The following is a 57,671-nucleotide window of genomic DNA, read 5'->3' on the forward strand; positions in this document are numbered from 1 at the left end:
TTGTGGCGCCCCAGCTGTATATTGCCTGCGGAATCTCGGGGGCGATCCAGCATTTGGCGGGGATGAAGGACAGCAAGGTGATTGTGGCGATCAACAAAGACCCGGAGGCGCCGATTTTTAGCGTGGCGGACTATGGGTTGGAGGCGGATTTGTTCCAGGCCGTGCCGGAGCTGGCTCAGGCACTCTGAGCCATAACCAAAAATTCACGCCAGTTTTAGACCGCCCAGCGCAAGCCGTGGGCCGGGATGCCCGGCCACAGCGGTTCGTGGTGGGGCTGATCTGGCTTTTGCAGCACCCGATCAAGGATGCGTTTTTCGAGCGCCGCAAAACGGGCATCACCGTGGGAGCGTGGCCGGGGCAGGTCAATGGCCTGATCCAGCGCAATTTGGCCGTCTTCGATCAGGATGACCCGGTCGGCCAAGGCCACGGCCTCTTGCACATCGTGCGTCACCAGCAGTGCCGTAAACCCGCTGCTGCGCCATAAGCCTTCGATCAGGCGGTGCATTTCGATACGGGTCAGGGCGTCGAGTGCTCCTAGCGGCTCGTCCAATAGCAGCAAGCGCGGCTGGTGTACCAGCGCACGGGCCAGTGCAACGCGCTGGCGTTGCCCGCCGGACAGGCGTGCGGGCCATTCGTTGAGGCGTTCTCCCAAACCCACACGTTCCAGCACTTGCGCAGCAGCATCGTGTTGTTCTGGAGGCAGGCCCAAGGCGACATTGGCTTGTACCCGCTTCCAGGGCAACAGGCGCGAATCTTGGAACATGATGCGGGTGTCGTTGGACAAACCGTTCAGGGGCTGGCCGTCCACGGTGATTTGGCCGCCGCTGGCTTGCTCTAGCCCTGCCACTAGGCGCAGCAGCGTACTCTTGCCGCAGCCACTGCGCCCCACAATCGCTACAAACTGGCCTGGCTCTATGTCCAGATGGGCATGGTGGAGCACGGTGCGCTGGCCGTAGCGTTTGCTCAAGCCGCTGATGTGCAGGTGTACGCCGCCTGTGCGGGGGGAGGAAAAAGATGGGGTGCTCACAATAAAATCCAATGCCGATGGGTCATGTCAGTGTTGGTAGCCGGGGTGCCAGCGCAACCAATAGCGTTCTAGGCTTTTGGCAAACACGTCGGCCAGTTTGCCCAGCAAGGCATAAAGCAAGATGCCCACCAAGACGATGTCGGTTTGCAAGAACTCGCGGGCATTCATCGTCAGGTAGCCAATGCCGGCTTGGGCCGAAATGGTCTCCGCCACAATCAAGATCACCCACATCAGCCCCAGTGAAAAGCGCAGCCCCACCAAAATGGACGACATCGCACCGGGCAAGATGATCTGGCGGTACAGCTCCCAACGACCCAGGCCATAGGTACGGCCCATCTCAATCAGGCCCGCATCTACATTGCGAATGCCATGAAAAGTATTGAGGTAAATCGGAAAAAACACCGAGACGCTGATCAAAAACAGCTTGGCGGTCTCATCAATGCCAAACCACAAAATCACCAGTGGAATCAGCGCCAGCGCCGGGATGTTGCGCACCATCTGGATGGTGGAGTCCAGCAAAGTCTCGGCCATGCGCACCGAGCCAGTCAGCAGCCCCAGCAGCAGCCCCAAGCCACCGCCCACGGCCAGCCCGGCCAAAGCGCGGCCTGCACTCACCTTGACGTGTGTCCACAACTCGCCCGAGAGCGTCAAACTCCAAGCGGCGCGCAGCACATCTACGGGGGCAGGCAAGACGCGGGTGGAGAGCCAACCCAAGGCCGAGGCGATTTGCCACAGCACGATCAAGCCCACGGGTACGGCCCAAGGCAGCAGGCGCTGCCACAGAGCGGCCCACGGGGCGCTGGCATTGGCCAGATGGGGCGCGTGGTGCGCCCGTAATTGCTCCACAGCCTGTGTCATGCGGCGTACTCCTGTTCGGTGTCGGGTTCTAAAAACTCCAGCTGGTTGCCTGCTGGGTCTTTCACGTAAAAGCGCAGATAGCCGGGCAAGGCGCGGTTTTCTACCAAGGCCAGCTCGGCTTGCAGCAAGCGGCTGCGCAGTTCGGGCAGGTTGTTGACTTCCAGCGCCAGATGCGCGGCGGTGCTGGTGGCTGGCCCGCGTTCGGTGGGCACCAGCTCGATGCGCTGTGGGCCTGCGGCAAAACGCAATGCCTTGCTTGTGGGGTAGTGCAACTCGGGCAGCCCGAGCAAATCACTGTAAAAGTTGCGAATCTGACCTTCTGCCCCTGCAGGAAAGGTCAGCTGCACATGGTTGATCGAATGGATAGCCATAAAGGGGTGTTCCTTTTAGTAGGAGATGGCAAACCCGCCCCGAGGAGCGCGTGCCAGCGCACGGCAAGGGCGTTGCGTATTCAGCCCCCAGGCAGTGGCTGTGACGCACAGCAAACGCTGCAAGCGTTGGTGCAAAGGAAAAGGCATGGGGGTGGGCATGGCGTGCTCCTAAAAAGAGGCAGGGCAAAGGCTGCGCTTATTAGCGCAGGTCAATGGGCGCAGCGTGGCGTAGATTGAGTTTTCGGGGAATCAACTTCAACTCAAAGAAGGTGTCGGCAATGGCTTGCTGTTCCGCCAGAATGTCTGGTGTGACTGGCAGGCTGCCATAGCGCAGGTTGTTGACATACAGCTCCACAATGGAGCGTTCCAACCCCAGCACTTTGGAGAGTTCTTGTGCGGCTTCGGCCTTGTTTTTGGCCGCCCAAGCGTCAATGGCTTTTACTTCTTCAATGGCAATCTTCAACACATCGATGTTTTTGGTCGCAAAGTCGCGCGATGTGAAGTAGTAGGCTCGGTTGTTGGCTACCCCAGCGGCATCGGCCAACACACGCGCTTCGAGGGTTTTGATGGCCGATGACAGGAACGGGTCCCAAATCACCCAAGCGTCGACCGAGCCACGCTCAAAGGCGGCACGGGCATCGGCGGGGGGCAAAAACACCACCTGCACGTCGGCATATTTCAAGCCATGCTTCTCCAGCAGCTTGACCAAAAAATAATGCACATTGGAGCCCTTGTTCAGGGCAATTTTCTTGCCCTTGAGGTCAGGCACCTTTTGCAGACCAGAGCCTTTGGGCACCAGCACTGCCTCGTTGTGTGGGCGGGGTACGGTGGTGCTGGCATATACCAGTGGGGCACCGGCAGCCTGGGCAAAAATCGGTGGCGCTTCGCCCACGTCTCCAAAGTCAATAGAGCCGACATTGAGTGCCTCCAGTTGCACGGGCCCGGCGGTGAACTCCGTCCAGTTCACCCCCACACCCAGCGGGGCGAGGCGCTTTTCCAAGGTGCCCCGGCCCTTGAGGATGGAGAGCCAACCCTTCTGATAGCCGATGCGCAGCACGCGGCTTGTGCCACTCGATTGGGCCAGGGCGGTGCCAGTGGCGCCCAATGTGGCGGCCAGACCCACAACGCCAGAAGTCAACAAGCGGCGGCGTGACAGAGCAGTGAAATCGGTCATGACGGTTTTTCTTTCTTGAGCAATCAATAGACAAGGGCGCAGACAAAGCGGTGCCCGGCCCCGGCATCGGGGCAAAAATGCAATCACAGGCAAAACAGCAAGGCCGTGCGGGCCTGCCGGTATGGAACAGGGCGTTAAACGCTACAGCGCACCTGAGAGAAACTCACCGCCTCAAACGCTCCAGCGGCCAAACTGGCTGGGCGCAAGGTCTCACTCAGCAGAATGTGGGTGGCATCGTCGAGCCGGGAGCCGATGTCGGGGTGAACGGTGTAGGCACCCTCTGGTGTGAGCGTGACTTGGGCGTCGGTGGCATAAATGCCCGGCAGAATGTGCTTGGCTCCCAAAGACTGCAACACAGGGCGCAGCGCATAGTCCAATGCCAACATGTGGTGTGGACTGCCCCCGGTAGCCAAAGGCAAGACCGTCTTGCCCTTGAGTGCCGTTTGCGGCAGCAAGTCCAAAAAAGCCTTGAGCACGCCACTGTAGGCAGCTTTGTAAACCGGGGTTGCCACCACAATCACGTTGGCCCGCTCTACCTGTGCTGCCGTTGCTACCACCGCTGGGTGACTAAAATCCGCCCGCACCAGTGCCTCGGGGGCCAAATCGCGCACCTGGATACGCTCGCTGCGGATGCCTTGCACCGACAGGCGCAGTGCCACTGCATCCAGCAAGGCCGCCGAGCGCGAGCGTTCTGTGGGGCTGCCAGCAATCAACAAAACAGACATGATCAACTCTTTTCTGTAGGGGCTGGCTTACTTGCGGGCATAAATTTGGTCAAAGCTGCCGCCATCGGCAAAATGCTCTTTGGCCGCTTTTTCCCAGCCACCAAAGGCATCGTCAATAGTGAACAAGTTGAGCTTGGGAAACTGCGCGGCATACTTGGTCTTGGCTTTGTCCGACACCGCTGGGCGGTAAAAATGTTTGCCCGCAATGTCTTGGCCTTCTTCGCTGTACAGGTACTTCAGGTAGGCTTCGGCCACGGCGCGGGTGCCTTTTTTGTCCACGTTTTTGTCCACCACCGTCACGGCAGGCTCGGCCAAAATGCTGATGCTGGGCACCACAATCTCAATCTTGTCGCCAAACTCTTTTTTCAGCAGATAGGCTTCGTTTTCCCAAGAAATAAAAGCGTCGCCTTGGTTGCGCTGCGAGAAAGTGATCGATGAGCCTCGCGCCCCGGTATCGAGCACGGGCACATTGGCGTAGAGCTTTTGCACAAATTCTTTGGCCTTGGCATCGCCACCGTACTTGCGCTTGGCAAATTCCCACGCTGCCAGATAGTTCCAACGCGCCCCGCCCGAGGTTTTGGGGTTGGGGGTAATTACGCTCACGCCGGGTTTGACCAGATCATCCCAATCTTTGATGGCCTTGGGGTTGCCCTTGCGCACCACCAGCACAATGGTCGAGGCATAGGGTGAGGCGTTGTGCGGCAAGCGTTTTTGCCAGTCTTTCGGAATCAACTTGCCGTTGGTATGCAGTGCATCGGTATCACCGGCCAAGGCCAGAGTGGCCATGTCGGCATTGAGGCCATCAATCACCGCACGGGCTTGCTTGCCCGAGCCCCCATGCGATTGTTGGATGCTCACATCCTGCCCGCCTTGGGCCTTCCAGTGCTTGGCAAACGCTTGGTTGAACTCCACATATAACTCACGGGTGGGGTCGTACGACACGTTCAGCAGCGTCACGCCTTGGGCGAGAGCCGCTGTGGCGCTCAGGGTCAACACCGCAGCGACCAAAGGAATCTTGATAAAGTGGCGACGAAGGCTCATGGCGAATCTTTCTGGGGTCTGAAATGCAATGGCTGGATTCTGAAAGCCACGCCTCCAAACTGGAACGACTGAGTTTTCAGTTTTTAATTACTTAAACATCTAAAGAAGCAATTTGATATGGCAAGAATGGTTCAATGCGTTAAGCTCGGCAAGGAAGCAGAAGGTCTGGACTTTCCTCCTTACCCTGGTGAGTTGGGCAAGCGTTTGTGGGAAAACGTCAGCAAAGAGGCCTGGGCCGCTTGGCTCAAGCACCAGACCATGCTGGTCAATGAAAACCGCCTGAACTTGGCCGATGCCCGTGCGCGCCAGTATTTGGCCCGGCAGATGGAGCAGCACTTTTTTGGCGGCGGTGCCGATGCCGTGCAAGGCTACGTGCCCCCCAGCGCCTGAATGGCTGAACGCATCGACTGGCTAGACGACGGCACGCCCTACAGCCCGCGCTTTGGTGACCGCTACCACAGCGAACAGGGGATGGGTTTGGCGCAGGCGCGTGGGGTGTTTTTGCAAGGCTGTGGCCTGCCCGAGGAGTGGGCGGGCCAAGCCCAGTGGCGTATTTTGGAGACCGGCTTTGGTTTTGGTCTCAACTTTCTTGTCACTTGGGCCGCTTGGCGTGCCGACCCGCAGCGCCCCACGTTGCTGCATTTTGTCTCGTTAGAAGCATGGCCGGTAGCCGCAGATGACTTGCTGCGTGTGGCCCGTACCCACCCAGAACTGGCTGAACTGGCGCAAGCCTTGGCAGCCCAATACTGGGGTTTGCTGCCGGGGGTGCATCGCTTGGCCTTTGATGGTGGGCGCGTGTTGCTCACACTGTGCATTGGCGATGCCCCAACATTGCTGCGCGCACCAGAGTGGACAGTGGATGCGGTCTATTTGGATGGCTTTAGCCCTGCCTGCAACCCAGAGTTGTGGAGCCTACAAACCCTCAAGGCCATTGCCCGTTGCTGCCGCCGTGGCACCCGGCTGGCGACTTGGACGGTGGCTCGCTCGGTGCGCGATGCCCTCACGCAATGCGGCTTTACCGTGGCCAAAGTGCCCGGCATACCGCCCAAACGCCATAACGTGCAGGCCACCTTTGATCCGCGCTGGGAGCCACGCAAGGCCCGCCCAGCGCAACCCACCGTCGAAGCCCCTGCGCATTGTTTGGTGATTGGTGGTGGCTTGGCCGGGGCTGCCGTGGCTTCTAGCTTGGCACGGCGTGGTTGGCAGGTGCAGGTGCTCGATGGTGCCGAGGCTCCCGCTGCTGGAGCCTCTGGTTTACCAGCGGGTTTGTTTTGTCCGCATATCTCGCCCGATGACAGTGTGATCTCACGGTTATCGCGCAGTGGCATTCGGGTGCTGCTAGGCCAAGCCCAAAACCTGTTGCAGGCTGGGGTGGACTGGCAGCCCAATGGGGTGCTAGAGCATCGGGTGGAGGGGCGGCTGGGTTTGCCCCCCCAGTGGCATGATGGCCCCGGTATCGATTGGAGCCAGGCTGCTGCCGCCGACTTGCTGCGTGCTGCCGGGTTGCCGCCAGATGCTACAGCCTGCTGGCATGCCAAGGCTGGCTGGATTCGTCCGGCCCGTCTGGTATCGGCGTTGTTGGCACAGCCGGGTATTGCATGGCGTGGTGGTGCCACAGTGGCCCGCCTGCATGGTGTGGAGCTTGAGGGCCGCATTCAGTGGCAGGCCTTGGATGCCCAAGCCCAAGTGTTGGCACAGGCTCCCAGGGTGGTGCTGGCGGCAGGTTTTGCCAGCCGTGCCTTGTCAGGGGAGCATTTACCTTTGCAAGCCTTGCGCGGCCAGATCTCTTGGGGGGTGCAAGATGCAGCATTGGATGCAGCTTTGCCACCGTTTCCGGTGAATGGCGAGGGCAATTTGGTCACCCATATTCCGTTGGACGATGGTGGTCGGGCTTGGTATTTAGGTTCTACCTTTGAGCGTGGCATCCACACCCTGCCTCCCACCCCTGCCGAGCGTGTGCAAGCCCATGCGGCCAATCGCCAACGTTTGTCGGGGTTGCTGCCGGGTGTGTTGCCTGCGTTAGAGCAGGCATTGGCACCAGCATGGGAGGCTGGGGTTGAGCCGCCGCTGGCGTTACCGCCTGTGCCTGCGGTGCAAAGCTGGGCTGCCGTGCGCTGCGCTGCCCCCGATCGGCTGCCCATCGTGGGGCCATTGGACAGTGCTGCTCTGCCCGGTTTGTGGGCCTGCACTGCGATGGGTGCGCGTGGCCTGACGCTGGCGCTGCTGTGTGCCGAAGTATTGGCGGCACGATGGCACGGCGAGCCCTTGCCATTAGAGGCCAAGCTGGCACAAGCCTTGGCGGCAGAGCGGTTTTAAAAATATGCGCAGATAGCCTGTGCCGGTGGCTATAGTGGGCGCTTCCATGTATTTGCCGCATGTGCCTGCCACCATGCGTTGCGCTCCTTTGATGCCATGCCCTTGCCTTTTGCTGCAATGAATCTTCAGCCGCGCTTTTTGCTGCTGACGGTCTTGTTTTTTGTCATGTTGGCAGCGCCATCGTGGTGGGTTGTGCGCTCTATTGCCGAGGGCATTGTGGAGCAATGGGCGGTGCGCTATGCCGAAAAGCAGGTGCTGTACGACACCAGCCGCACCTTGCAACCCATTTTGCGCGAGGTGGCGTTGTCGCGTCAGTTGGCAGCATCGCAGGATGTGCGTGATTGGGCTCGGCAGCCGCAAGACAGCCACGCCCAACAGCGGGCGATGGCAGAGCTTGAGAGTTTTCGGAAAAACTTTCAGGACAAAAGTTATTTTGTGGGCCTGTACAAAACGCGGCAGTATTTTCATAACAATGCGGCCAATGAGTTTGCGGGGCGTGAATTGCGCTATCAGCTCAATCCCAAAGACCCCAAAGATGCTTGGTTTTTTGACCTTATCCGCCAGCAGCGTGATATGCATATCAATGTCAATCCTGATCCGGCCTTGGGTATTACCAAGCTGTGGATTGATGTATTGATTCGCGATGGCAATGATATTTTGGGTATTGCAGGCACTGGACTGGATTTGACCACCTTTATCCATGACGTGGTAGAAGAAAATGTAGCAGGCGTGACCAGCTTGTTTGTTGATCATGGTGGAGCAATACAGATTCACCGCAACCAACAATTGATTGATTTTGGTAGTGTTAGTAAAAGTGGTGCCGAACAAAAGACCTTGCACCTGTTGTTCGAGCAAGAGCAAGACTACACCGCCATGCTGGCCGCCATGAAATCCCTAGAGACTGGCACACAAAAGGTTGCCACCTTGTTTGTGCAGGTGCATGGCAAGCGGCATTTGGCCGGGGTGGCCTACCTGCCCGAAATTGACTGGTATGAAATTACCCTGCTCGATTTGGATGTGTTGCTGCCCCTGAGCCAATTTAAGGGTTTGCTGCTGGTTTATGGGCTGACCATGATCGGTTTGTTGCTGATGTTTAATATGGCCCTGCGCTATTATGTTGTCACGCCTTTGGCACGATTGGGGCAAGGCATGTCGGCAGTGCAGGCAGGGCAGGCCGTGACGGCACCCCTGCTGTCACACGGCGGTGGCGAGATTGGGCAGTTGATCCAGCATTTTGTGCAAATGCAACAGGCGGTGGCGGATGCCCGTCACGATCTAGAAAACAAAGTGCAAGAGCGTACAGCGGCGCTGGAGCAGCTCACCAAAATTGACCCCCTGACCGGCTTGCTCAACCGCCGTGGCATGTTGGAGCAGTTGGAGGCACGGCTACAGTCCAGCACCCTCCATGTGCGCCGCCCTGGCATTTTGTGGCTCGATGTAGACTACTTCAAAGAAATCAATGATGCACGTGGTCATGCTACAGGGGACTTGGCATTGCGAACCGTGGCAGTGTTGATCCAACGCTGCGTTGGCCCCGAAGATGCTGTTTCGCGCTGGGGGGGCGATGAGTTTCTGGTGCTTTTACCCCATGCCGATCAGGCCACACTAAACGCGCTGGGCCAGCGCCTATGCGCCGAAGTGGCTGCGTGTGCCACAGTGGTTGATGGTGCAGGCCAGCCGGTGCCACTGACGGCCAGCATTGGGGGCCATTTGCAGCAGCCCGGTGAAACCGTGGACACCTTATTGCACCAAGGTGATCAGGCGTTGTACGCTGCCAAAGCCAGGGGGCGAAACAATTATTGTCCGTCCGTTGTTTTTTGAATGGTTTGTGTGTCAATTGATCTTCAGTGTAACAGCTTGTGTTGATTTCACCATAGTAGAGTCGGGTGGCTTACTATCAAAAATAAGGCATTTATTGCATAGGCAGCAAGATGATGATTCGCCCCTCTATGGCTATAGTATTATTGGCTCTGCTATGGGCTGGACAAACCCATGCGGGCCGTACCGGCTATAATGTGCAGCAAAATACACTCACCATTCCGAGTATGGAGCTGGGTGGTGTGCGTTACAACTTCCCAAAGGTGCGCATATTGGCTGTAGAAGTGCTGGATGTTGGTATTATTAGTCAGGCACCGTCTGATTTTCCGATATGTGGCAGTGCAAGCAATGCAGCGATTCCTGTGACACCACAAAAGTTAGATCAAATTCAAATGGGCATGGGTCTGGATGAGGTTAATCAGATCATGGGGTGTCAGTATGAAACACCCGTCCATAGTGTTTGGGATAGTAATTTTTGTGGTGGCGGCCCTGATTGCCCCAGTGAATCCTATGAGATTTTTACATGGTACGGAGATCGTTGTGGTGACTATTGCATCAACTCCATATCAGTAAAAATCGATGCTGTTACCCGTCGGGTAATAGAGAAATCTGGTGTTTTTCGCTGATGGGTATGCAGTCTCTTCACCCAGTGCGCGGGAAGTCTCGTGGTTTAGCCTGAGGTCGAGCTTGGGCTAGATTCCTTTCAAAGCACGGGCCTTGCAGTACAAGGCAGGGCAAGTCGCCTTTGCCGGACAGAAATTGAGCCTTTGGGATAGTTACGGCTTGGCAGACTACGAGCTACGTTCTGGCAGTTTTAGCCAAGACCACCGGGGGCGTTGGCATCTCAATATCGTAGTCAAGGCGCAAGCCAAGCCTACAGTGGCAACGGCAACGGCCAGTGTGGGTATTGACTTGGGCCTGAAAGACTGCGCCACGGCGTCGAACGAAAAAAAAGAGCATGGCCGCTGGTATCGCCAGCATGAATTGGAACTGGCTAAAGCACAGCGGGCGCATAAAAAGCACCGGGTCAAAGCCATCCACGCAAAAATTGCCAATCAGCGCAAAGATGCGCTGCACAAATTCAGCACCACGATGGTGCGAGAAAACGCCGCCATCTTCGTGGGCGACGTAGCCAGCGCAAAGCTGGTCAAAACAAAAATGGCCAAGTCCACACTGGATGCGGGCTGGGCCACGCTAAAGAAGATGTTGGAATACAAGAGCCATCAGGCCGGTATCGTCTTTATGGAAGTGAACGAAGCGTATTCAACCCAAACTTGCTCGTGCTGCGGGAGCATACCCGCCAGCAGTCCGAAAGGTAGGGCGGGTTTGCGAATAAGAGAGTGGAAGTGCAGCGATTGCGGGGCGGAACACGACCGCGATGTGAATGCAGCACGCAACATTCTCGCGGCGGGGCATCGCCGTCTAGCAGTAGGAATCTCCAGGGTTTATCCCGGAGAGGATGTCAATGCCCATAGCGGTAGCGAGGCATGTCTATTGCTTCTGGAAGACGTTACATTGCGCTGGAAGTGTCTTGAAAACAGCGTATTCCTGCCCCAACTGCCCGTCATTCGGAGGAACACCCCATGCGCATCGACAAACTCACCACCAAGTTTCAGGAAGCTCTGGCCGACGCCCAATCGCTGGCCTTGGGCCATGACAATGCTTATATCGAACCCACCCACCTACTGGTAGCCTTGCTGCGCCAAGAAGACGGCCCCCGCGCCCTGCTGGAGCGTGCCGGAGCCAATGTGCCCGGCTTGCTCAAAGATGCCGAGGCCGCCGTCAAGCGCCTGCCGCAGGTACAGGGCCAAGAACAGGTGCAACCCAGCCCAGAGTTGGGCCGGGTCTTGCAAGCCACTGAGAAAGAAGCCATCAAGCGCGATGACAACTTCATCGCCAGCGAATTGTTTTTGCTGGCCCTCACCGATAGCAAAGGTGAGGGGGGGCGCATTGCCAAAGACAACGGCCTGACGCGCAAAAGTCTGGAGGCTGCGATCCAGACGGTACGTGGCGGCCAAAAAATGGACAGCGCCGAAGGCGAAGGCCAGCGCGAAGCCCTGAAAAAATACTGCATCGACCTGACCGAACGCGCTCGCGCAGGCAAACTCGACCCCGTGATTGGCCGCGATGACGAAATCCGCCGCGCCATCCAAGTGCTGCAACGGCGTACCAAAAACAACCCGGTGCTTATTGGTGAGCCGGGTGTGGGCAAGACGGCGATTGTTGAAGGGCTGGCGCAGCGCATTGTGGCCGGTGAAGTGCCCGAATCGCTCAAGGGCAAGCGGGTGCTCAGTTTGGACATGGCCGCCTTGCTGGCCGGGGCTAAGTTTCGCGGCGAGTTTGAAGAACGCCTGAAAACCGTACTGAAAGAGCTGGCCCAAGACGAAGGCCAAACCATCGTCTTTATCGACGAACTGCACACTATGGTGGGAGCTGGCAAGGCCGAAGGGGCGATGGATGCGGGCAATATGCTCAAACCCGCCTTGGCACGGGGCGAGTTGCACTGTGTGGGGGCCACTACGCTGGACGAATACCGCAAATACATCGAAAAAGATGCGGCCTTAGAGCGGCGCTTCCAAAAAATCTTGGTGGGCGAGCCAACGGTGGAGGCCACCATTGCCATTTTGCGCGGCCTGAAAGAACGCTATGAAAAGCACCATAACGTCGATATCACCGACCCGGCCATCGTTGCGGCTGCCGAGTTGAGCCACCGCTATATCACCGACCGCTTCTTGCCCGACAAAGCCATTGATTTGATCGACGAGGCCGCCTCCAAAATCAAAATCGAGATGGACTCCAAGCCCGAGGTCATGGACAAACTCGATCGCCGCTTGATCCAGTTGCAAATTGAGCGCGAAGCAGTGAAAAAGGAAAAGGACGAAGCCTCGCTCAAGCGCCTAGAGTTGATCCAAGAGGAAATTGAGAACCTGCAAAAAGAAATTGCCGATCTGGATGACATTTGGAGAACCGAAAAGGCCCAAGCCTTGGGTTCGGGCCAGTTGCGCGAAGAAATTGAGCAGGTGAAATTACAAATCGAAGAGCTCAAACGCAAAGGCGATTTCAACAAGGTGGCTGAGTTGCAATATGGCAAGTTGCCCGAGTTGGAGCGCAAGCTCAACGAGGCCCAAGCCAAAGAATCCAGCAAAGACGGCCACCACGCCGCGCCGCGCCTGTTGCGCACCCAAGTGGGTTCCGAAGAAATTGCCGAAGTCGTCAGCCGTGCTACCGGCATTCCGGTGGCCAAGATGATGCAAGGCGAAAAAGACAAGCTCTTGCAGATGGAGACCAAGCTGCACCAGCGTGTGGTGGGGCAAAACGAGGCTATTGCTGCCGTGGCCAACGCCATCCGCCGCTCGCGTTCGGGCTTGTCCGACCCCAACCGCCCTACCGGCTCCTTTTTGTTCCTTGGCCCCACGGGTGTGGGCAAAACCGAGCTGTGCAAGGCTTTGGCGGGCTTCCTGTTTGACAGTGAAGAACATCTGGTGCGCATTGACATGAGTGAATTCATGGAAAAGCACTCAGTGGCCCGCCTGATTGGCGCCCCCCCCGGCTATGTGGGTTACGAAGAGGGCGGCTACCTGACCGAAGCCGTGCGCCGCAAGCCCTACAGCGTGCTGCTGCTCGATGAGGTAGAAAAAGCGCACCCCGATGTCTTTAACGTGCTGCTGCAAGTGCTGGACGATGGCCGCCTGACCGATGGTCAGGGCCGCACCGTGGACTTTAAGAATACGGTGATCGTCATGACCAGCAATATCGGCTCGCCGCTGATTCAAGCCATGGTGGGTCAGGATACACAGGACATCAAAGACGCCGTCTGGGGCGAGTTGAAAAACCACTTCCGGCCAGAGTTTCTCAACCGCATTGACGAAACCGTGGTCTTTCACGGCTTGGATGCCCAGCATATTGCCGCCATTGCCCGCATCCAGTTGCAACTGCTACAACACCGGCTGGCGCAGATGGAGCTGCATTTGCAGGTGTCGGAGGCTGCGTTGGCCGAATTGGCTAAAGTGGGTTTTGACCCCGTGTTTGGTGCGCGGCCTTTGAAGCGGGCCATTCAGCAGCGCATTGAGAACCCACTGTCCAAATTGTTGCTGGAAGGGCGCTTTTCGCCCAAGAGCACCATTGCGGTGGATGTAGACCCAGTGCGCGAGCCGGGGGTCTTCCACTTCAGTGGGGGGGCGGCGGCATAGGCCGCGGGCTGGGCATGGCTGGCACCTCGGCAGCTGGGGGCGGTGGTTTGGCAATTCAGCTTTGTTGGTAATGTTGTCGCACCAAATACACCGCCAGCAGCACCGATGGCAGCACAAACGGCAACCCCACCGGGAGCATGCCGAGTGAGCAAATGCCCGCCATCGTGCCACTGAGGGGCCAGAACCGATGGGGGGCTTTGCCGCGTATCCAAGAAATACTCAAGACCAGATGTGCTGCCCATGCGTACACAAGAATAAGTGTCAGCACACTGCTGGGCTCGGGATGCCGAATGCCCTCGACCACGAGCAAAAGGGTGGCCAAAATGCCATAGCCTGAGAGGCTATAGCAGGCAAGGACGATCAACAAACGGCGCAGCCGTATGGGGAACATGGGGCGTAGTCAGTGCGGTTCGTGGGGGGTGGGCAGTGCCTGCTCTACCCGGTTGCGGCCTGCCGATTTGGCTTGGTACAGAGCATTGTCTGCTTGCCGAAACAGAGCATCCGCATTTTGTAGTGCCTGTGGCACCACAGAGGTCAGACCAATGCTCACAGTGACCTGTTCCGATGGGCCAAAGACCAACTGGAGATCGTGGATGGCCTTCAAGATCGATGTGGCGATCTGGTGGGCGATGGCTGGATGGGTGTTTCCTAGAATCAGCGCAAATTCATCGCCACCAATGCGTGCGGCAAGATCGCTTGGTCTGCGAGCATGGTTTTGTAGTACCCGACCAATATCGCTCAGGCACTGATCTCCGGCTGCATGTCCTAATGCGTCGTTGTAGTGTTTGAAGTAGTCCACATCGACCAACATCAGGCTAATAGGATGCTGATGGCGGGTGCTGTGGCGTATTTCACGGTGCAGAAATTGCTCAAAGGCCCGGCGGTTGGCCAATTGGGTCAGCGGGTCTTGTAAGGCCAGCAGGCGGACTTGCTCCTCGGCCAGCTTGCGTTGGGTGATGTTGTGGTGCGAGATCAGAAACAGTGTGCGCGAGTCATCGCCATGCAAAGGGGCCACGCGCATGGTGAACCAGCGTTGCACGTCTGGGCTGTGGCAGGGATATTCCAAGTAGACCACTGTGCGTTTGCCAGAAAACACGTCCAAAATGCCTTGCAACGCTTCATGGGCGAGGCGGTCGCCAGCCGAGGCCGAGTGGGACAGAGTATCTAGGTAGTTGCAGCCCGTCCAGACATGTTCGGGTGAGAACCCATTGTGGATGCCAAATTCTTGCCAGGCAAGATTGACGGCCAGAATTTTTCCCGTCAGATCAATCACCGCGATCTGCTCCTCCAGTGAATGGAAAACAGAGGTGTGCAGGGCTGCTAAATGTTGCATGACGGATCACTGGGTGCCAGAAGAACAGACAGCACCCATCCTATCTCACCCAATTGGCTGACCCCCGCAGTGCGTTTTGGCTGGTTATAGCCAGAGAGATATGGGGGCGTGCCGTGCAAAGGCTGCCACCTGACGAGCCTCATGCGCCATTGGATGCAGCACGGTGGCCTGCGTGTCTTTGAGGCGCAACCGAGGGGCTTGGGTGCTGGCGCCCATGCCGACCATCATAGGTTATGCTGCTGCACCCCAACACCACAGGCCGTACCGGCTTGCTCGCTCCAACCTTGGGTTGAACCCCGAGGCTTGCCGCTCGGATGGGGTCAACATGGTGGGTCATACCACCCAGAAGCGGGCTGATCCCGTAGGAAGTTGTTGTGGCTGATTTCATTGCGGGGCTGATCCGCTGGGCTCTCCGGGCCATCTTGTTGCTGGTGGGCGTGGTGGTGTTCTTGGGCGTGATGGCTTTGGGGTTGGTGCTGGCCCTGGTATGGGCATTGCGGGCCTTGTGGGCGCGTCTGACGGGGCGTCCTGTGGCACCTTGGGTTATGCCCTTAGACCCGCGTGCGGGCTGGCGCACGGTGTACCAGCGCGGTCAGGCCCGTGGGGCCGCTGCTCCAGGGCACAAGGGCGGTGATGTCACGGATGTGACCGAGGTGCGCGAGACGCCCGGTGAATGGCCCGAGAGCCAGTTTCCGCGGGCCTTGCCTGGTCAGGCAGATGCTGACGTGACCGACGTTCAGCCCCGTGAGCCGCACCGCCGGTCTTGATCGGGCATCAGCGTTCTGGGGTGGGCAGCAGTTGCACCATAGCGGCAATGAGTTGGTCGCTAGAAACGGGTTTGTGCAGCAACAGTGCCGCAGTGGACTGGGCATCGCGCAGGCGTTGTGGTGAGGTATCGCCCGTCATGATGATGGCCGGCACGGGCTGGCCCCAATGGTTGCGCAATTGTTCCAGCACGTCCTTGCCGGTTTCGCCTTGGCGCAAACGGTAGTCGGTGATGATGAGCTCGGGGGGGCGGCGCAAGGCGGCGGGGCTCTCCAGCACTGCATGGGCAGAAGGGGCTGTGGTGCAGAGGCAGCCCCAGCTTTGGAACAGCGATTGCATGCCTAGGCACACGGCCTCATCATCGTCAATTGCCAATACCCGCAGCCCCACCAGCCGCCGGGTCTGGTCGCCGCTGTCGGCATGTTCATCCATCAGCAAGGGGCCATGCCAAGCATCGAGCCACAGCCTAAACACCGAGCCTCGGCCCACACAGGAGAACACCTCCACCTGTGTGCCCATCTCAGCCACCAATCGTTTGACGATAGCCAGCCCTAGCCCTAGCCCTTTGCGTCGGTCGCGCTCGGGGTTGCCCAACTGGTGGAACTCGCGAAAAATCTCTCCGATTTGCTCTTTGGGAATACCCACTCCGGTATCCCATACCTCCAGAGCCAAGCGCATCCGGCGTTGGCGGCAGGCGATCAGTACGCCCCCTTTGGGGGTGTAGCGCAGGGCATTAGAGATCAGGTTGCGCATCACCAGATCGACCAAGGCCCGGTCTGCCAGCGCAGCCGCAGAGGTTTCGCGGGTGCGGTATACCAGTGATGCCGCATCGGCCTGCCCGCCAAACTCTTGCTCCAGTGCCGACAGCAGCGCCTGCACAGAAAACGGTGCCCGGTGGGCTTTCACCACCCCGGCTTCCAGGCGTGAGTAATCCAGCAGTGTGGTGAGCATTTCGGCGGCAGCCCTGGAGGCCGTGCGTGCGTGACCCAGCACCAGAGATTGGTGGTCATTGAGTGGGCTGCGGCGCAGGGTTTCCAGAAACAAGCCCATGGCATGCAGGGGCTGGCGCAGGTCGTGGCTGGCGGCAGCCAGAAAACGCGATTTGTCTTGGTTGGCGTGTTCGGCGGCCTCTTGGGCTTCCAGCGCCCGCTGGGTTTGGGCGCGCAACTGCATGACCAGTCGCTCGTTGTCAAACTTGATCTCAATGCTGTCGCGGGCGGCTTGGCCCAGATTGCGTGCGTGCAGACAGGTCAGCCCGTAATAAACGGCCACCAACACAGTGGCAGGCAGCGTAACCGGGCCTTCGGCCAGCACCAAGGCCAGCAAGATGCCACCAACGGCACAACTCAGATAAACGATATAGGCCCGCAGCAGTGGCGCCCCCAGCCCCAGCGCCCCCGACGACACGGTGCTCAAAATGCCTATGGCATACACCACCCCTTCGGTACTGCCACTCAGATACCACACGGTGATGCCCAGACTGCCCCAGGTCAGGCCCATAGCAGCCATACAGACCACCAGCCGCCAGACATCTGCGCCAGGGTGCTGGCGTGAACGTGGCAGGGGACGTAAATACAGATACACACTGGCCACCACCAGCACATGCGAGGCCATCCACCACAGCATGGCTTGCAACGGGGCCACCAACGACATCACCCACACGGTGCCCAACGAGGTCAGCAGCGAGGCCCACAGCGTCATGGGGAAGCTGCGCCGCAGTAGCACCACCTGTTCGGCCACTACCTCGTCACGGTCTTGGCCGGTGGCTGAACTGCGCCAACGCTCCAGCCAGGACGTCGGTGCGGGCTTTGCTTCAGTAGCTACTGTCATGCGTGGGAGCACTGACCAGACCCAGGCGCTGGGCCTGTAGCAGTGCGGCGCTGCGGCTGTTGACGCCCAATTGACTGAAGATGGCGGCCACATGCACCCGCACCGTGTTTTCACTCAGGCCTAAATCGCGGGCAATCACTTTGTTGGGTTTGCCGTTACACAGCAGCGACAACACATCCAGTTGGCGCGAGGTGAGGCTGGGTGCTGGGGTGCCAAAGCAGGCCACGGCGGGTGTGTTGCTCTCTGGCGGAAAACAAGGCTGCCCGGCCAGGGCCAACGTGATGGCGTGCAGGATATCTTCGGCACTCGCAGACTTGGGCAAAAAGCCATCGGCTCCGCGCAGGCGGGCCTCGCGCACGGCATCAGGGGCCATGCTGGCCGAGACCAACACAATGCGGGCAACGGGGTAGCTCTGGCGCAGCAGGTGCAGCCCGTCCAGGCCACTCATGCCCGGCAACTGAATGTCTAGCAGCACCAGTTCCAACAGAGGCAAACCCAGTGCGCAAGCTTGGGCAATGGAGCCTGCCTCGGCAATGGTGCCTACGCCGGGGTGGTCTTGCACGATCAGGCGCAGACCGGTACGAAACAGGGTGTGGTCATCGACCAGCAACAGGGTGGCAGGCATGGAGGCAGAGTATTGCGCATAAAAACACTACTGCATCTAGTCCTTTTGTGCGATGGACGAGTGCTTGTGCTGTTTTTAGACTGTAGCTTGCTGATTGAATCGTGCTATCACCGTCTTGGACGTGATGGCCGCCTTCTGAAGGATACTGCCATGACCTCTCCCATCAATATCCACGCTTTTCGCTCCCACGGGGCCACTGCACAGCCCAGCGCCTTGGGTGGCAACAGTGTAGAAGACATTGTGGCTATGCATTGCACCGACACACCCGTGCTGGCGGGGGTGGTGATTGAGCGGTTGGACTCTCAAATAGGCGTTTGGCAGTATTCGCTGGACGAGGCCAAGCCTTGGCAGGCAGTGCGCACCGATTTGCTCCACCGCGACGGCCCTATGGGCTTGGTGTTGGCACTCAATGCACGTTTGCGCGTATTGCCCTTTGGGGGGCAGCGTGGCACGGTGCGCTTGGTCTTCCATCCGGTGCCATTTGTGGGGGGAGGTAATGGTATTTACCGGCCCTATCCACCCACGGATGAGCGGCCTGAAGCACCCACCGTCACGTTGGTGCTGGGGCTGTCGGCCATCAACGGTGCCCCCCAATCGGTGTATGTGCCACGCATGCGCAACAAGCGGGCACTGGCGGCTGCCCGTGCAGCCGCCGGATAAACCGGCCGCAACCCTTATTCGGGCGTGCCCATTTGGGATTGCAGGTAGTTTTGCAGACCTACCTTGTCCACCAGTTCGAGCTGGGTTTCCAGAAAGTCGATATGTTCCTCGGTGTCATCCAAGATCTTTTGCAGCAGATCGCGTGACACGTAGTCGCGCACGCTCTCGCAGTGGGCCATACCCTCTTTGATGGTGGCTTGTGCAGCTTGCTCCAGACGCAGATCGCAGGCCAGGATTTCTGGCACGGTCTCGCCTACTTGCAGTTTGCCCAGGTCTTGCAGGTTGGGCAGGCCATCGAGCATGAAGATGCGATCCATCAGCCAGTCGGCATGTTTCATCTCGCCGATGGATTCGGAGTATTCCTTCTTGGCCAGTTTGTCAAAACCCCAGTGCTTGAGCATCCGGTAATGCAGAAAATACTGGTTGATGGCGGTCAGCTCGTTTTTGAGCTGGGCTTGCAGATGGCCGATGGCCTGGGTGTCACCCTTCATGGTGGACTCCTGGTTGAGAGATAGATATATATTGTGCTGCCTGCGCGCAGAACGTGCAGCAATCTTCCTGCGCGGCGGGTAGGTATAGGTTAATAGTTAAATGATATCGATTCAATCGAATCAATTGATTGGATGTATGTAATGGCTTCGGCCATACTTCGTTCCGTGTTCAGTTTCAACCACCGAAAGGAAACCGCAATGTCCCTGATCAACACCCAAGTCCAGCCCTTCAAGACCCAAGCCTTCCACAATGGCAAGTTCGTGGAAGTGAGCGATGCCAGCCTGAAGGGCCAGTGGTCTGTGCTGATCTTCATGCCTGCCGCTTTCACCTTCAACTGCCCCACTGAGATTGAAGACGCTGCCGACAACTACGAAGCCTTCCAAAAAGCCGGTGCCGAGGTCTACATCGTGACCACTGATACCCACTTCAGCCACAAGGTTTGGCACGAAACCAGCCCCGCTGTGGGCAAGGCCAAGTTCCCGCTGGTGGGCGACCCCACCCATACCCTGACCAATGCCTTTGGCGTGCATATCCCTGAAGAAGGTTTGGCACTGCGCGGCACCTTCATCATCAACCCCGAAGGCCAAATCAAGACCGCTGAAATCCACAGCAACGAGATTGCCCGTGACGTGTCGGAAACCCTGCGCAAGCTCAAGGCTGCCCAGTACACCGCCGCCAACCCCGGTCAAGTGTGCCCTGCCAAGTGGAAAGAAGGCGCCCAGACGATTGCTCCGTCGATTGACTTGGTGGGCAAGATCTAAGTCGGTCTGCACCGCACTTTTTTAGCCCCATAAAGACGCCCAGGTGCTTGGCGCCTGGGTTTTTTTTACCCCAAATTTTGATTTCTCAGGAGTTTTCTTATGCTCGACGACAACCTCAAAGCCCAATTGAAGTCCTATTTGGAGCGCCTGCAACGTCCGGTGGAGTTGGTGGCTACACTGGATGACGGTGCCACGTCGCACGAGCTGAAGGAGCTGCTGCATGATATTGCCTCCGTCTCAGACAAGGTGACGGTGGTAGAGAAGAACGATGCCGATGTGCGTAAGCCCTCGTTCTTAATTACCAATCCCGGCCAAGACACGGGCCTGCGCTTTGCTGGCGTGCCGTTGGGCCATGAATTTACCTCGCTGGTGCTGGCGCTGCTGCAAGTGGGCGGCCACCCTTCCAAAGAAGCAGCCGACCTGCTGGAGCAGGTGCGTGGCTTGGAAGGCGATTTTCACTTTGAAACCTACTACTCCCTGAGCTGCCACAACTGCCCAGACGTGGTGCAGGCGCTCAACCTGATGAGCGTGCTCAACCCGCGCATCACCCACACGGCCATTGATGGCGGCGTGTTCCAGCATGAGATTGAGGCGCGCGAGATTATGGGCGTGCCCACCATCTTTTTGAACGGCCAAAAATTTGGTCAGGGCCGGATGGAGTTGGCCGAGATTGTCGCCAAAATTGACACCGGCGCAGCGGCCAAAGAAGCAGCCAAACTGGCTGCCAAAGAGCCGTTTGAGGTGTTGATTGTGGGTGGTGGCCCCGCTGGTGCTGCCGCCGCCATTTATGCCGCGCGCAAGGGCATTCGCACTGGCGTAGCAGCCGAACGCTTTGGCGGCCAAGTGCTCGACACCGTAGACATCGAAAACTACATCTCTGTGCCCAAAACCGAAGGCCCGCAACTGGCCGCCGCGATGGAGCGCCATGTGCGCGACTATGACGTGGAGGTAATGAATCTGCAACGCGCCAAAGCCTTGGTACCGGCTGCCGAAGCTGGTGGCCTGATTGAGGTGCAATTAGACAATGGGGCCAGCCTGCGCAGCAAAGCGGTGATTGTGGCCACGGGTGCTCGCTGGCGCAACATGAACGTGCCCGGCGAGGAGCAATACCGCACCAAGGGCGTGACTTACTGCCCACATTGCGATGGCCCCTTATTCAAAGGCAAGCGCGTGGCCGTGATTGGCGGTGGCAATTCGGGCGTAGAAGCGGCCATTGACTTGGCCGGTGTGGTGGCCCATGTGACGGTGCTGGAGTTTGCCGCCGAACTCAAGGCCGATGCCGTGCTGCAACGCAAATTGCGCAGCCTGCCCAATGTGGACATCATTCTGAATGCCCAAACCACGGAGGTGAACGGCGACGGCCACAAGGTGACGGGTATTACCTACAAAGACCGCACCAACGACGAGATCAAGCAGGTGGCGTTGGAAGGCATCTTTGTGCAGATTGGCCTGTTGCCCAATACCGATTGGCTCAAGGGCACGCTAGAGCTGAACCGTATGGGCGAAATCGTGGTGGATGCCAAGGGGCATACCAATGTGCCAGGCGTGTTTGCCGCTGGTGATTGCACCACGGTGCCGTACAAGCAAATCATCATCGCCACCGGCGAAGGGGCCAAGGCGGCATTGAGCGCCTTTGACCACCTGATTCGGCACTGAAGAACGGTTTTAGGCGTCGACACTCTCTTCTACCGGCGCTACCGTCACCCCCACATGCAGGGTGTGGCGGGTGCCACCGTGGATGACGCCGCGCATCGGGGCCACATCGCTGTAGTCACGGCCCCGGGCCACGGTGACGTAGTCTTCACCGGGGGTGCCCCAGCCATCGCGGTTGTTGGTGGGGTCGAGGTCGTACCAGCCTTGACCGGGGTGTTGGGCGTGCAGATCGGGCAAATAGACCTGTGCCCAAGCATGTGAGGCATCACTGCCAATCAGGCGCGGTTTGCCGGGTGGTGGAGTGGTGAGCAGGTAGCCGCTCACATAACGCCCCGGCAGGCCCAAGCTGCGCAGGCAGGCAATCAGGATTTGTGCAAAATCTTGGCATACCCCTTTGCGCTGGGCCAGCGCCGTCAGGGCCGGGGTGTTGATCTCGGTGCTTTGGGCCGCATAGGTAAAGTCTTGGTAGATGCGCTGCATTAATTCGCGCGCTGCTTCTCGCAGAGAGCGCCCAGGGGTAAAGCTGGGGCGGGCGTAATTGACAAACTCATGGTGCCGAGGAATATGCTGCGATGGAAAAGTGAACTCCACGGCGGGGTCGTACACCATGCCATATTGGTAGCGCAGGCTCTCGCGCACGGTCTCCCACGCAGTGTGGCTGGTGGCTGGTGCTGGCGTGTGTGTCAGGATGGCACTGTGTGAGACCACGCGCAGCGTCTCGTGCGGGCTTTGCATCGAGAAGTGGCACAGGTGGTTGCCAAATACGTCTTCGCGCTCAGTGCGTGAGGCGGGGCGCGGATGGATGTCCAGCTGGTGCTCTAGCACCTGCTGGCAGGGGGTTTGGATGGGGCGCAGACACAACACATGCTGTGCCGTCTCCACCGCTGGCTGATAGTCGTAGCGGGTTTCGTGGGTGACCTGTAACAACATGCGGCGTTCACCTTCAGGAAGAAAAGAAAGACCCTGCGCCTCAGGCACCCAGGCTGCGTGAGGATTCGTGGGTGTGGGTAAAGTAGCGCAGGCTGATGCCATCGGAGACGCGCCAAGTGGCGCTGGTGCAGCGTTCTAGCAATTGCCCCAGCGCGGGCAGTGGCACCTCGTCATTGCACAACTGCGCGAGCGCCCATTGGTTGGGGTCGGGGGTCAGGGCCAGCAGGCTGTCGTCGGCATCGCAGGCCAGTTTGGCCAGGCGCCCACGCAGGGTTTGTACCACCCAGCCCAGCGAGCGCGGGTTGTCGCGGCTGATGACCAGCAATTCCAGCAGCGCCGCTACGTCGCGGCTGCGCTGGTATTGGGCGTGGAAGGTGATGGTGCTGTCAAACAAGGCCAGCACGGCTTCAAAGCCTGCCGATTCGGCCATGGCCCCTGACTCAAAGGCCCGTGCCAGTGCCATGCCCAGAAAATCCAGCCGCTCCAGTTGGCGGCCAATCGACAGCAAGCGCCAGCCATCATCGCGGGTCATGCGGTCGGTTTGTTCGCCAGTCATGGCGGCCAGATTGGGGCTGACTGAATCGAGTACCCGCAGCACGTCCAGCGTAGAGTAATTGCCATCGACCAGATCGGCGCAGCGTTCAAAGAAATGCTGCTCGGTGCGCAGGATCAAGCCCCAATGCTCTTGCGAGAGCCGTTCGCGAATGGAGGAGGCTACTTGTCGCAGCGCCCGCAGGTTAAAGCCGACGCTGGCCGTGGTGTCGGGGTTGCCCAACCCGGCCACCAGCGCGCGGGTGAACACCCGCCGCGCCAGCATGGGCGAGGGCACATCGGCAGGCACCAAAGAGCATGAGGCTGCCAAGCTGCCCAGCCATTTGACCAGTGGCAAGCACGATTGCCCGGCGCTGCCCAAGGTGGAGAGGGTCAGGCGCGCCAGGCGCAGGCTGTTTTCACTGCGCTCGGTGTAGCGGCCCAACCAGAACAGGTTTTCGGCCGCTCGGCTGGTGACTACACGGCGGTATTGCGCAACGGTGGCCGGGGTAATGCGTTTGTTGAGCAGGGTGGTGCGATCGACCGTGTGGCCGCGCTCGGCATCGACACGCACCCAAACGTCGGCACTGCTGCCCCCGCGTTGCAGGCTCAATACGCTGTCTTGTGTGCTAACGATGCGCCCCAGCCCGCCGGGTAACACGCGCCACGATTGCTGGCCGTCGGTCAGGGCAAACACACGCAGCATGACTTCGCGCGGCACAATGCGTGGAGGCTGGGATTGGGCATCCCAAGTGGGCATTTGCGACAGGGGGATTTCTTGTTGCAGCGTAAATTCTTCGCCCGACTGGTGCAAACGCTCTAGCCAAGCGGCGCGCTCGTGGGCGTCTAATGTGCTGCATTGCAGCCCCGCAAACTGCCCATGCAACGCAGAGCCGGTGTAAGTGGGCTTGATGGCACATTGGGCCAGATGGGCGGTGGCCGATTGCAGTGCTGCATGTTCGCCACACCACCAGGTGGGCCACGATGGCAGTTGTAATTCCTCATTGAGCAGGCGGCGCGAGAGTTTGGGCATGAATCCCAGCATGCCCACAGATTCCAGAAAGGCCGATCCGGGCATGTTGGCCATGAGCAGGTTGCCGCTGCGCAGGGTTTGCAGCAAACCGGGCACGCCCAGCGATGAGTCGGCGCGCAACTCCAGCGGATCGCACCAAGCATCGTCCACCCGCTTGATGAGCACATGCACTGGCTCAAGGCCGCGCAATGTGCGCAAGAACAAGCGGTTGTCGCGCACGGTCAGGTCGTTGCCTTGCACCAGCGTGATGCCCAAATAGCGCGTCAGGTAGGCTTGTTCAAAATAGGTTTCGTTGTAGGGGCCGGGGGTGAGCAGGGCGATGTGGGCATCGGCCCCGGCGGGTGACATGCTGCGCAAACCGTCAATCAGCGCCCGGTAGCTCGAGGCCAGACGTTGTACCTGCAAAGAGTCAAACGCCTGCGGAAACAGCCGCGAGATAGACAGGCGGTTCTCCAGCGCATAACCCAGCCCCGAGGGGGCTTGGGTGCGTTGCGCAGCCACGGCCCAGCGGCCATCGGGGCCACGGGCCAAGTCAAACGCACACACTTGCAGGCGGTTGCCGCCCACTGGGGCCAGACCGTGCAGTGTGCGCAGGTAGCCCGGATGGCCTTGCACCAGAGCCGCTGGCAACAAACCATCGCGCAGCAATTCTTGGGGGCCATAGACGTCTTGCAGGGTGTGTTCCAGCAGGCGCACCCGCTGCAATACACCCGCCTCGATATGGCGCCACTCGTCGGCTTGCACGATCAGTGGGAACAAATCCAGCGACCAAGGCCGTTGTGGGTTGCTGCTGTCGGCATAGACGTTGTAGCTGACACCGTTGTCGCGGATTTGCTGCTCCAAACTGGTCTGGCGGCGGTTCAGATCGGCCAGGTTCTGTGTGCCCGGATGGGAGAAGAACTGCCGCCAGGCTGGCGCCATAGTGGTGTCTGTGCTGTCGTCATGGGGCAGGCCAGTGCCACCACGCAGTTCGTCGTAATGCCCCGGCAGGGCCGGGGCTGCCATGGACAGTGCCAGATCGGCGGTGGAGGCTTCAGGGGCTGCCGCCACCGGGGACAGGGGAGAGAGAATCGTCACGTCAAAAGTTTTCAGGTACAGGGCGCGGCCTCACGCGGGGTTAGCGCGTGCGGCGCAAATCCAGTGTGAACGGGAATTCGCGGCTGCCGGGCAGTTCGATGGTGGCGGGCGGCACTTGCATTGCGCCAGGGGTATGCCCCATGCGGAAGAAGCGTGCCAAGCGTCGACTTTCGGCCTCATAGGCGTTGACCGGAAAAACGTCGTAGCTGCGACCGCCAGGATGGGCGACATGGTACTGGCATCCGCCGACCGAGCGTTTCATCCAGGTGTCTAGGATATCGAAGGTCAGTGGGGCGTGCGTATCGATGCTGGGGTGCAGGCTCGACGGTGGGTTCCAGGCCTTGTAACGTACCCCGGCCACATATTCGCCAGCGACACCTGTGGATTGCAAGGGCAGCGGCTGGCCGTTGCAGGTGATGACGTAGCGGCTTTGGTTCAGCCCACTGACACGCACTTCTATGCGTTCTAAAGAGGAGTCGACATAGCGCACGGTGCCCCCGGCAGAGCCTTCCTCTCCCATGACGTGCCACGGCTCTAGCGCGGTGCGCAGGGTCAGCTCGATGCCCATGCTGTGCACCTGCCCCACCCGTGGGAAGCGGAACTCAAAGTGGGGTGCAAACCACGCATCGTCAAAAGCAAAACCGGCTTGGCGCATGTCGGCCAGCACATCAGAGAAGTCCATCTGCACAAAGGTGGGCAGCAGGCAGCGGTCATGCAGTTCGGTGCCCCAGCGGGTGGCGGGGGCCAGATAGGGCTGATCCCAGAAGCGGGCTACCAGTGCGCGCAGCAGCAATTGCTGCACGATGCTCATGCGGGCGTGCGGCGGCATCTCAAAGGCGCGCAATTCCAACAGGCCCAAACGGCCCGTGCTGCTGTCGGGTGAATAGAGCTTGTCGATGCAGAACTCGCTGCGGTGGGTGTTGCCAGTGACATCGATCAGGATGTTGCGCAGTGTGCGATCGACCAACCACGGTGGCATGTCTTGACCAAACTTTTGCCGATTGGCATGGATTTCTTGCAGTGCAATTTCCAATTCATACAACTGGTCGTTGCGCGCCTCATCTACGCGTGGGGCTTGGCTGGTGGGGCCAATGAACATGCCGCTGAACAGGTAGCTCAGGCTGGGGTGGTTGTGCCAATACAAGATCAGGCTGGCCAGCAGTTCAGGGCGCCGCAAAAAGGGGCTATCTGCCGGGGTGGCCCCGCCGAGCACAAAGTGGTTGCCACCGCCGGTGCCAGTGTGGCGGCCATCGGTCATAAACTTTTCGGCGCACAGGCGCGACTCGTGGGCTGCTTGGTAGAGGAACTCGGTGTGTTGCACCAGCTCCCCCCAGTGGTGGGCTGGGTGGATGTTGACTTCAATCACGCCGGGGTCAGGGGTGACTTGCAGCAGCTTTAGGCGCGGGTCACGCGGTGGTGGATAGCCTTCCAGCACGATTTGTACGCCCAGCTCTTCTGCCGTGGCCTCAATGGCGGCCAAGAGGCGCAGGTAATCCTCGAGCCGTTGCAGTGGTGGCATAAATACATACAGCCCCCCCCCGTCATGGGCAAAGTTGCAGCCATGTTCACGTTCGGCCTTGGGGCCATTGGCGCGCATGGGGTCGCGTGCTTCGACGCAGATGGCAGTGCGTGTAGTCCAGTGGGCCGATTCAAAACGCTGGGGCACATGGCTGGGCATGACCGTTGCGTGCGAGGGGGACTGGTTTCGGCCATCGTGCAGCAGCGGGGCATGGCTGTCGGTGTGGCCTTGGCCTTGCACGGCTACGCTGCCCCCTTCGGCAAAACCGCCCCCTACGCTGTGCGGTGCGTATTGGGCGCGCAGCTGGGTGGCTGGTGGCAAGCTGCTGCGGGGGGCAAAGGGGTCTTGTTCGATCAGATAGGGGTAGTCTGCTTGGCTGACCCAAGGCAGGGTGTCCAGTGGCAGGCGGTAGCCCATGGGGGAGTCGCCCGGAATGAGATACATGCGCCCATCACGGAAAAACCACGGGCCGCTGCTCCAGAGGGTGTGGTGGTCATCGGCACCGGGGTTGGCTTGCAGTGGCAGCACATAGCCAATCACGCTGTCGAGCTTTTGATCGAACACCCGGCGCAGGCGCATACGCTCCATCTCATCATCGAGTCGGGAGTCAAACGGATCGACATTGATGGGCAGACGGCGCTCGCGCCAGAGGTAATACCAAGTGTCCTCATAGCCGGGGGTGATGTGCTGGCCGTCCAGGCCTAGTTTGCCCGCCAGTGTTTGTGTAAAGCGGCTGGCATCTTCGCTGGTGTAGTGTTGCGTTTGGCGCTCGTCGGCAAACAGGGCTGGGTTGTGCCAGACGGGTTCGCCGTCTGCCCGCCAGTAGATGGACAGCGCCCAGCGCGGCAGTTGTTCACCGGGGTACCACTTGCCTTGACCGAAGTGCAAAAAGCCGCCCTGCCCGTATTCGGTGCGCAGCTTATGCACCAACTCGGTGGCATAGCCGCGTTTGGTGGGGCCGAGGGCATCGGTGTTCCATTCTGGTGCATCACGGTCGTGGACGGACACAAAAGTGGGCTCACCGCCCATCGTCAGGCGCACATCCCCGGCGTCTAGCACCTGATCGACCAGATCGCCCAGCGCCAGCACCTCGCTCCACTGCTCTTCGCTATAGGGCTTGGTGACGCGCGGCGACTCATAAATGCGCGTCAGTTCCATCGTGTGCTGGAACTTTACTTCGCACTCGTCCAGACCGCCCTCAATCGGTGCAGCGCCCGAAGGGCGTGGCGTGCAGGCCAGCGGAATATGGCCTTCACCGGCCAGCAGACCCGAAGTGGGGTCAAGGCCAATCCAGCCTGCACCGGGCAAATAGACTTCGCACCAAGCGTGCAGGTCGGTAAAGTCCACTTCAGTGCCGCTGGGGCCATCGAGCGATTTGACATCGGGCTTGAGCTGAATCAGGTAGCCCGAGGCAAAGCGGGCCGCCAGCCCCAAGTGGCGCAGCAACTGCACCATCAGCCAGGCGCTATCGCGGCAGGAGCCAGAGCGTTTGGTGAGGGTCTCTTCGGGGGGTTGCACACCGGGCTCTAGCCGAATCAGATAACCAATGTCGCGTTGCAGGCGGGTGTTCAGATCCACCAAAAAATCTATCGTGCGCCGGGGGCTGCGGTCTATTTGGGCCAAATAAGCGGCCAGCAATGGTGTGATGGGGTCGGTGGCTAGATAGGGGGCCAGCTCCTCGGTGGTAGCGGCGTTGTAACCAAACGGAAACTGCTCGGCCTCTGGCTCCAAAAAGAAGTCAAACGGGTTGTAGACCGCCATCTCCACCACCAAATCCACCGTCACTTTGAACTCGGTGGTTTTCTCTGGAAAAACAAACCGTGCTTGGTAGTTGGCAAAGGGGTCTTGCTGCCAGTTGATGAAGTGCTGCGCTGGCTCTACGCGCAGCGAGTACGACACCACCTTGCTGCGGCAGTGCGGTGCAGGCCGCAGGCGAATCAACTGTGGCCCCAAATTGATGGGACGGTCGTATTGGTAGTGGGTAACGTGGTGTAGGGCAGCGTGTATCGACATAAGAGCAAAAGGGGATAGGGTTTTTGCAGGCACGCCCCAAGGCGCGTTGTAACAGCCCCTCAAGCAAAAGCTGCGCCAACACAACGTGTGGGAAGCTGGCCCACTCCTTGCTTAAAGCCTCGGCAGGAGAAAACACCATGCTGAAATTCGACGAGATGTACGCCACGCTGCCCCCTTTGCCACACGGGGGCGGGCAGGTGCAACAACAGGGTTTGCGGTGTGGCACCGATGTGCGCTCCGGTTACGCTGCCTATGCCCAATGGCTAGAGCGGCAGACGGAGGCGGCCATGCGTGCGCGCCGTGAAGAGGCGGAAATGATCTTCCGCCGCGTGGGCATCACCTTTGCGGTGTATGGTGCCAAGGATGAAGATGGCGCCGGCACCGAGCGCCTGATTCCGTTTGACCTCATTCCGCGCATCATTCCGGCGCAAGAGTGGAGCCAGATGCAAAAAGGGCTGGTGCAGCGGGTCACGGCACTGAACCGCTTTATTCACGACGTCTACCACGACCAAGAAATCCTCAAGGCGGGCGTGATTCCGCGTGAGCAGGTGGTCAACAATGCCCAGTTTCGCCCCGAGATGATGGGGGTCAACGTTCCCAACAATGTCTATTCGCACATCAGCGGTGTCGATATTGTGCGCGCCCCCGACAGCGCCGGTAACGGCCAATACTACGTGCTCGAAGACAACCTGCGCGTGCCCAGCGGCGTGAGCTACATGCTCGAAAACCGCAAGATGATGATGCGCTTGTTCCCAGAGCTGTTCAGCCAAAACCGCATCGCCCCAGTGGCGCACTACCCCGATCTGCTGCTGGAGACCTTGCGCGCCAGCGCCCCCACGGGCGCTTCCGACCCCAACGTGGTGGTGCTCACCCCCGGCATGTACAACAGCGCCTATTTTGAACATGCCTTCTTGGCACAGCAAATGGGCGTGGAGTTGGTGCAGGGCCAAGACCTGTTTGTGCGCGATGGCTTTGTCTATAAGCGCACCACGCAAGGGCCAGAGCGTGTGGATGTGATTTACCGCCGTGTGGACGATGACTTCCTTGACCCGGCGGTCTTCCGTGCCGATTCGGCCTTGGGTTGTGCGGGCCTGATGGACGCCTACCGGGCGGGCCACGTCAGCATTTGCAATGCGGTGGGCACCGGGGTGGCCGACGATAAATCCATCTACCCCTATGTGCCCAAGATGATTGAGTTCTATCTGGGTGAGAAGCCCATCCTCAACAACGTGCCCACTTGGATGTGCCGCAAGCCCGAAGACCTGCAATATGTGCTGGCTAACCTGAAAGATTTGGTGGTGAAAGAAGTGCATGGCGCGGGCGGCTACGGCATGTTGATTGGCCCCACCGCCACGCAGGCCGAGATTGCCGAATTTGCCCAGGTGCTGCGTGCCAACCCGGCGGGCTATATCGCCCAACCCACGCTCAGTCTGTCGAGCTGCCCCACTTTTGTCGAGCAAGGCATTGCGCCGCGCCACATTGACCTGCGCCCCTTTGTCCTCAGTGGCAAAACGGTGCAGATGGTGCCCGGTGGCTTGACGCGGGTGGCCCTCAAAGAAGGCTCCTTGGTGGTCAACTCCTCCCAAGGGGGCGGCACCAAAGACACCTGGATCATGGAAGTTTGAGAGGAGTATGGATGTTGTGCCGAACCGCTGACCACCTTTTCTGGATGTCCCGCTACATGGAGCGGGCCGAGAATACCGCCCGCATGCTCAATGTGGGCTACGAAACTGCGCTGCTGCCGCAATCGGCTGCTGTAGCGCAAACCAACTGGCAGGGGCTGCTGTCCATCAGTGAGCTGATCCCGGCTTATCAGGCTAAACATGGCGAGATCACTGCCCGCAATGTGTTGCAGTTCATGGTGGCGGACGAGAGCAATCCGGCCTCTATCTTGTCTTGTTTGCGTGCTGCGCGCGAAAATGCCCGTGCTGTGCGTGGCTCCCTGACCACCGAAGCCTGGGAAATGCAAAACCAGACTTGGCTAGAAGTGAACCGGCTGCTGCGCAGCGGCCAGTTGGAAGCCGATCCGGGGCAGTTCTTTGAGTGGGTGCGCTTTCGCTCCCATCTCTCGCGGGGGGTGACTTTGGGCACCATGCTGGCCGATGAGGCGCTGCATTTTCTGCGTTTGGGCACCTTTTTGGAGCGGGCCGACAACACGGCACGCCTGCTGGACGCCAAGTTTCATGCCTTGGACAGTGAGTTCCACGGCACCGACAATGGCCGCGACCAAGAGTACGACTTCTACCACTGGAGCGCCGTGCTCGGGAGCTTCTCGGCCTTTGAGATCTATCGCAAGGTGTACCGCGATGGCATTCGCCCCGAGCGTGTGGCCGAGTTGTTGATCTTGAACCCGTCGATGCCGCGCTCCTTGTTGGCCTGTATGTTGGAAGTACGGCAAAACCTCGACCGGGTGGCCAACGGCCAGTCACAGGAAACCCAGCGTTTGGTGGGCCGCCTGCTGGCCGATTTGCAGTATGGCCGTATCGACGAAATTTTGGCCACCGGCTTGCACGCTTACCTGACGCAGATTTTGCTGCGTATCAACGACATTGGCGTGGGTATTGGGCGCGACTTTCTGGCTGCCGACTAAGGCTGCGTGGGGGCGCGGTGCCGTGCAGGCCACAGGGTTTGCATGGCAGGGGCTGCCAACAGTCCCAGTGCATCGGCCAGCCAGTCGGCCCATTCGCCGTAGCGCCAGCCGGTGGCTGCTTGGGCCAGTTCAATGGCGCCGCCCACGGTCAGCAGGGCCAGCCATAGCGGGATGCGCTGGCTTGGGTAGGCCGCCTGCCCCAGCAGGCCCAGCGCCAAAAAGCCCAAGGCGTGCTGTGCCTTGTCCCACAGGCTAAAAGCCTGTGGTGGCAAATAACTGGTGGGCAGCAAAGACAACACCACCACGGCCAGCAGCAGGCTCCAAAAGCCCCAACGCAGTAGCCGCTGGCGCTGTGTGGGGAGGATGGCTTTCTGTGTCATGCGGCCCTTGCGCCCGCAGCGGGGGGATGTGACTCGCGCAGGCGCACCAGTGTGTGCAGCAGTTGGTTGACCGGGGTAGCAATGCCTAGCCGTTGCCCTTCGCGAACGATAAAGCCATTGAGGTGGTCGATCTCGCTGCGCTTGCCACGGGCCAAGTCTTGGGCTGTGGAAGATTTTTGTTGTGGCATGGTGGCCGCCAGTTGCAGCACCTTGTCGAGGGTGTCTGGTGGCAAGACGATACCGTTGGCATGGGCCACGGCCAGGCATTCTTGCACGGTGTTGCGCACCACTTGCTCCACCCCGTGGCTTGCCAGCAAGGGGCCGTAGCTCAGATCGGCAATGGCTGACAGGGGGTTGTAAACGCAGTTAAGTACCAGTTTGGCCCATAGGGCGTGGGTGACGTTGTTCGATTCTTGAACCGGTACTCCGGCATGGGTCAGTGCGGCCAGCAGTGGCGCATGGCCGGGGTGTGGCCCTACCACCAGCTCACCCCGACCCAGGTGGCACACATGGCCCGGTGCCGCCATCGCAGCGGCTACATAGACCACGGCTGGGGCCACAGGCCGCCCCAGCACCTGTGTGAGCCGTTGGGCATTGTCTACGCCGTTTTGCAGGCTCCAGACCACGGCACCAGAGGCCAGATGGGGCGCCATGTCTTGCCCGGCGCTGGTGGTATCGGTGGACTTGGTGCAAAACAGCACAAACTGTGCCCCCTGCACTGCGCGGGCCTCGGTGGCTGCACGCACGGGCACACGCCCCGTAAAAGAGGCACTTTCTAGCCACAATCCCTGGTGTTGCTCGATGGCCTGCACATGGGCAGGCCGCGCAATCAAGGTGACGGCATGGCCTGCTCGGGCCAGCAGGCCACCGTAGTAGCTGCCTACAGCCCCAGCACCCATGACGGCAATCTGCAAGGCGGCCATGCTCAGTACACCAGCCGGTCGGGTTGCAGCTCTTGCAGGATGGTGGTGGCAATCTCTTCAATGGATTTGGTGGTGGTCGAGAGCCAGCGGATGCCCGAGCGGCGCATCATGGCTTCAGCCTCGGCCACTTCATGGCGGCAATTTTGCAAGCTGGCATAGCGCGAGTCGGGGCGGCGCTCGCTGCGGATTTCGGACAGCCGTTCGGGGCCGATTGACAGTCCAAAAATCTTTTTGCGGTGCGGCACCAGTGCTGGTGGCAATTGACGGCGCTCAAAATCTTCGGGAATCAGCGGGTAGTTGGCCGCCTTGAGGCCGTGCTGCATCGCCAAATACAGGCTGGTGGGTGTTTTGCCGCTGCGGCTGACGCCAACCAAAATCACATCGGCCCCGGCCAAGTCGCGGTTGCTCTGACCATCATCGTGGGCCAGACTGAAGTTGATGGCCTCAATGCGGCTGTGGTACTCCTTGCTTTTGCTGATGTCAGAAAAGCGCCCCACGCGGTGGTGCGACTTGATGCCCAGTTCCTCTTCAAGTGGATGGACAAAGGTGCCAAACATGTCTAACAGCATGCCTTTGCAACCTTCTTGCAGGATTTTGAGCACCTCCATGTTGACCAGTGTGGTGAAGACGATGCACTTGCGTCCTTCGAGCTCTGCCGTGTGGTTGATTTGGCGCACGGCCTGATGGGCCTTGTCTACGGTATCGACAAAGGGCAGGCGCACACGGCGTGGCACCATTTCAAATTGCGCCAGGATGGCATTGCCAAAGGTTTCGGCGGTGATGCCGGTGCCATCGGAGACAAAAAATACGGTGCGTGTGTGCATGACGATTTTCCAGGGGAGGAGCCTACAATCGCGGGATTATCTAAATTCTGCGCCCAGCATGGGCAGCGGCCCATAAGAACAACGATAAAGCTGCTTTCCTGCTGGGGGTGTTGCCTCGTCCGCCGCATTGCACGGGCGTGGGCCTTTGAGCCGGTTTTAACTTCTGGAGCACTCCTATGTCTGCACTTTTCAGCCCAACCGCCTTGGTGGTACCGTTTGAAAACCTGAGAATGACCGATGTCGAATCGGTCGGCGGCAAAAACGCCAGTTTGGGCGAGATGATTTCGCAATTGCCCGAGGGCGTGCGCGTGCCTACCGGCTTTGCCACCACGGCCCATGCCTTTCGCGAATTTTTGGCCTTTGAGGGGCTGGCCGACAAAATCAGCGCCAAACTGGCTGCGTTGGACGTGGAAGACGTGCGCGCCTTGGCTGCCGCAGGTGCTGAAATCCGGGGCTGGGTGGAGAACCACCCCTTCCCGGCCGATTTAGAGGCGGCTGTGCGTGCAGAGTTTGCCCAACTCTCGGCTGGCAACCCACAAGCCAGCTTTGCGGTGCGCTCCTCGGCCACTGCCGAAGACCTGCCCGATGCCTCGTTTGCCGGTCAGCAAGAAACCTTCCTCAATGTGGTTGGCATCGAAGACGTGCTGCACAAAATGAAGGAAGTGTTTGCCTCGCTCTACAACGACCGTGCCATCTCCTACCGCGTCCACAAGGGTTTTGCCCATGATGTGGTGGCTTTGTCTGCTGGTGTGCAACGCATGGTGCGCTCGGATTTGGGCGCTGCCGGTGTGATGTTCACCATCGACACCGAATCGGGCTTTGAAGAGGTGGTGTTTATTACCTCCAGCTATGGTTTGGGCGAAACCGTGGTGCAAGGTGCGGTGAACCCTGACGAGTTTTATGTGCACAAGCCCATGCTCAAGGCCGGCAACAAGGCCGTGATTCGCCGCAACTTGGGCAGCAAGTTGATTCAAATGGTGTTCTCTAGCCCCGAAGAAAAGGCCGCCAGCGGCAAGCTGGTCAAGACCACCGATGTAGCGCCCGAACTGCGTAACCGCTACTCGCTCACCGATGCCGATGTAGAGCAATTGGCCCACTATGCGCTGGTGATTGAGCAGCACTATGGCCGCCCTATGGACATTGAATGGGGCAAAGACGGCACCGACGGCCAGCTCTACATCCTGCAAGCCCGCCCCGAAACCGTGAAAAGCCAAGCCAAGGGCCAAGCCGAGCAACGCTACAAGCTCAAGGGCACCGGCACGGTGCTGGCCGAAGGCCGCGCCATTGGGCAAAAAATTGGCACTGGCCCAGTGCGCTTGGTGCATAACATCTCTGAGATGGACAAGGTGCAGCCCGGCGATGTGCTGGTGACTGACATGACCGACCCTAACTGGGAACCGGTGATGAAGCGCGCCAGCGCCATCGTCACCAACCGGGGTGGCCGCACCTGCCACGCCGCCATCATCGCGCGTGAATTGGGTATTCCGGCCGTGGTGGGTTGTGGCAATGCCACCGACAAGTTGTTGGATGGCACGCTGGTCACTGTCTCTTGTGCCGAAGGCGACACAGGCCGTATTTATGACGGTTTGCTAGAGACCGAAGTGACCGAAGTGCAGCGCGGCGCGATGCCCCCCATCAAGACCAAAATCATGATGAACGTGGGCAACCCGCAGTTGGCGTTTGACTTTGCCCAGTTGCCCAACGAAGGCGTGGGCTTGGCCCGCCTCGAGTTCATTATCAACAACAACATTGGCGTACACCCCAAGGCCATCTTGGACTACCCCGCTGTAGATGCCGACCTGAAAAAGGCGGTCGAGTCGGTGGCGCGGGGCCATGCCTCGCCGCGTGCCTTCTATGTGGACAAGGTGGCCGAAGGCGTGGCGACCATTGCCGCCGCTTTCTGGCCCAAGCCCGTCATCGTGCGCCTGTCGGACTTCAAGAGCAACGAATATCGCAAGCTCATTGGTGGCAGCCGTTACGAGCCAGAAGAAGAAAACCCAATGCTGGGCTTCCGCGGTGCAGCCCGTTATGTGAGCCAAGAGTTTGGCGAAGCTTTTGCGATGGAGTGCGAAGCCCTCAAGCGGGTGCGCAACGACATGGGCCTGACCAATGTGCAGATCATGGTGCCTTTTGTGCGCACATTGGGCCAGGCCGAGCGCGTGACGCAACTGTTGGCACAACATGGTCTGCAGCGCGGTGAGAACGGCTTGAAGCTGATCATGATGTGCGAGATCCCAAGCAATGCCATCTTGGCAGATCGCTTCTTGGCATATTTTGATGGCTTCTCGATTGGCTCTAACGATCTGACCCAGCTCACCTTGGGCTTGGATCGGGACTCGGGTCTGGAATTGCTGGCTGCCGACTTTGATGAGCGCGATCCTGCAGTGCAGGCCTTGATTCACCAAGCCATCACGGCTTGTTTGGCACAGGGCAAGTACATTGGTATTTGCGGCCAAGGCCCCAGCGACCACCCTGACTTTGCTCAGTGGCTGGCCGATGAGGGCATTTCCTCGATCTCGCTCAATCCAGACAGCGTGATCGCGACTTGGCAACAACTGGCAGGTTGAACCTGCGCGCGTGGTGACCCGCATCCACGCCACCCCAGAAGCCAGTGGCACGCCTGTGGCGTTGCCACCGGTGATACTGCCCAAACCCGACCCACGCCGCCTGCGATTGCAGGCGGTGTTGCTGCTGCTGTGGGGGCTGGCAGCCTTTGGGGTTATGTTTTTTGCACGCGATCTGCAATCTTTACAGGTGTATGGCTGGCCTTTGGGTTATTGGCTGGCTTCGCAGGGGGTGGTGTTGGTGTTTTTGGCCATCGTGTTGGTCTATGCCTTGGTCATGGCCTATATTGACCGCCACCCCTTGCCTGACGCACCCACCACGGCCGTTGTGGCTGCTGCGGCCGCCCGGCCTGCCCGGCATGGCTGAGCCGGGCGCTGGCACAGACCGCGCCTATCTGCGCCGTCTGCACCGCAATCTGGCCTTGTATGCGCTGGGGGTGCTGGGTTTTGTGGGCCTGATGGCTTGGGCCGAACACCGTGGCCTGTCGCGCCAGTGGATTGGCCCGATTTTTCTTTTTCTGACGGTGATGGTCTATGCGGCCATTGGTGTGTATGGGCGTACCGCAGACCCCGAAGAATATTATGTGGCTGGGCGGCGTATTCCGCCGTTTTATAACGGCATGGCTACGGCTGCCGACTGGATGAGTGCGGCCTCGTTTATCAGTTTGTCGGGGGCGCTGTATTTGCAGGGCTTTTCTGGCACGCCGGGGCAGGCAGGGGGGCTGGCCTATTTGCTGGGCTGGACGGGGGGGTTTTGTTTGGTGGCACTGTTGATTGCCCCCCATTTGCGGGCCATGCAGTTGTATACGGTGCCAGAGTTCTTTCAGGTGCGTTTTGGGGGCCACTGGCCGCGTGTGATTGCGGCCTTGGCGGCGGTGGTGTGCTCGTTTACCTACCTAGTGGCCCAAATTTATGGGGTGGGGCTGATTGCCTCGCGCCTGACGGGGGTGCAGTTTGAAATTGGCATCATGCTGGGCCTGGGGGGCATGTTGCTGTGCTCTTTTCTGGGCGGCATGCGTGCCATCACCTGGACGCAGGTGGCGCAGTATGTGGTGATTTTGTTGGCGTTTCTGATTCCGGTTTCTTGGTTGGCTTATAAGCAGTTGGGCAATCCAATCGCCCCATTGGTTTATGGGCAGCAGCTGGGCAAGATTGCCGAGTTGGAGAAGCAGTTGTTGGCATCGCCAGCAGAGCAAGAGGTGATTGCTGCTTATCTGCGCCGGGCCTTAGAGTTGCAGGTGCGCTTGGAAGATGTAGAAGGGGCGCTGGAGCAGCAACGTTTGGCGATGCAGGAGCGCGTGCATCGGTTGCGGGCGCAGAATGAGGATGTGGGTTTGATTGTGGCCGCCAGCCGTGAGTTGGCCGCTTTGCCACGCGATGCTGCCACCGCCCGCGAGCGTTGGCGCCAAGAAATGCGCGACAACTATGCCCGCGCCCAGCCCTTGGGGGGGCTGCCACGCCATAGCCAAGCCTATGCCGGAGATCCAGAGGGCTCGGCACAGGAACAGGCCGAATACCAAGACACGCGCCGCAATTTCTTGGCGCTCATGTTTTGCCTGATGGTGGGTACAGCAGGGCTGCCGCATTTGCTCACGCGCTATTACACCGCACCGTCGGTGGCGGGGGCACGGGCATCGGTAGCGTGGTCGCTGTTTTTTATTGCCATCCTCTACCTCAGTGCGCCTGCGGTGGCAGTGCTGGTGAAGTTTGAGGTGATGCACAATTTGGTGGGCAGTCCGTTTGATGCCTTGCCACACTGGATGGCCCAGTGGGCGCGGGTAGACGCCTCGTTGTTGTCGATTGAAGATGTGAATGGTGATGGGGTGGTGCAGTTTGGCGAGATCCGCTTGGGTGCCGATCTCATCATGCTGGCCACGCCCGAGTTGGGCGGGCTGCCCTATGTGGTGTCGGGGCTGGTGGTGGCTGGGGGGCTGGCAGCGGCGCTGTCTACCGCCGATGGCTTGTTGTTGACTATCAGCAACGCACTGGTGCGTGATTTGTATGTGGCCGACCCCGATCAGGCGGCCTCGCCTGAGCAGCGGGTGATTTTGACCAAGTTTATTTTGTTGGCGGTGGCTCTGGCTGCGGCTTTTGTGGCGGCGCTCAAGCCATCCGACATTTTGCCGTTGGTCACGGCCTCTTTCTCGTTGGCCGCATCGGCGTTTGTGCCGGTGATGGTGCTGGGCATTTTTTGGCGCGGCACCACCCGCCAAGGGGCTGTGGCGGGCATGATGGCCGGTTTGGGTGTAGCCGCCTACTATATGTTGAGCAATGTGGCTGCTGTGCGGGCCGCATTGCCTAACCTGTTATTGGGCGATGGCCTGTGGTGGGGCATTTTGCCCATTTCTGCTGGGGTGTTTGGGGTGCCTGCGGGGTTGCTCATGACCGTGCTGGTGAGTCGGTGGACACACGCGGCCCGGCCCGGCCCCACAATCAGCGGCCCACCTTGAGCAGTTCCACATCAAACTTCAGCGTGGCATTGGGTGGAATGACACCCCCTGCACCACGGGCACCATAGCCCAAGGCGGCGGGGATGATCAGGGTGCGTTGACCACCCACCTTCATGCCTTGCACGCCTTCGTCCCAGCCTTTAATGACCATGCCAGCACCCAGACCAAATACAAAGGGGTCGTTGCGGTCGCGGCTGGAGTCAAATTTGGCGCCTTGCTGGCCGTCTTGGTAGAGCCAGCCGGTGTAGTGCACAGTGACGGATTGGCCGCGTGTGGCTTCGGTGCCTTCGCCAACGACGGTGTCTTCGTATTGCAGGCCCGATGCAGTGGTATTGAATGCCATGAATATCCTTGTGATGCGAGAGAAAACAAGCGCCCGATGCGCTTGGTGGACGAGGGCGCAAGGCCCATGCGTTGCACAATGTAGCCGAAACCGGCGGCATTTATCGCTTGGCGCGGGCGCTGGCCCAGCGGTTGGCAAAGGCTTGCACATCGCTCAGGCGTTTGAGCAAATCAGTGCCTAACGGTGTGACGGTGTAACCATCGCTGCCGTGGTTTAGAAAACCGGCCTCACGCAGCTCTTTGATGCGGGTGTTTAAGGTGTTGGGGGTAATGCCGCCCACACTGTCTTGCAGCAAACGAAAAGTTTGGGGATGCCCATCGCGCAAGGCCCACAGCACACGCAGGGCATAACGGCGTTCAATACGTTCGAACAGCTGGTAGGTGGCAGTGTTTTCTTTTGAGCTCATCGGGCGTCTCCTTGCGCAATAGAGATGGGACAGCGGTGCGGCGGACTATAGCGTTGAATTTATTTTGCTACAAGTTTAATAGCTCCATAGTCTGATGTACCATGTTCTAAGGCTGTATCAGGCCCAAAATAATGTGGCATAGCTATGCTGCCAAAAGGGCATGGCTGGTGTAGCCCAAAGTACCATAGTCTGGTCAAAAGACATCAGCATCGGGTAAGCTCATTCTGCTAATCGCTCAGAAACCTTTTGTGTATGACCCAAACCCTCTCTACCGCCGAACAAGCCTTGCGCGAAGCCGCACTCGAATACCATCGCAATCCTAGCCGGGGCAAAATCTCTGTCACCCCGACCAAACCGCTGTCCAACCAGCGCGACTTGTCTTTGGCCTACTCCCCCGGCGTGGCCTACCCTTGTTTGGATATTGAGGCCGAGCCCAACCTGGCACACGAATACACCTCGCGCGGCAATTTGGTGGGTGTGGTCACCAACGGCACGGCGGTGCTGGGTTTGGGCAACATCGGCCCGCTGGCTAGCAAGCCCGTGATGGAGGGCAAGGGCTGCCTGTTCAAAAAGTTTGGCGGCGTGGATGTGTTTGACATCGAACTGGCCGAAAACGACCCCGACAAGCTGATCGATATCATTGCGGCGCTGGAGCCAACCCTGGGCGGTATCAACCTCGAAGACATCAAAGCCCCCGAATGCTTCTACATCGAGCGCGAACTCTCCAAGCGCATGAACATTCCGGTGTTCCACGATGACCAGCACGGCACCGCCATCATCTCCTCGGCTGCGTTGCTCAACGGCCTGGAGCTGGTGGGCAAAGACATCAGCCAAGTGCGTTTGGCCGTCTCTGGGGCCGGTGCTGCTGCCATTGCCTGTTTGGGCGTTATGGTGGGGTTGGGCGTGAGGGTAGAAAACATCCTCGTCTGCGACTCCAAGGGCGTGATCCACACCGAGCGCGATGATGCCAAAGCGGGCAAGCTGGATGTGTCCAAACAAACCTACTGCCGCACCACCAGTGCCCGCACGCTGGCCGATGCAGTCAGTGGTGCCGACGTATTTTTGGGCTGCTCTGCCCCTGGCGTGCTCACCGTGGAAATGGTCAAAACGATGGCCGACAAGCCCATCATTTTGGCGCTGGCCAACCCCGAGCCAGAAATCCGCCCCGAGCTGGCCAAGGCCGCACGCCCCGACTGCATCATTGCCACGGGCCGTTCCGACTATCCTAACCAAGTCAACAACGTCCTGTGCTTTCCCTACATCTTCCGGGGTGCCTTAGACTGCGGTGCCACCAAAATCACCGATGCCATGAAGCTGGCCTGCGTGCGCCAGATTGCCGATTTGGCCAAGGCCGAAGCCAGCGACGAAGTGGCCGCCGCTTACGCTGGTAAAGACCTGACGTTTGGCCCCGACTACCTCATCCCCACCCCCTTCGATGCCCGCCTGATTTTGCGCATTGCCCCTGCTGTAGCGCAGGCTGCTGCCGAGTCTGGGGTGGCCACCCGCCCGATTGCCGACATCGAAGCCTACCGCGAAAGCCTCAACCGCTTTGTCTACCAAACGGGCATGTTCATGCGCCCGGTGTTTCACGCCGCCAAGCTGGCCCACAGCCGCGTAGCCTACGCCGAAGGCGAGGACGAGCGCGTGCTGCGTGCGGCCCAAGTGGCCGTTGATGATGGTCTGGCACGCCCCATCCTGATTGGGCGTCCCGCAGTGATTGCCGCTCGCATCGACAAAGCAGGCCTGCGCATCCAGCCCGGCAAAGATGTAGAAATCTGCGACCCCGAAGACGATCCGCGCTTTCGCCGCTATTGGGAAACCTATGCCCGCTTGATGGGCCGCCGTGGCGTGACCCCCGAGGCCGCCAAAGTGATTGTGCGCCGCTCCAACACCCTGATCGCTTCGCTCATGGTGCATTTGGGCGATGCCGATGCCATGCTGTGCGGGTTGGTGGGCAAGTTTGACAGCCACCTCGACCACATCCGTGATGTGATTGGGCTGGCCCCCGCTACCCCCACATTGGCCACCGTCAATGCACTCATGCTAGAGCAGCACACACTGTTCATTGCCGACACCTACATCAACGAAGACCCCAGTGCCGAAGAGTTGGCCGACATCGCCTTGATGGCCGCTGAAGAAGTGCAACGCTTTGGCTTGCCGCCCAAGGTCGCCTTTTTGTCGCACTCCAACTACGGCTCGTCGGGCCGGGCCTCGGCCCGCAAAATGCGCCAAGCGCGTGACCTGTTCGTTCATGCTGCACCGCACATCGAGTGCGATGGTGAATTGCATGGCGATGCTGCATTGTCCGATGCCATGCGCCGCACCATGTTGCCCGAGACCACCCTGACCGGTGCGGCCAATGTGCTGATCTGCCCCAACTTGGATGCAGCCAACATTTTGTTCAATGTGCTCAAAACCACCAGCGGCCACGGCACCACCATTGGCCCCGTGTTGTTGGGCGCGGCAGCCTCGGCGCATGTGCTGACGCCATCGTCCACGGTACGCCGTGTGGTCAACATGACGGCCTTGGCCGCCGCCAACGCCGCCCACAGCGCCAAGCCCTAAGGCGCGCACCGGGCACCAGCGGTGCGTGTGGCCTCGTATCAGGCCCAACGCATCGCTGCAATGTCGTGCGCAAAAATAGGGTAGTTCATCCACCAGCCCTTGAGCCCCTTGCGGGCCACGGCGGTGATTTGCGAGGCAAAAATCCAAGCATTCACCGCATCTTGCGCCAGATGGCGTTGGAGTTGGGCAAACAGCATTTGGCGCTCGCGGGGGTTGTCGCTGGCAGCGTGGCGGGCCATCAACTCCCGAAAGACTGGGCTGTCATAGCCAAAGTAGTAATCGGGGTCGGCATAAATCGGGTAGTCCAGCGGCTCCACATGGTTGATCATGGTCAGATCAAAGTGCCCCTTGAAGGCACCTTCCAGCCATTGCGGCCAAGTAACATGCTCGGGCTTGAGCTCAATCCCGATCTGGGCCAAGTTGTCCATCAGCATGGAGCGGTCGGTGCGGGCATAGGGGGTGGGCGGCAACGTGAGGCCCAAGGTCAGTGGCGTCTTGACCCCCGCTTCTTGCAGCAAGGCCCGCGCCTTGGCTGGGTCATAGGGGTACAAACCTGCCAGATGCACATAGCCGGGCTCTGAGGGTGAGAAATGGCTACCAATCACCCGACCACGCCCATCCAACATGCGCTGGATAAAGGCTTCGCGGTCAATAGCATGGGTGATGGCCCGGCGCACCCGCACATCGTCCAAGGGTTTGCGCCGGTTGTTCATGGCCAGCATACCCTTGCCATTGGAGGAGCCAATCACCACCTGATAACGGTTGTTGGACTGAAACTGCTGCACATTTTGTGTAGCAATGTTGAACAAAATGTCTACTTCTTCGGCAAACACCGCGCTGGCCTGTTCTACCGGGTCGTTGATGAAGCGAAAAACCGCCCGCTCCAACTGCACTTGGCTGGCTTGCCGGTAGCCTGCAAACTTGCGCAAGTGGATGCTGTGGCCCTTTTTCCAGTGCTCAAAGCGGTAGGGGCCAGTGCCTATGGGGTGGCCGCTGGCTTGGGCCGCGCTGGCCGGATGCAGGATCACGGCTGTGTTTTCGCCCAAGCGAAACAAAAAATTGCCATCCGGGTGTTGCAAGGTAATCACCACCGTATGCGGATCGGGTGTGGTGATGCCGGTGACGTTGTTAAACAGGGTGCGCTGGGCTTTATTGTTGGAGTGCGGGGCTTGGGCGCGTTCAAACGAAAACTTGACTGCCGCGGCATCCAGAGGGGCGTCATCATGAAAACGCACCCCTTTCAGCAGTTGGAACGTATAGGTCTTGCCGTCTGGGCTGCGGCTCCAAGACTGGGCCAGCAAGGGCGACACGGCACCGCTCTCCTCAATGCGGGTCAGCCCCTCCAGCACGGTGTAATGCACCACCTCGCCAATAGAGGCCGAAGGGGCCGAGGTGGGGTCGAGGCTATTAGGCTCCAACGACAAGCCAATGACCACATGGTGTCGGCCCCGTGCTTGTGCCTGTGCGGGGCCAGGTAAGCCCCACAGGGCCGCTGGTGGGGCACTCAGCAAAGCGGCAGTGGCATGGCGGCGAGAGATGGGCACGGAAAGCACTCCAGGCAGGGGGTCACGAAACAGTCGGTTAAAACACAGGCCCGATGCGCAATCGGACACAGACCACGATAATGCACCGTTTTACATATCGACACAGTGTCCGTGGCTCTCTTTGGAACACATTTTGCCGGTACGCTATTGTTCTCTATCGGGTTTTCTGTCTAGCGTCCTCTACTTTCAATATGCCGCTGCCACCAGCTTTTTCATGGTATCAGTCCCGGTTATGGGGGGGGCGGGTGTTGGCATTGGTGGGCCTGCTGGCGCTGGGGGGTGTTCTGTGGGGGCTGGTGCAGGCCTACCAAAGCCGTGAAGAGCATACCCGGCACCAGATTGAACGAGAACTGCACACCGTCAATTATTTGCAGACCCAAAGCCTGCTCGACTGGCGCGAGCAACGGCTGATCGATGCCAGCACCTTGGCCGATGACAGCATGTTTGCGCAGTCTGCCTCGCAGTGGTTGCAGGTGCCTGGGGCCACCGTGCTCACCCTGCGCATTCAAGAGCGTTTGCGCATTTTTCAAGAGCGGGCCAAATACACAGCGGTTTATTTGCTCGATGCCCAGGGGCGGTTGTGGCTCACTCCCCATGGAGATACCAATGGCCGACTGCCAGCACCAGAGATGCAGGCATTGCAAGAGGCATTGGCACAGGCCATCGTGACCGTGGTGGAGCCGCGCCGTGATGATTTCTTTGCGTTTCCGTTCCTGAGCGTCATCGTGCCTCTGTTTGAGGGCACCGAGCCGGTGGGCGCGGTTTGGTTGGTCAGTGACGTACGCACCAACCTCTATACCAAGCTGCAAACTTGGCCCACACCGCGCGAGACAGCCGAATCTACGCTCTTTAGCCGCCACGGTGACGAAGTGCGGGCATTGAGCCCACTGCGCCACGACACCAATGGCAAGTCGGTGTTTCAGCTGTCTCAGATGCCGCCTGACGACCCTGTGGTGCAAGCCATGGCTGGAGCGCGTGGCGTGCTGTATGGTCACGACTACCGGGGCCGTGCTGTGATGGCGATGGCCAGTGCCGTGCCCGACTCTCCTTGGATCATGGTGTCTAAGATCGATGTGGCCGAAGCCTTTGCCGATACCCAGTTGCGCGAGATATTGGCCTTGAGCTTACCTGTCAGTCTGCTGTTGTTGTTGGCAGGTTTGGTCTTTGCCTATGTGCAGCGGCGGGCTTGGCGCCGCGAGCGCGAACTCAAAACCCAACTGCAGCGCAATATGCGTTGGTTGGAGGGGGCGCAGAAGGCTGCCTCGGTCGGTTACTTTGCCTTTGATCTAGACCAGAAGCAGTTTTTGATGTCGTCAATGGCCAATGAGATTTTTGGCATGTCCCACACGGGCGTGCTGTCGCTACAAGAATGGATGAGTGCCATTCCCGAAGAAGACTGCCAAAGAGTGCTGACCATCCACCGTGATGCGATGGCACAACGCACACCACTGCGCACGCAATACCGGATTCAACGCATGGACAACCAAGCATTGCGCTGGGTGGAGGTGTGGGGCGAATACGAAGTCGAGGTAGAGCAAGACCGGGTGGCCCGGATGATTGGCACCATCCAAGACATCACGGAACGCAAACAGTCCGAACAGGAGCTGACCAACTACCGCACGGCCTTGGAGGAGAAAGTGCGCCTAGACCCCATGACGCAAATTCCCAACCGGCGGGCCTTGGATGAGCATGTAGTCTTGGAATGGCACCGGGCCATGCGCAACCACACGCCGCTGTCACTGCTGATGATTGATGTAGACCATTTCAAAGCCTACAACGATCACTACGGCCATGTGGCTGGAGACGAGTGCCTGCGCCAAGTGGCTGCGGCCATTGCGGCCTGTGCCAGCCGTGCTGGGGAGTTGGCGGCCCGCTATGGTGGCGAGGAGTTTTCTGTGCTGTTGCCCGATACCGATGTGGAGCAGGCCCAGCAGAGCGCCGAGCGTATTCGGGCGGCGGTGGAGGCGCTGGCGATGGAGCATGCCGACTCCAGCGTTGCAGGCTGCGTCACAGTCAGCATTGGCACCACCAGCATACAGCCTGTGTTTACCCCCACTCCGGCCCTTGACGTGTGTACCGAGCCAGACACAGTACCCCAAGCGGCACAGACACTGTTTGAGCAGGCTGATGCAGCCCTCTACCAAGCCAAACAACAAGGGCGCAACCGGGTGGTGGCCTATGCCAGCACCGTGGCACAGGCCGACTGAGCCAGTCTGGCCTGCTAGCCCATCAGGTGTTCTTGCTGATCGAAATGCTAGGAAACTTGGCCGAATAATCCTTGGCTTGTAGCGCAATCTTGACGGCCACTTCTCGGGCCACCGTGCGATAGATGTGGGCCACTTCACTGTCGGGGGCGGCTACCACGGTGGGGCTGCCCAAGTCGGCCTGCAAGCGGATTTGCATATCCAGTGGCAACGCGCCCAGATAGTCGATGCCGTATTGGGCCGCCATTTTTTTGCCACCTTCTGCCCCAAAGATATGCTCTACATGGCCGCAATGCGAGCAGACATGGGCGGCCATGTTCTCCACCAGCCCCAAAATGGGGACGCCCACCTTCTCAAACATTTTGATGCCTTTTTTGGCATCCAGCAGTGCAATGTCTTGCGGTGTTGTCACGATCACGGCACCCGTGATGGGCACACGCTGGCTCAGGGTGAGTTGGATGTCACCAGTGCCCGGCGGCATGTCTACGATCAGGTAATCGAGTTCTTTCCAGTTGGTTTGGCGCAGCAGTTGTTCTAAGGCTTGGGTCGCCATTGGGCCACGCCAAATCATGGCTTGGTCGGCATCGACCAGAAAGCCAATCGACATCACCTGCACGCCGTGGTTTTCTAGCGGCTCCATCGTTTTGCCATCCAGGCTCTCGGGCTTGCCATCAATACCCAGCATCATGGGTTGGCTGGGGCCATAAATATCGGCATCCAACACACCTACACGCGCACCCTCGGCCACCAGTGCCAGTGCCAAGTTGGCCGCTGTGGTGCTTTTGCCTACGCCACCCTTGCCCGAGGCCACGGCAATGATGTTTTTCACACCCGGCAGCAGGGCCACGCCCCGCTGCACGGCATGGGCTGTGATGTGGCTGCTGATGTGGGCCTGCACCTGTTCTACACCCGCCACCTCCTTGGCGGCCTCTGTGAGGCGGCTTTGCAGGAGCGGGATGATGCTTTTGGCCGGGTAGCCCAATACCACGTCAAAAGAGACATGGCTGCCGTTGATCTGCACATTGCGCAGTGCCCGGCTGCTCACCAAATCTTGGCCGGTGTGGGGGTCTAGCACGCGCGCGAGCGCCGCCAAAAGGGCTTGTTCTGTGACTGCCATTTGCATTAACTCCTGTGGGGGAGGGCTAGTCTAGCCAACTGCCCCAACCCCTGTGCAGACAGGACAATCGGCAGGCCTGTGTGCTGTGCTGGCTATCGCAGACCCCAGGCCGCCATGATAAGCACCACCAGCAAGACCAGCAGCACGAAGGAGATGGTCTTCCAAAAAAGCACCGGATGGCGCTCAATCAGCGGTGGGCGGTTTTGGTGCAGAAAATTGGGGTTGGGGTGGTGCAGGTCGTATATAAACTCCGACAGCTCGCCATAGCGTTGCCACGGGTCAGGGTGTACGGCCTTGCGCAGGGCATCATCCACCCAAGCCGGAATTTCTCTCTCCTCATGCAGCACCGAGCAGTAGCGCAATTTGCGCTGCGCCGCCCGGGTTCTGGCTTTGGGTACTTCGGCACCATAAGGCAGTTGGCCCGATAGCATCTGGTAGGCAATGACGCCCAAAGCGTAAATGTCGGAGCGCACCGAGCCGTTTTCGCCCAAAAAATACTCTGGTGCCGCATACGATGTGGCCCCTAGCAGCGCAGGTGGCCCCAAAGAAGGCGACAGCTCAGCCACCCCGGCCACTTGGGTGGCCCCAAAATCGATGATCTTGGCCGTGCCCATCGTGTCAATCAGAATGTTGTGCGGTGTCAGGTCTTGGTGCACCATTTCCAGCCGATGAAAGGCCCGTAGACCTTTGGCTATCTGATCCAACAGAGCGCGCACGCGGGCCAAATCGGGGTGGGGGTGGTCGGTCATCCACTGGGCCAGTGTTTGTCCCTCGACATATTCGGTCACCACATAAAGGTAGTGGCGCTCGCGTGGGGGGGGGCAGGATTTGAGCACATGCGGACTGTGGATGCGCCGGGCAATCCATTCCTCCATCAGAAAATGCTCCAAGGCAGTGGGCTGGGTTTGCAAGTCCACGCTGGGGGTTTTGATGACCACCTGCTGGCCCGTCTCGCCATCCACGGCCAGATAGATATGGCTGCGGTGGCTGGCCTTGATCTCGCGGATGATCTGGTAGCCGTCAAACTCCATGCGCGCTTCCAGTAGCGGGGGCATCTGCAATGCCGACAGCTGGTGCTGCATTTCATGGGCCTGTGGCTCGGGGAGCTGGTCGATGCGGACGATCTGCAAGGTCAGGTTATCGCCACTGCCGCGCCGCAACGCTTCTTGCACGATCTGTTGTGCTGCCAGGTTCAGGTCTGCCGCTGTTTGGAGGCCGGCAATAACCAAAGCGGCATCTATAAACTCGTACACGCCATCGCTGGCTAACAAAAACACATCCCCTACGGAGAGGGGGAGGGCGCTATAGTCGATCTCTAAATGGCGGGCGATGCCCAAGGCGCGCGCCAAGTAGCTCTGCTCTGCCGACACCCAGACGCGGTGGTCTTCGGTCAGTAGCTCTAGCCTGCCATCGTGGCATTTGTAGATGCGTGTATCGCCCACATGAAACAGATGGGCCGTGGTGGATTTGAGGATCAGGCCACTGAACGTGCACACATAGCCCCGATCTTTGTCGTAGCGGTGCTGGCTTTGCTGGGTTTGTGCGTGCAACCAAGAATTGGTGGCCGTGAGCACCCGTTCTGCTGATGTCTTGACCGACCAAGCATCCGATGTGCAGTAGTAATCTTCTAAAAAAGCCGTCACTGCCGACTGTGCTGCCATCTGACTGACTTGGCTGCTGCTAATGCCATCGGCCAGGGCTATGGCAATGCCCTTGTTCTGAAGCGGTGAACCTTGAGGAATGCAGAGACCATGAAAATCTTGGTTCTGCTCCTTGCGACCCGCATCCGAGTATTGCCCGGCGGTGATTTTCAATGTTGGCGCAGTCATAGGGACGGGCCCACAAACCCCTAGCGCATGCCAAAAAGCAGGAGCGGGGCTGTGGGCGGCAGTCGATGATTAGCCGAGCGTGCGCTTAGGGGCGGTGCGCACATGGGTGGTGTACAAAGTCAGGCCAGTAAAGGCCAAGCCACCCACCAAATTGCCCAACACCACTGGGATTTCATTCCAGATGAAGTAATCCACGATGGAGAAGTTGCCACCCATCATCAGGCCCGATGGAAAGAGAAACATATTGACCACCGAGTGCTCAAACGTCATGGCAAAAAACAGCATGATCGGCATCCACATGGCAATCACCTTGCCGCTGACGGTGGTGGAGATCATGGCCCCGACCACCCCAGTGGACACCATCCAGTTGCACAACATGCCACGAATGAAAATAGTGATCCAGCCCATCAAACCATATTGGGCATAACCCAAGGTGCGGGCCTCGCCGATGTGGCCGATTTTGGTGCCGATGTCATTGGGGGGGATGGAGAAACCATAGGTAAAAATGAAGGACATCATGAAGGCCACGGTCAGTGCACCCAAAAAGTTGCCCGTAAAAACCAGTCCCCAATTTTTCAGAATGGCCTTGATGGTCACGCCGGGGCGCTTGTCTAGCCAAGCCAGCGGAGTGAGCACAAAAACGCCAGTGAGCAAGTCAAACCCCAGCAAGTAGAGCATGCAAAAGCCGACGGGGAACAAAATGGCACCCACCAGTGGCGAGCCGGAGAGCACCGAGGCGGTCACGGCAAAAACCGCTGCCAACGCCAAAATGGCGCCGGCCATATAAGAGCGAATCAAGACATCGCGGGTTGCCATGTAGATTTTGGATTCACCGGCATCGACCATCTTGGTCACGAATTCGGCAGGAACGAGGTAGGCCATAAACTATCCTTGGTTACAGTACGTGAGATCAAAGAGGCGCTTAAACCGCCAGCAAAACTTGGCCGTGCTCTACCTTGATGGCAAAGGTGGCACAGGAGCCGACATCGGGCGCCAAGGCTTGGCCGGTCTCCAGATTGAAGTGCCAGCCATGCAGGGGGCAGGTCACTTTGCGGCCATGCACGATGCCTTGCGACAGAGGGCCGTTTTTGTGTGCGCATTGGTCGTGCAAGGCAAACACCTCGTCTTCTGCGTTGCGGAATATGGCAATGTCCCCGCCGCTGGGGCGTTGCACGATGCGTGAGCCCAGCGGCGGAATATCTTCCAGCAGGCAAATCGGTTTCCAGTGGTGCATTTTTTGTTCCTCGTTGGCAAGGGGTCAGGCTTGGAGTTGGATGGGGATGAACTGTTGGATAGGGCGGGGTGCGCGTGAGCTTTCCCAGGGGTCTTGTGCGTTCTTGAGTGCATCGCGCAAACGTGCGTAGTAGGCGCGGCGGCCTTCGGGGTCTTGCACGATCTTGTTTTGGATGTAGGGCATCCCCACGCGCTCCAAGTAGTGGCAGGTGCGCTCCAGATACCAACCCTCCTCCCGGTAGAGTTGCAAAAAGGCTCCCGAATACTCCATGACCTCTTGGTCGGAGCGCACCTTGCACAGAAACTGGGCGACTTCTGTTTTGATGCCACCGTTGCCACCGATGTAGAGTTCATAGCCCGAGTCCACACCAATCACGCCCACATCCTTGATGCCAGCTTCGGCACAGTTGCGTGGGCAACCCGATACGGCCAGCTTCACCTTGTGTGGTGCATACATGTCGAACAGCATCTTCTCCAGTTGGATGCCCATATCCATCGCCAACTGGGTGCCAAAACGGCAATGCTCGGCACCCACACAGGTTTTGACGGTACGGATGGATTTGCCATAGGCATGGCCTGAGACCATGCCTGCGGCATTGAGGTCGGCCCAGATAGCGGGGAGGTCTTCTTTGCGAATACCCAGCAGGTCGATGCGTTGGCCGCCGGTCACCTTCACCGTGGGCACCCGGTATTTTTCAGCCGCATCGGCAATGGCGCGCAGTTCGGCGGGGTTGGTCAGTCCTCCCCACATCCGTGGCACCACCGAGTAAGTGCCATCTTTTTGGATATTGGCGTGTGCCCGCTCGTTAATAAAGCGCGATTGCGGATCGTCTTGGGCCTCGTGCGGAAAACTCGAGAGCAGGTAGTAGTTGATGGCTGGGCGGCACTTGTCACAGCCGTTGGGTGTCTTCCAGGACAGTGCGTCAAACACCGCCTCTTTGCGGGTCAGGTGGTGTGCCAAGATGGCTTGGCGCACGCTTTGGTGCGAGTGTTCTGTGCAGGCGCAAAGGGGTTTGTGTCTCTGGGCCGTGGGTGTGTAGTTGTCCCCCAGAGTGGCCGCCAGAATCTGCTCCACCAAGCCCGAGCAGGAACCACACGAGGAGGCCGCCTTGGTGTGTTTTTTCACCTCGTCCAGGCTGGCTAGACCTTGCTCTTGGATGGCCTGTACGATGGTGCCTTTACAAACACCATTGCAGCCGCAAACTTCGGCAGAATCTGCCAAGGTAGCGGCAGAATTTTGGCCCGGCTGCTGGGCTTGGGCACCCGACGATGGGCCCCAAATCAGGCGGTCACGCAGCTCTTGGATGTTGCGCTCTTCCTTCAGCAGTTGGAAGTACCACGGGCCATCGCCCACGTCCCCATACAGCACGCTGCCAACCAAGCGCCCCTCCTGAAGCACCAGTTTTTTGTAGCGGCCACCGTGTGGGTCATTGAGCACGATTTCTTCTGTGCCTTCTCCCCCCATGAACTGACCTGCCGAAAACAGATCAATGCCCGTGACCTTGAGTTTGGTGGAAGTGACCGATCCGGTGTAGCTGCTGGTGCGCTGGCCTGCCAAGTGGTTAGCAGCCACTTTGGCCTGCTCAAACAATGGTGCTACCAGACCGTAGGCAATGCCACGGTGGTTGACGCATTCCCCTACTGCATAGATATGCGGGTCATCGGTTTGCATCGCGTCGTTGACGACCACCCCCCGCTGACAATGCAGCCCTGCTGCTTGTGCCAATGTGGTTTCAGGACGAATGCCCGTGGCCATCACCACCAACTCGGCCGGAATTTGCAGCCCACCCTGCAACTGCACAGCCGCCACCCGACCACTTTTGCCCGCTATCAGCGCCTCGGTTTGTGTTTGCAACAAAAACTTCAGCCCCTTGCTTTCCAGTGATGTTTGCAGCATCTGACCCGCAGCAGCATCGAGTTGGCGTTCCAGCAGCCACGGCCCCAGATGCACCACCGTCACGTCCATGCCGCGCAGCTTCAGGCCGTTGGCTGCCTCCAGCCCCAACAGGCCGCCACCAATCACCACAGCGTGTTGATATTGCTGGGCAGCCGCCAGCATGGCCTGGGTATCGGCAATGTCCCGATAGCCCAGAATGCCTGGCAGGTGGCTGCCCGGAATGGGCAGTATGAAAGGGGTGGAGCCGGTAGCGAGCAGCAGGTAGTCATAGTCTGCCCCCGTGCCATCGTCTGCTACCACCCGGCGGTTGGCGCGGTCAATTTGCGTGACGGTCTTGCCTGTGTGCAGCGTAATGCCGTGCTTTTCATACCAGTCCCGATCGTTCAGGATGATCTCTGACAAGGCTATCTCCCCGGCCAGCACAGGCGAGAGCAGGATACGGTTGTAGTTGCCGTAAGGCTCTGCGCCAAATACCGTGATGTCATAAAGATCGGGGGCGAGTTTGAGCAACTCTTCCAGTGTGCGCACCCCGGCCATGCCGTTGCCAACGAGCACGAGTTTCTGTTTTTTCATGGCAGCTCCAATCAAAGAAGCAATAAAAAAAGGCGTCGCGTCAAAGGCTGGGGAAGTACCCCAACCAGTGACGGACGCCGTTGTCCGCTAGCTCCACTTCAAGCACGGTACCGGAGCTTCGTTGCTCCGGCATTCACTGCACCGATGCAAGATCGGTGCCAGTGATGGAAATCGATTGAATAGATTGTTTTTATTGACTTTTTTGCACTCTGTGCAAGAGGGGGCAGGGGGAGGGCTGGCGATGCGCTTCACCAGTTCGGGGCTGCACAAGGTACCGCTGCACCAAAATATCAAGCCTCTGTGCTTATCTTTGGGCATAGAGCTGATGTCCGGCCGATGCGTTCTCATGCCATTGGGCCATACCTTGCAGCACATCCCCCACCACCAAAATGGAGGGGCTGCCCAAACCCTGCATTTGCAGAGTTTGGGCCAGATTGCCAAGCAGACAGCGGGTTTGGCGCTGTTGTGGCAGGCTGGCGTGCTCCACAATCGCTGCCGGGGTGTGGGCGGGTAAGCCTTGCAGCAAACCTTGCTCGATGGTGGTGATATGGGTTACCCCCATATAAATCACCAACGTGAGTTGGGCTTCATGGGCACAGGCAGCCAATGCTGCCCAGTGGGTGTTTGCCGCACCAGGCTTGGCATGGCCTGTGACAAACACCACACCGTGCGCCCGATCGCGGTGGGTCAGCGGTGTCTCTAGGCTGCTGGCTGCTGCCAGGGCTGCCGTGATGCCATTCACAATCCGCACCGTGATGCCTGCAGCCCGCAGGTATTCCACTTCTTCCCCGCCCCGACCAAAGATAAAAGGATCACCCCCTTTGAGGCGAACCACGGTTTCTCCTTGTCGGGCGGCCATGATCATCAATCGCTCGATAAAACTCTGTGGCGTAGAGATGCAGCCGCCCCGTTTGCCCACATGAACAATACGGGCTTGTGGCGATGCGTAGCCCAACACCGCATCGTTGACCAAGTCATCCACCATCAGCAACGTGGCACTGGCAATGGCCTTGATGGCCTTGAGCGTGAGCAACTCTGGATCGCCCGGCCCCGCACCCACCAGTGTGACGGTGCCGGGTGCCTCCAGAGGCATCAAACCAGCGCCGCAGGTGCGGTGCAGAGGGGCCAGCATCGAACCCCATCCCTCTGGGGTGATGGAGGTTTTGGCGGTTTTTGTGGATGGGGGGGTGGTCATGGGTGGTGGCTCCTGATGCCAAAATGAAAACGGCGTTCATCCCGACCCGCAGCCTTGGGTGGCCGAGCCAAAATGAACGCCGTTGTTCAAAAATCAAAAAATAGATGCAGAGCAGTCTGCAATAGGCCCAGCCGTCATTGGCCTGCCCTCAGGGCTGGTAAAGCATCAAGCGTGCCACGCTTGCCACAGAGCCATCCACACACCCACATGGCATCTGCTTTGCGCAAAGTCGGTGCGTTGCTTGCACAAGGCTGGTGCTGTCTGCACCGTGCAGATGGGCGTTCAGCTGCGCACCGGGAGCAACTCCACCATCGACAGTGCCGCTCGGGCTACATCAATGATTCGACGGTTTTTGCCCATAGCCGTTTGCCGCAACAGGCGGTAGGCCTCCTCTTCACTCAGCCCTTGGTGGGCCATCAGCAGGCCTTTGGCCCGTTCGATCACCTTGCGCTCTTCCAGCGCACCGCGCACCACGGCCAGTTCTTCGCTGACGGCCTGCAGTTTTTGCGATTGAATTTGCAGACTGTCAAAAATGGAACGCATCACCCGTGGCCCCATGCCATCGCCAGTGAGCAGGGTGTCGGGTGCTGCCGCTAGGCAGTCACCAGGCATCAAGACAACCGGTGGAGCTGTGATTTCTGAAAGAGAATCCAGCGCAGCCAGCAGCACCCGGTGGTCTTCCAGCTCGGCTTGGCTGGCGCTGATCCGATGGGCGCAGACCTGCTGCAAACTGGTGGCCAAGTGGGACTCCACCAGATGCACCTGATCCATGCGCAAAGAGCAGCAATCGAACCAGCTTTGGGCCAGAGTGCCGTCGCGTTGGCCTGTGGGCAACCCGGCCATCAGTTTGCGCCGCATCCGCTCCAATTCCACCAGTGGTTGCCGGCTTTGCAGTGCCTGCCATTGTTGCAAGCTCTCGGGGGCACTGAAGGTTTCGAAACGCTGAAAACATTGCTCTTGCAAGTCGATCAGGGCTTGTAAGGCTTGTACCTCTTCGGGCGTGATTTTTCCCAACGCAAAGGCGGCAGCTCCTGCCGCCCGCTCTTGACCTGCGTACTCTTTGGCCTGCATAAGGTTGAACAAGGCCACAAGCAATCGAGAGACGGTGGGGTCGGTCGCAATATCAGCGGCTTCAAATACCAAACCGAGCAAGGCGGCAATCAACCGGTTGTAGAGTTTGGTGGCATGTCCGGTGGAGCATTGCAGCGCCTGTATGTCGGCCCGTAGCTTGGGTAGCTCATCGAGTCCATGCAGCACCAAGGCAATGTGGGTAAACAGACGCACGCCCCCAGATCCGCACACGCCGTCCAGAGCCAACGGATCAATCCATGCCCGCCATTGCGCCTCTACCGATACGCTGGCAGCAATACAGGCCTGCCGCTGTGCGGCCACGTTGTGCCCACCAGAGCCTAGAAAGATGTTGGAGGTGCCGCGTTCGCGCTGAAAGCAATGCACCAGCTCACTGACAATTTTTACCAGTTCGCAGGTGAGGGTGAGTTGTTCAAGATCACGAATTTCACAACGTCGTGCTGCCACCAAGAAACCCAGTGCTGTTTTCATCGGAGCCTTTGTCTGAAAAGATGATTCAGTCTCTTTTCAAGCGAAGATCGTGCCCGCCTAAAATGATTGGTTCCGCGCTGCACAGCGCGCTGACCCCGCATCCAGTCGCTCATCACCATGTCCGCACGCCAAATTTTTGTTACCACTGCCCTGCCTTACGCCAATGGCAACTTCCATATCGGCCACATCATGGAATACATCCAGGCCGACATCTGGGTGCGTACGCACCGCATGTTGGGCAATGAGATAAATTTTGTCGGGGCCGACGATACCCACGGTGCTCCCATCATGATTGCTGCCGAAAAGGCGGGCAAAACACCGCAGCAGTTTGTGGCTGATATTGCCGCAGGTCGCCAGCAGTATTTGGATGGTTTTCATATCCAGTTTGACAACTGGCACAGCACCGATGCCCCAGAAAACCACCAACTGGCGCAAGACATTTACCGCGACCTCAAAGCCAATGGCCTGATTGAGACACGCACTATCGAGCAGTTCTTCGATCCCGAGAAGAACATGTTCTTGCCCGACCGCTTTATCAAAGGCGAGTGCCCCAAATGCCATGCCAAAGACCAGTATGGTGACAACTGCGAAGTCTGTGGCGCGGTGTATGCCCCCACCGACCTGATCGAGCCTTATTCGGCTTTGTCAGGGGCCAAGCCGGTGCTGAAAAGCTCAGAGCATTTCTTCTTTAAGCTGTCCGATCCGCGCTGCGTGGCCTTTTTGGAAGACTGGACACAAAACGGCCGCTTGCAACCCGAAGTAGCCAACAAGGTGCGCGAGTGGTTTACGGTGCGCACCAACCCCGATGGCACCACCAGCGAGGGCTTGGGCGATTGGGACATTAGCCGTGATGCACCTTATTTTGGTATTGAAATCCCTGATGCGCCGGGCAAGTATTTTTATGTCTGGCTGGATGCCCCAATTGGCTATTTGGCATCGCTCAAAAACTTGCTGGACAAGCGTGGCCAAAGCTATGACGACTACATGGCTAATCCAGCACTGGAGCAATACCACTTTATCGGCAAAGATATTGTGACCTTCCACACCCTGTTTTGGCCCGCTACCCTCAAGTTCAGTGGTCGCAAGGTGCCCGATTCGGTGTTTGTGCATGGCTTCCTCACCGTGAACAATGGCGAGAAAATGAGCAAAAGCCGGGGCACTGGCCTTGACCCGCTCAAATACTTGGCTTTGGGCATGAACCCCGAGTGGTTGCGCTACTACCTCGCAGCCAAGTTGAGTAGCCGCAACGAAGACATTGACTTTAATGCGGATGACTTCATGGCCCGTGCCAACAGCGATTTGGTGGGCAAATACGTCAATATTGCCAGCCGTGCGGCAGGCTTTATCAGCAAACGCTTTGGCGGTGTGTTGGGTGAGGTCTCTGCCGATGGCGATGCGCTGTTAGAACACCTGCGTGCTGCTGCCCCGGCCATTATCGAACTGCTGGCCGAGCGCGAATATGGCAAAGCCCTGCGCGAAACCATGTTGCTGACCGATCGCGTAAACGCCTACGTGGATCAAAACAAACCGTGGGAGTTGGCCAAGCAAGAAGGCATGGAGGCCCGGCTGCATGATGTATGCACCACCTGCATCGAAGCCTTCCGAGTGCTAACCATTTTGCTCAAGCCCGTATTGCCCGCCGTGGCTGCACAGGTAGAAGCCTTTTTGAAGGTAGAGCCTATGAGCTTTGCCAGCTTGCAACAGCCCTTGGGCCCAGGCCATGCCATCGGCGCTTACCAGCACCTGATGCAGCGCGTTGACGCCAAGCAACTCGAAGCCTTGTTTGAACCCCCTGCGGCCCCGGAGCCAGAAAAAACCATCCCCGGTGGCGAGGAGCTGGCCCCCACCATCAGCATTGATGACTTTGCCAAAATCGACCTGCGCATTGCCCAAATCGTTAACTGCGAAGCCGTAGAAGGCTCCACCAAGCTGCTGCGCCTGACGCTGGACGTGGGTGAAGGCCGCACGCGCAATGTGTTCAGTGGCATTGCCAGCGTTTACAAACCCGAAGACTTGATTGGCAAACTGACGGTGATGGTGGCTAATTTGGCGCCACGCAAGATGAAGTTTGGCATCAGTGAAGGCATGGTGCTGGCCGCCAGCCACGGCGATGAGAAGGCCCATCCCGGTATTTATGTGCTGAGCCCTTGGCCCGGTGCCACGCCGGGGATGCGTATCCACTGAGCGCCGCAGCACACGTACCGGTCTTGCCCAATCGCCTTTTTTGGAGCGTCTGTATGTCCTGGTCTTTTGCTTTTCGCCCCCGTGCTTTGGATGCTTTGCGTGGTTACGACCGTGGTCGGGCGCTGACCGATATTGGTGCAGGGGCCACCGTGGGCATTGTGGCGCTGCCTCTGGCTATGGCGTTTGCGATTGCCAGCGGCCTCAAGCCCGAGGCGGGGCTGTGGACAGCCATCATTGGGGGCTTTTTGGTGTCGCTGTTGGGGGGCACCAATGTGCAAATTGGCGGGCCTGCTGGGGCTTTCATTGTCATTGTCTATGGCATCGTCGAACGCTACGGGCTGGCCAACCTGCTCATCTCTACCGCCTGTGCCGGGGTGTTGCTGCTGGCGCTGGGGTTGTTTCGGATGGGCAATCTGGTGCGTTTTGTGCCGGTGAGTATCGTGATTGGCTTTACCAACGGTATTGCCGTGCTGATTGCCCTGTCGCAGCTCAAAGATTGGTGGGGGCTGGACATCGAGAAGATGCCGGGCAATTTCTTCTCGCAGGTG

At 59.1% G+C, this 57,671-nt stretch carries 49 protein-coding genes (1 of these 49 running past the window's edge); 20 read left to right on the forward strand and 29 right to left on the reverse strand.

Annotated features, from left to right (window positions below):
- Positions 1-188 (forward strand): electron transfer flavoprotein subunit alpha/FixB family protein (locus ACFO6X_RS11330; RefSeq protein ID WP_382433083.1); only part of this gene is annotated, 188 nt, incomplete at its 5' end.
- 26 nt (positions 189-214) lie between these two features.
- Here the strand turns inward: ACFO6X_RS11330 and ACFO6X_RS11335 are convergent.
- The 7 genes from ACFO6X_RS11335 to ACFO6X_RS11365 form a co-directional block, all read right to left on the reverse strand.
- The gene (locus ACFO6X_RS11335; RefSeq protein WP_382433085.1) at positions 215-1,027 is read right to left on the reverse strand and encodes an ATP-binding cassette domain-containing protein; all 813 of its coding nucleotides are present in this window, start codon (positions 1,025-1,027) and stop codon (positions 215-217) included.
- A gap of 27 nt (positions 1,028-1,054) precedes the next feature.
- Entirely contained in the window at positions 1,055-1,885 is an 831-nt protein-coding gene (ssuC, locus tag ACFO6X_RS11340) for an aliphatic sulfonate ABC transporter permease SsuC (RefSeq protein WP_382433087.1), read from the reverse strand.
- Entirely contained in the window at positions 1,882-2,256 is a 375-nt protein-coding gene (locus tag ACFO6X_RS11345) for a VOC family protein (protein WP_382433089.1), read from the reverse strand. The genes ssuC and ACFO6X_RS11345 overlap by 4 nt, the downstream gene beginning before the upstream one ends.
- 15 nt (positions 2,257-2,271) lie before the next feature.
- A complete protein-coding gene (locus tag ACFO6X_RS11350; RefSeq protein ID WP_382433091.1) occupies positions 2,272-2,415 on the reverse strand; it encodes a hypothetical protein in 144 nt (47 codons plus the stop codon).
- A 40-nt stretch (positions 2,416-2,455) separates the two neighbouring features.
- Positions 2,456-3,430: a sulfonate ABC transporter substrate-binding protein gene (locus ACFO6X_RS11355; protein ID WP_382433093.1), complete on the reverse strand. Its 975-nt coding sequence runs from the start codon at positions 3,428-3,430 to the stop codon at positions 2,456-2,458.
- Between the two features lie 134 nt (positions 3,431-3,564).
- A complete protein-coding gene (ssuE, locus tag ACFO6X_RS11360; protein WP_382433095.1) occupies positions 3,565-4,155 on the reverse strand; it encodes an NADPH-dependent FMN reductase in 591 nt (196 codons plus the stop codon).
- 27 nt (positions 4,156-4,182) lie between these two features.
- Complete coding sequence (locus ACFO6X_RS11365; RefSeq protein ID WP_382433097.1) at positions 4,183-5,196, reverse strand: sulfate ABC transporter substrate-binding protein; 1,014 nt, start codon at positions 5,194-5,196, stop codon at positions 4,183-4,185.
- A gap of 117 nt (positions 5,197-5,313) precedes the next feature.
- On the opposite strand from ACFO6X_RS11365, the gene ACFO6X_RS11370 reads away from it, so the two are divergent.
- The 6 genes from ACFO6X_RS11370 to clpB all read left to right on the forward strand — a co-directional run bounded on the left by ACFO6X_RS11370 (position 5,314) and on the right by clpB (position 13,520).
- Positions 5,314-5,586: an oxidative damage protection protein gene (locus ACFO6X_RS11370; RefSeq protein WP_382433099.1), complete on the forward strand. Its 273-nt coding sequence runs from the start codon at positions 5,314-5,316 to the stop codon at positions 5,584-5,586.
- A complete protein-coding gene (gene mnmC, locus ACFO6X_RS11375) occupies positions 5,587-7,512 on the forward strand; it encodes a bifunctional tRNA (5-methylaminomethyl-2-thiouridine)(34)-methyltransferase MnmC2/FAD-dependent 5-carboxymethylaminomethyl-2-thiouridine(34) oxidoreductase MnmC1 (RefSeq protein ID WP_382433101.1) in 1,926 nt (641 codons plus the stop codon). It abuts the gene before it with no gap.
- 96 nt (positions 7,513-7,608) lie between these two features.
- Complete coding sequence (locus ACFO6X_RS11380) at positions 7,609-9,333, forward strand: GGDEF domain-containing protein (protein ID WP_382433103.1); 1,725 nt, start codon at positions 7,609-7,611, stop codon at positions 9,331-9,333.
- Positions 9,334-9,443: 110 nt separating this feature from the next.
- A complete protein-coding gene (locus ACFO6X_RS11385; RefSeq protein ID WP_382433105.1) occupies positions 9,444-9,956 on the forward strand; it encodes a hypothetical protein in 513 nt (170 codons plus the stop codon).
- A 133-nt stretch (positions 9,957-10,089) separates the two neighbouring features.
- Positions 10,090-11,022 carry an RNA-guided endonuclease InsQ/TnpB family protein gene (locus tag ACFO6X_RS11390; protein ID WP_382433107.1) on the forward strand — a complete coding sequence of 311 codons (933 nt, stop codon included), beginning with the start codon at positions 10,090-10,092 and terminating at the stop codon, positions 11,020-11,022.
- Positions 10,914-13,520: an ATP-dependent chaperone ClpB gene (gene clpB / locus ACFO6X_RS11395; protein WP_382433109.1), complete on the forward strand. Its 2,607-nt coding sequence runs from the start codon at positions 10,914-10,916 to the stop codon at positions 13,518-13,520. Before ACFO6X_RS11390 ends, clpB begins: the two co-directional genes overlap by 109 nt.
- A 55-nt stretch (positions 13,521-13,575) precedes the next feature.
- Here clpB and ACFO6X_RS11400 read toward each other — a convergent pair whose 3' ends face one another.
- From ACFO6X_RS11400 to ACFO6X_RS11410, 3 genes are all read right to left on the reverse strand, one after another.
- Positions 13,576-13,911: a hypothetical protein gene (locus tag ACFO6X_RS11400; RefSeq protein WP_382433111.1), complete on the reverse strand. Its 336-nt coding sequence runs from the start codon at positions 13,909-13,911 to the stop codon at positions 13,576-13,578.
- Between the two features lie 9 nt (positions 13,912-13,920).
- Positions 13,921-14,853 (reverse strand): GGDEF domain-containing protein, encoded by a 933-nt coding sequence (locus ACFO6X_RS11405; protein ID WP_382433113.1) that lies wholly within the window; start codon positions 14,851-14,853, stop codon positions 13,921-13,923.
- 84 nt (positions 14,854-14,937) lie between these two features.
- Entirely contained in the window at positions 14,938-15,081 is a 144-nt protein-coding gene (locus ACFO6X_RS11410) for a hypothetical protein (RefSeq protein ID WP_382433114.1), read from the reverse strand.
- 146 nt (positions 15,082-15,227) lie between these two features.
- On the opposite strand from ACFO6X_RS11410, the gene ACFO6X_RS11415 reads away from it, so the two are divergent.
- Positions 15,228-15,620 carry a hypothetical protein gene (locus ACFO6X_RS11415; RefSeq protein ID WP_382433116.1) on the forward strand — a complete coding sequence of 131 codons (393 nt, stop codon included), beginning with the start codon at positions 15,228-15,230 and terminating at the stop codon, positions 15,618-15,620.
- Positions 15,621-15,627: 7 nt separating this feature from the next.
- Here ACFO6X_RS11415 and ACFO6X_RS11420 read toward each other — a convergent pair whose 3' ends face one another.
- Together ACFO6X_RS11420 and ACFO6X_RS11425 are read right to left on the reverse strand one after the other, a co-directional pair.
- On the reverse strand, positions 15,628-17,448 hold the full coding sequence (locus ACFO6X_RS11420; RefSeq protein ID WP_382433118.1) for a hybrid sensor histidine kinase/response regulator: 1,821 nt from the start codon (positions 17,446-17,448) through the stop codon (positions 15,628-15,630).
- Entirely contained in the window at positions 17,432-18,073 is a 642-nt protein-coding gene (locus tag ACFO6X_RS11425; RefSeq protein WP_382433120.1) for a response regulator, read from the reverse strand. Before ACFO6X_RS11425 ends, ACFO6X_RS11420 begins: the two co-directional genes overlap by 17 nt.
- A 150-nt stretch (positions 18,074-18,223) precedes the next feature.
- Between ACFO6X_RS11425 and ACFO6X_RS11430 the strand changes: the two genes are divergently transcribed.
- Positions 18,224-18,733, forward strand: a complete 510-nt coding sequence (locus tag ACFO6X_RS11430; RefSeq protein ID WP_382433122.1) for a hypothetical protein — start codon at positions 18,224-18,226, stop codon at positions 18,731-18,733.
- A 14-nt stretch (positions 18,734-18,747) separates the two neighbouring features.
- On the opposite strand, the gene bfr is transcribed toward ACFO6X_RS11430, so the two are convergent.
- On the reverse strand, positions 18,748-19,224 hold the full coding sequence (gene bfr, locus ACFO6X_RS11435) for a bacterioferritin (protein WP_382433124.1): 477 nt from the start codon (positions 19,222-19,224) through the stop codon (positions 18,748-18,750).
- A 198-nt stretch (positions 19,225-19,422) separates the two neighbouring features.
- Here bfr and ahpC point away from each other — a divergent pair, with 198 nt between their 5' ends.
- Both ahpC and ahpF read left to right on the forward strand, forming a co-directional pair.
- Entirely contained in the window at positions 19,423-19,986 is a 564-nt protein-coding gene (gene ahpC / locus ACFO6X_RS11440; RefSeq protein ID WP_382433126.1) for an alkyl hydroperoxide reductase subunit C, read from the forward strand.
- A 99-nt stretch (positions 19,987-20,085) separates the two neighbouring features.
- Positions 20,086-21,642 carry an alkyl hydroperoxide reductase subunit F gene (ahpF, locus tag ACFO6X_RS11445; protein WP_382433128.1) on the forward strand — a complete coding sequence of 519 codons (1,557 nt, stop codon included), beginning with the start codon at positions 20,086-20,088 and terminating at the stop codon, positions 21,640-21,642.
- Between the two features lie 9 nt (positions 21,643-21,651).
- Here the strand turns inward: ahpF and ACFO6X_RS11450 are convergent, their stop codons facing one another.
- The 3 genes from ACFO6X_RS11450 to ACFO6X_RS11460 all read right to left on the reverse strand — a co-directional run bounded on the left by ACFO6X_RS11450 (position 21,652) and on the right by ACFO6X_RS11460 (position 28,742).
- Complete coding sequence (locus ACFO6X_RS11450; RefSeq protein ID WP_382433130.1) at positions 21,652-22,569, reverse strand: transglutaminase family protein; 918 nt, start codon at positions 22,567-22,569, stop codon at positions 21,652-21,654.
- Between the two features lie 40 nt (positions 22,570-22,609).
- Positions 22,610-25,138 carry a circularly permuted type 2 ATP-grasp protein gene (locus ACFO6X_RS11455; protein WP_417398469.1) on the reverse strand — a complete coding sequence of 843 codons (2,529 nt, stop codon included), beginning with the start codon at positions 25,136-25,138 and terminating at the stop codon, positions 22,610-22,612.
- A 112-nt stretch (positions 25,139-25,250) separates the two neighbouring features.
- The gene (locus ACFO6X_RS11460) at positions 25,251-28,742 is read right to left on the reverse strand and encodes a transglutaminase family protein (RefSeq protein WP_382433134.1); all 3,492 of its coding nucleotides are present in this window, start codon (positions 28,740-28,742) and stop codon (positions 25,251-25,253) included.
- 137 nt (positions 28,743-28,879) lie between these two features.
- On the opposite strand from ACFO6X_RS11460, the gene ACFO6X_RS11465 reads away from it, so the two are divergent.
- Together ACFO6X_RS11465 and ACFO6X_RS11470 are read left to right on the forward strand one after the other, a co-directional pair.
- Positions 28,880-30,367 (forward strand): circularly permuted type 2 ATP-grasp protein, encoded by a 1,488-nt coding sequence (locus ACFO6X_RS11465; RefSeq protein WP_382433136.1) that lies wholly within the window; start codon positions 28,880-28,882, stop codon positions 30,365-30,367.
- A gap of 11 nt (positions 30,368-30,378) precedes the next feature.
- Positions 30,379-31,332 (forward strand): alpha-E domain-containing protein, encoded by a 954-nt coding sequence (locus ACFO6X_RS11470; protein ID WP_382433137.1) that lies wholly within the window; start codon positions 30,379-30,381, stop codon positions 31,330-31,332.
- Here ACFO6X_RS11470 and ACFO6X_RS11475 read toward each other — a convergent pair.
- The 3 genes from ACFO6X_RS11475 to ppsR are packed head-to-tail and all read right to left on the reverse strand — an operon-like array spanning position 31,329 to position 33,459.
- Complete coding sequence (locus ACFO6X_RS11475; protein WP_382433138.1) at positions 31,329-31,712, reverse strand: VanZ family protein; 384 nt, start codon at positions 31,710-31,712, stop codon at positions 31,329-31,331. The two genes, ACFO6X_RS11470 and ACFO6X_RS11475, sit on opposite strands and share 4 nt — an antisense overlap.
- Positions 31,709-32,626, reverse strand: coding sequence for a ketopantoate reductase family protein (locus ACFO6X_RS11480; RefSeq protein WP_382433297.1), 918 nt, complete (start codon positions 32,624-32,626; stop codon positions 31,709-31,711). Before ACFO6X_RS11480 ends, ACFO6X_RS11475 begins: the two co-directional genes overlap by 4 nt.
- 11 nt (positions 32,627-32,637) lie before the next feature.
- Positions 32,638-33,459: a posphoenolpyruvate synthetase regulatory kinase/phosphorylase PpsR gene (ppsR, locus tag ACFO6X_RS11485; protein ID WP_382433139.1), complete on the reverse strand. Its 822-nt coding sequence runs from the start codon at positions 33,457-33,459 to the stop codon at positions 32,638-32,640.
- A gap of 176 nt (positions 33,460-33,635) precedes the next feature.
- On the opposite strand from ppsR, the gene ppsA reads away from it, so the two are divergent.
- Genes ppsA through ACFO6X_RS11500 form a run of 3 tightly spaced genes read left to right on the forward strand, consistent with a single transcriptional unit; the run spans position 33,636 to position 38,473 of the window.
- The gene (ppsA, locus tag ACFO6X_RS11490) at positions 33,636-36,026 is read left to right on the forward strand and encodes a phosphoenolpyruvate synthase (RefSeq protein WP_382433141.1); all 2,391 of its coding nucleotides are present in this window, start codon (positions 33,636-33,638) and stop codon (positions 36,024-36,026) included.
- Positions 36,027-36,039: 13 nt separating this feature from the next.
- Positions 36,040-36,390: a DUF4212 domain-containing protein gene (locus ACFO6X_RS11495; RefSeq protein WP_382433143.1), complete on the forward strand. Its 351-nt coding sequence runs from the start codon at positions 36,040-36,042 to the stop codon at positions 36,388-36,390.
- On the forward strand, positions 36,383-38,473 hold the full coding sequence (locus tag ACFO6X_RS11500) for a sodium:solute symporter family protein (protein ID WP_382433145.1): 2,091 nt from the start codon (positions 36,383-36,385) through the stop codon (positions 38,471-38,473). Before ACFO6X_RS11495 ends, ACFO6X_RS11500 begins: the two co-directional genes overlap by 8 nt.
- Here the strand turns inward: ACFO6X_RS11500 and ACFO6X_RS11505 are convergent.
- Positions 38,457-38,816, reverse strand: coding sequence for an FKBP-type peptidyl-prolyl cis-trans isomerase (locus ACFO6X_RS11505; RefSeq protein WP_382433147.1), 360 nt, complete (start codon positions 38,814-38,816; stop codon positions 38,457-38,459). The genes ACFO6X_RS11500 and ACFO6X_RS11505 overlap by 17 nt on opposite strands.
- Positions 38,817-38,916: 100 nt before the next feature.
- On the reverse strand, positions 38,917-39,222 hold the full coding sequence (locus ACFO6X_RS11510; protein ID WP_382433149.1) for a winged helix-turn-helix transcriptional regulator: 306 nt from the start codon (positions 39,220-39,222) through the stop codon (positions 38,917-38,919).
- Positions 39,223-39,474: 252 nt separating this feature from the next.
- Between ACFO6X_RS11510 and ACFO6X_RS11515 the strand changes: the two genes are divergently transcribed.
- The gene (locus ACFO6X_RS11515; RefSeq protein WP_382433151.1) at positions 39,475-41,787 is read left to right on the forward strand and encodes an NADP-dependent malic enzyme; all 2,313 of its coding nucleotides are present in this window, start codon (positions 39,475-39,477) and stop codon (positions 41,785-41,787) included.
- 38 nt (positions 41,788-41,825) lie between these two features.
- Here the strand turns inward: ACFO6X_RS11515 and ACFO6X_RS11520 are convergent, their stop codons facing one another.
- Entirely contained in the window at positions 41,826-43,331 is a 1,506-nt protein-coding gene (locus ACFO6X_RS11520; protein WP_382433153.1) for an ABC transporter substrate-binding protein, read from the reverse strand.
- Positions 43,332-43,522: 191 nt separating this feature from the next.
- On the opposite strand from ACFO6X_RS11520, the gene ACFO6X_RS11525 reads away from it, so the two are divergent.
- Positions 43,523-45,538, forward strand: coding sequence for a sensor domain-containing diguanylate cyclase (locus ACFO6X_RS11525; RefSeq protein ID WP_382433155.1), 2,016 nt, complete (start codon positions 43,523-43,525; stop codon positions 45,536-45,538).
- Positions 45,539-45,560: 22 nt separating this feature from the next.
- Here ACFO6X_RS11525 and apbC read toward each other — a convergent pair whose 3' ends face one another.
- The 7 genes from apbC to ACFO6X_RS11560 all read right to left on the reverse strand — a co-directional run bounded on the left by apbC (position 45,561) and on the right by ACFO6X_RS11560 (position 54,939).
- On the reverse strand, positions 45,561-46,652 hold the full coding sequence (gene apbC, locus ACFO6X_RS11530; protein WP_382433157.1) for an iron-sulfur cluster carrier protein ApbC: 1,092 nt from the start codon (positions 46,650-46,652) through the stop codon (positions 45,561-45,563).
- 92 nt (positions 46,653-46,744) lie between these two features.
- A complete protein-coding gene (locus ACFO6X_RS11535) occupies positions 46,745-48,481 on the reverse strand; it encodes a protein kinase domain-containing protein (protein ID WP_382433159.1) in 1,737 nt (578 codons plus the stop codon).
- 69 nt (positions 48,482-48,550) lie between these two features.
- The gene (locus ACFO6X_RS11540) at positions 48,551-49,363 is read right to left on the reverse strand and encodes a formate/nitrite transporter family protein (RefSeq protein WP_382433161.1); all 813 of its coding nucleotides are present in this window, start codon (positions 49,361-49,363) and stop codon (positions 48,551-48,553) included.
- A gap of 40 nt (positions 49,364-49,403) precedes the next feature.
- Positions 49,404-49,715, reverse strand: a complete 312-nt coding sequence (nirD, locus tag ACFO6X_RS11545) for a nitrite reductase small subunit NirD (protein ID WP_382433163.1) — start codon at positions 49,713-49,715, stop codon at positions 49,404-49,406.
- 24 nt (positions 49,716-49,739) lie between these two features.
- The gene (gene nirB / locus ACFO6X_RS11550; RefSeq protein ID WP_382433165.1) at positions 49,740-52,184 is read right to left on the reverse strand and encodes a nitrite reductase large subunit NirB; all 2,445 of its coding nucleotides are present in this window, start codon (positions 52,182-52,184) and stop codon (positions 49,740-49,742) included.
- 304 nt (positions 52,185-52,488) lie between these two features.
- A complete protein-coding gene (cobA, locus tag ACFO6X_RS11555) occupies positions 52,489-53,277 on the reverse strand; it encodes a uroporphyrinogen-III C-methyltransferase (RefSeq protein WP_382433299.1) in 789 nt (262 codons plus the stop codon).
- Between the two features lie 384 nt (positions 53,278-53,661).
- Positions 53,662-54,939 carry a nitrate- and nitrite sensing domain-containing protein gene (locus ACFO6X_RS11560; protein ID WP_382433167.1) on the reverse strand — a complete coding sequence of 426 codons (1,278 nt, stop codon included), beginning with the start codon at positions 54,937-54,939 and terminating at the stop codon, positions 53,662-53,664.
- Between the two features lie 117 nt (positions 54,940-55,056).
- Between ACFO6X_RS11560 and metG the strand changes: the two genes are divergently transcribed.
- On the forward strand, positions 55,057-57,123 hold the full coding sequence (gene metG, locus ACFO6X_RS11565; protein ID WP_382433169.1) for a methionine--tRNA ligase: 2,067 nt from the start codon (positions 55,057-55,059) through the stop codon (positions 57,121-57,123).
- A 53-nt stretch (positions 57,124-57,176) separates the two neighbouring features.
- On the forward strand, positions 57,177-57,671 hold the start of the coding sequence (locus tag ACFO6X_RS11570) for a SulP family inorganic anion transporter (protein ID WP_382433171.1). Its footprint extends 1,188 nt past the window's final position; 495 of the gene's 1,683 nt are visible here — the first part of the coding sequence; its start codon is at positions 57,177-57,179; its stop codon lies beyond the right edge, outside the window.

Source organism: Giesbergeria sinuosa, from assembly GCF_042652905.1.
In the GTDB taxonomy this organism is placed as follows: domain Bacteria; phylum Pseudomonadota; class Gammaproteobacteria; order Burkholderiales; family Burkholderiaceae_C; genus Simplicispira; species Simplicispira sinuosa.

Bases quoted from the DNA above. Each gene is read 5' to 3' on its own strand.
- ACFO6X_RS11535 (WP_382433159.1), bottom strand. From the start codon at position 48,481: ATGACTGCGCCAACATTGAAAATCACCGCCGGGCAATACTCGGATGCG.
- ppsA (WP_382433141.1), top strand. From the start codon at position 33,636: ATGTCTGCACTTTTCAGCCCAACCGCCTTGGTGGTACCGTTTGAAAAC.
- clpB (WP_382433109.1), top strand. From the start codon at position 10,914: ATGCGCATCGACAAACTCACCACCAAGTTTCAGGAAGCTCTGGCCGAC.
- ahpF (WP_382433128.1), top strand. From the start codon at position 20,086: ATGCTCGACGACAACCTCAAAGCCCAATTGAAGTCCTATTTGGAGCGC.
- ACFO6X_RS11470 (WP_382433137.1), top strand. From the start codon at position 30,379: ATGTTGTGCCGAACCGCTGACCACCTTTTCTGGATGTCCCGCTACATG.
- ACFO6X_RS11370 (WP_382433099.1), top strand. From the start codon at position 5,314: ATGGCAAGAATGGTTCAATGCGTTAAGCTCGGCAAGGAAGCAGAAGGT.
- ACFO6X_RS11460 (WP_382433134.1), bottom strand. From the start codon at position 28,742: ATGTCGATACACGCTGCCCTACACCACGTTACCCACTACCAATACGAC.
- ACFO6X_RS11560 (WP_382433167.1), bottom strand. From the start codon at position 54,939: ATGAAAACAGCACTGGGTTTCTTGGTGGCAGCACGACGTTGTGAAATT.
- ppsR (WP_382433139.1), bottom strand. From the start codon at position 33,459: ATGCACACACGCACCGTATTTTTTGTCTCCGATGGCACCGGCATCACC.
- ahpC (WP_382433126.1), top strand. From the start codon at position 19,423: ATGTCCCTGATCAACACCCAAGTCCAGCCCTTCAAGACCCAAGCCTTC.
- ACFO6X_RS11450 (WP_382433130.1), bottom strand. From the start codon at position 22,569: ATGTTGTTACAGGTCACCCACGAAACCCGCTACGACTATCAGCCAGCG.
- ACFO6X_RS11380 (WP_382433103.1), top strand. From the start codon at position 7,609: ATGCCCTTGCCTTTTGCTGCAATGAATCTTCAGCCGCGCTTTTTGCTG.
- ssuC (WP_382433087.1), bottom strand. From the start codon at position 1,885: ATGACACAGGCTGTGGAGCAATTACGGGCGCACCACGCGCCCCATCTG.
- ACFO6X_RS11510 (WP_382433149.1), bottom strand. From the start codon at position 39,222: ATGAGCTCAAAAGAAAACACTGCCACCTACCAGCTGTTCGAACGTATT.
- nirB (WP_382433165.1), bottom strand. From the start codon at position 52,184: ATGAAAAAACAGAAACTCGTGCTCGTTGGCAACGGCATGGCCGGGGTG.
- ACFO6X_RS11345 (WP_382433089.1), bottom strand. From the start codon at position 2,256: ATGGCTATCCATTCGATCAACCATGTGCAGCTGACCTTTCCTGCAGGG.
- cobA (WP_382433299.1), bottom strand. From the start codon at position 53,277: ATGCCTCTGGAGGCACCCGGCACCGTCACACTGGTGGGTGCGGGGCCG.
- ACFO6X_RS11515 (WP_382433151.1), top strand. From the start codon at position 39,475: ATGACCCAAACCCTCTCTACCGCCGAACAAGCCTTGCGCGAAGCCGCA.
- ACFO6X_RS11400 (WP_382433111.1), bottom strand. From the start codon at position 13,911: ATGTTCCCCATACGGCTGCGCCGTTTGTTGATCGTCCTTGCCTGCTAT.
- ACFO6X_RS11430 (WP_382433122.1), top strand. From the start codon at position 18,224: ATGACCTCTCCCATCAATATCCACGCTTTTCGCTCCCACGGGGCCACT.
- mnmC (WP_382433101.1), top strand. From the start codon at position 5,587: ATGGCTGAACGCATCGACTGGCTAGACGACGGCACGCCCTACAGCCCG.
- ACFO6X_RS11410 (WP_382433114.1), bottom strand. From the start codon at position 15,081: ATGATGGTCGGCATGGGCGCCAGCACCCAAGCCCCTCGGTTGCGCCTC.
- ACFO6X_RS11355 (WP_382433093.1), bottom strand. From the start codon at position 3,430: ATGACCGATTTCACTGCTCTGTCACGCCGCCGCTTGTTGACTTCTGGC.
- nirD (WP_382433163.1), bottom strand. From the start codon at position 49,715: ATGCACCACTGGAAACCGATTTGCCTGCTGGAAGATATTCCGCCGCTG.
- bfr (WP_382433124.1), bottom strand. From the start codon at position 19,224: ATGAAGGGTGACACCCAGGCCATCGGCCATCTGCAAGCCCAGCTCAAA.
- ACFO6X_RS11420 (WP_382433118.1), bottom strand. From the start codon at position 17,448: ATGACAGTAGCTACTGAAGCAAAGCCCGCACCGACGTCCTGGCTGGAG.
- ACFO6X_RS11475 (WP_382433138.1), bottom strand. From the start codon at position 31,712: ATGACACAGAAAGCCATCCTCCCCACACAGCGCCAGCGGCTACTGCGT.
- ACFO6X_RS11505 (WP_382433147.1), bottom strand. From the start codon at position 38,816: ATGGCATTCAATACCACTGCATCGGGCCTGCAATACGAAGACACCGTC.
- ACFO6X_RS11455 (WP_417398469.1), bottom strand. From the start codon at position 25,138: ATGGCAGCCCCGGCCCTGCCGGGGCATTACGACGAACTGCGTGGTGGC.
- ACFO6X_RS11540 (WP_382433161.1), bottom strand. From the start codon at position 49,363: ATGGCCTACCTCGTTCCTGCCGAATTCGTGACCAAGATGGTCGATGCC.
- ACFO6X_RS11500 (WP_382433145.1), top strand. From the start codon at position 36,383: ATGGCTGAGCCGGGCGCTGGCACAGACCGCGCCTATCTGCGCCGTCTG.
- ACFO6X_RS11465 (WP_382433136.1), top strand. From the start codon at position 28,880: ATGCTGAAATTCGACGAGATGTACGCCACGCTGCCCCCTTTGCCACAC.
- ssuE (WP_382433095.1), bottom strand. From the start codon at position 4,155: ATGTCTGTTTTGTTGATTGCTGGCAGCCCCACAGAACGCTCGCGCTCG.
- apbC (WP_382433157.1), bottom strand. From the start codon at position 46,652: ATGGCAGTCACAGAACAAGCCCTTTTGGCGGCGCTCGCGCGCGTGCTA.
- metG (WP_382433169.1), top strand. From the start codon at position 55,057: ATGTCCGCACGCCAAATTTTTGTTACCACTGCCCTGCCTTACGCCAAT.
- ACFO6X_RS11385 (WP_382433105.1), top strand. From the start codon at position 9,444: ATGATGATTCGCCCCTCTATGGCTATAGTATTATTGGCTCTGCTATGG.
- ACFO6X_RS11365 (WP_382433097.1), bottom strand. From the start codon at position 5,196: ATGAGCCTTCGTCGCCACTTTATCAAGATTCCTTTGGTCGCTGCGGTG.
- ACFO6X_RS11350 (WP_382433091.1), bottom strand. From the start codon at position 2,415: ATGCCCACCCCCATGCCTTTTCCTTTGCACCAACGCTTGCAGCGTTTG.
- ACFO6X_RS11425 (WP_382433120.1), bottom strand. From the start codon at position 18,073: ATGCCTGCCACCCTGTTGCTGGTCGATGACCACACCCTGTTTCGTACC.
- ACFO6X_RS11525 (WP_382433155.1), top strand. From the start codon at position 43,523: ATGCCGCTGCCACCAGCTTTTTCATGGTATCAGTCCCGGTTATGGGGG.
- ACFO6X_RS11405 (WP_382433113.1), bottom strand. From the start codon at position 14,853: ATGCAACATTTAGCAGCCCTGCACACCTCTGTTTTCCATTCACTGGAG.